This is a genomic window from Lacimicrobium alkaliphilum, from assembly GCF_002591895.1.
Taxonomy (GTDB): Bacteria; Pseudomonadota; Gammaproteobacteria; order Enterobacterales; family Alteromonadaceae; genus Lacimicrobium; species Lacimicrobium alkaliphilum.
On sequence record NZ_NISX01000020.1, the window covers coordinates 1 to 56,278 of the forward strand.

Genomic DNA, 56,278 nt, shown 5'->3' on the forward strand with positions numbered 1-56,278 from the left:
AGACATTACACCGTCATCCTGATGGCAATCAGAACCTCTTACCAACGGCTGTGCTGTTGATTAATGAAAATCCCGGGACTTGATTTTTAACTGTTGTAACTGGTGACTGAGATCTTCCAGTTTGCCGGCGATGATATGGATGACGCCGCCATCACCTTTTTCGATAACACCGGTCACTTTGAGGATGGATGATTTAAGATAGGCCTGTTTCTGTGCTCTTGCGGTAGCGCGCCAGACGATCACATTAATATTACCGGTATCATCCTCAAGGGTAATAAAAGTGACACCAGATGCCGTTCCGGGGCTTTGTCTGCCCTGTACAAGCCCGGCAACCCTGACGACTGTATTATGGGGTTTATCTGATAACTCGTTCGCTGAACTGGTATTGTCAAGCAAGCCTTCTTTTCGGAGGAAATCTATGGGGTGAGTGTTAAGTGTCATACCTGTTGAGGAATAGTCTTCCAGCATATTATCGATGCCAGAGGGAGACGCTGACCACTGGCTGTCTGGCTCTTCAATCTGAGAAAACAGGGGCAGTGTCGGGGTGTTGTCCATCAGCATCCACCTGGCCTGGTAGCGGTTACTTTCACAGCCCCCGCTCAGGGCTTTCAGGGCATCGGCGCTGGCAAGAGCCTGTAGATCTTCATCTTTTTTCACCACAGCGCGAAGCTCAGATGTGCCCTCAAAGCCCTGTTTTGGTCTATGTCCGACTATAGCCCGGGCGCTTTTAGTGCTGAGACCTTTAACTTGTCGCAGGCCAATACGGATAGCGAGCTCTTTGTCATCAGCCTGCAGTGTATAATCATAGTCTGAATGGTTAATACACACCGGCAGCACGCTAATATGGCGACGCCGTGCATCCTGTATCAGTTGTGACGGTGAATAAAAGCCCATAGGCCAACTGTTCAGCAAGGCGGTATAGAAGGCGGCAGGGTAATGGTGCTTAAGCCAGGCCGATACGTATGCCAGCACGGCAAAAGAGGCGGAGTGGGATTCAGGAAAACCATATTCACCGAAACCGCAAATTTGCTGATATAAACGCTCGGCGAACTGGCGTTTATAGCCTCTGTCGAGCATGCCCTGAATCAGCTTCTGTTCAAAACTTTTTAGCTCTCCGGTTCTTTTCCAGCTACCCATAGCACGGCGCAACTGATCGGCTTCACCTCCGCTGAAACCCGCAGCCACCATCGCCAGCTGAATCACTTGCTCCTGAAAAATGGGCACGCCAAGGGTGCGATCCAGTACTTTTTTTACAGCGTCTGAAGGGTAATCTGTTTGCTCTTTTCCATCTCTGCGACGAAGGTACGGGTGCACCATGTCACCCTGAATAGGGCCGGGTCTGACGATGGCAATTTCAATCACCAAATCATAGTAACAGTGGGGTTTCAGTCTGGGCAGCATGCTCATTTGTGCTCGTGACTCTATCTGGAATACGCCTACCGTATCGGCTCTTTGGATCATTTTGTAAACACCGGCATCGTCGTTAAGGTTACTGATCTGTGCAATGCTGAGCTTTCGTCCGTAATGCTTTTCGACCAGATCAAAACATTTGCGTATGGCGGTGAGCATCCCTAAGGCCAGAATGTCCACTTTGATCAGCTTCATGCTTTCCAGGTCATCTTTATCCCATTGGATTACCGTACGCTCTTCCATGGATGCATTCTCTACCGGAACAAGCTCATAGAGTGGCCCCGATGAGATGACAAACCCACCCACATGCTGAGAAAGATGACGGGGAAAGCCCAGCACATCCTCTACCAGCTGGATTAGCTTTCGGGCTAGCAAAGCGTCAGGATCTAAGCCCAGTTGGCTAAGCTGGAACTGCCAGTTGAGACCGCTATCCCGACGATTAATATTTTTAATAAAAAAGTCCAGCTGGGTTTCTTCGATGCCCAGGGCTTTACCAATGTCACGTATAGCACTTTTTAGTCTGTAAGTAATTACTGTGGCTGCAAGTGCTGTTCTTTCACGGCCGTACTTTTTGTAGATATACTGGATGACCTCTTCGCGACGTTCATGCTCAAAATCCACGTCGATATCCGGGGGTTCATTACGCTCCTTTGAAATAAATCGTTCAAACAGAACTTCGCTTTTGCTGGGATCGACAGCAGTAATGTGCAGGCAATAACACACGGCTGAGTTAGCAGCTGAACCCCGCCCCTGGTAAAGGATCTGTTGTGTCTTCGCAAAACCGACGATATCCCTGATAGTGAGAAAGAAATACTCATATTGCTTAAGCGCAATCAGCGCCAGTTCCTTTTCTAAAAGAGCGTTCACTTTATCAGGTACTCCATCAGGGTAGCGTTCGGCAGCACCCTGATAAGTCAGCTCTTTAAGGTAGTCGGAAGCAGAATAAGAGTCAGGTACCAGTTCGGCAGGATACTGATAACGCAGTTCATCCAGACTAAAAGTACAACGTCTGGCGATTTGCAGACTCTGCTCTATCCACTCATCCGGATAAAGCCTGTTGAGTTTGTGTAGTGGCCGCAGGCTCGCTTCGCTGTTAGAAAGTGCCCGGTGCCCCAGTCCCGCGACGGTAGTCTTAAGGCGTATGGCTGTAAGGCAGTGTTGTAATGGCAGGCGTTCGCTATGGTGCATCAATACACCACTGCAACAGGTAATAGGGATATCCAGGGTCTGACTAAGCTGCTGACAATAGTCGAAATGGTTCTGCTCATCAGCTTTTAGTAACCGCCTGCAGCCGATCCAAAGCCTTTCGCTGTGTTGTGTCAGCAGCCACTTTGACCACTGTTCATTACGGGATTGCAGCTCATTTGGTAACCAGATGATAAGGCAATGACGCACACTTTTCAGGTCCCACTCATGTAATTGATAATGACCTTTCCTGGCTCGTCGTCTGGCATTAGTGATGATGCGGCAAAGTTCTGAATAGGCGGCCTTATCCGGACATAAAAGGATCACCTGCAGGTCTGGCTCAAGGCGCATCAGGCTGCCCACGATCAGCTTTACCGATAACTGGCGCTCCTTTATCTCAGTATAGGCTCTGACAACGCCGGCCAGAGAACATTCATCGGTGATCGCCAGAGCTTCATAACCGAGAAAGTCAGCCTGCCTGACAAGCTCCTGAGGATGAGATGCGCCGGTCAGGAATGTAAAGTTACTCTGACAAAACAGTTCGGCATAAGCCATCAACTGAAGATCCCCTGTATAAACCATTGAGACTCAGGAGTGCGGTATACCCATAACCACTTCCCTTGTATGGAACGGGCGATGAAATAGTCACGATGCACAGGCTGGTTGTCCCACCATCCGGTTTGAATTCGCTCAGGGCCATGCAATAGGCTGACTTTCTCGTTCAGGCAAAATGGCGGATCGCAAAGTAGTGTGGGCCGCATTGATGGCAATGGCCAGTCAACCGGGCCGGACTCAGTGAAACCGGGAGAACTGTAGTTGCTGGCTCTTTCCGGACGAAAGTCATCCCCAATACATAGGCCTTTAATGGCGTTAGTACCGAGCTTTGCCTGTAAAAGGGAGACCAGTTGCAGTGATGTCTGCCGGCCCTGTTTTCCGGCAAAGATGTCCTGATAGAGCTGCTGTTTTTCCTGGAGTTCAGTAACTTTAAGCATAATACTGTGTATGGGCTCAGACAGTTGAAGGCCTTCCAGTTTAAGGGTCATCAAGGCCTCCCAATGTTCAGCCTGATATTCCGGCTGAGCCGATACTATCCACAGCTCGATGATCGAGTTATCTTGCTGGGTAAAATGCAGTTGTAACCTGGTGGTGAGCTTGTCGTGCAGGCGTAAAAATTGTTCCAACCGTTGTAGTAAGGTTTTTATCGGTGGCAGCAAGCGCTGACTGTTGTCAATACCATATAGCAAGGCTACTGCCTGTCTGAACTTTGGTGCAGGATAGTAAAAGGTCTGGGGGTGACTGAAATGACCGCTAAGCCGGCCTATATAAATAGCAAGATCATGGCTGAAACGACGACTTAACTGGTCGGCGCGGATTGTCATCAGTTCGCTGACGCGTTTAATCCCGACCCGACTGAGTTGATGTTGTTGTTTTGTGCTGAGGTCAGTGGCCGATAAAGGGCAATTGCCTATCGCATCATCCAGTGTGTCGGGAGTCTGGCTGATCAGCTTGTGACCGTGGCGAGCGAGTATTCTGGCTCCTAACGGAGTCTGCGCGCATGCATAGGTGTAATTCAGTTCCAGTGGCTGTAAGCGTTGTTTCACTGCCCGCCAGTAAGGCTCAAGTCCGCCGTATAAAGATAGCATGGGGTGAACGCGCAGTAGCAATCCGTTAGGTGGCCACAGGGCAATGTCTGACGTGCAGCCATACAGCCAGGCTGCGATATCCTTAAGTTTGTCGCTCTCCATAGATTGCTGATACTCTGCGACCTGTAAGTTGTGGTGCAGGGAAGCCGCTGCTCCTAAACCCATACCGTGTTGGATTCCGCATTCTGATGCCGCCAGGTTAAGCTGAATAATGCGGTTTTTTGCTTTATCGAGCACCACGACGGGTTGGTTGAGTTCAGCATACAGGCTGTCCAGTTGTAATGAAGAGAAATGCAGATATAACCACAGCTGTGACATAAAACAGTCCGGTTAACTGGCTCTGGAGCCAGGAAAGGCGAGTAGTTTATTTTCTCCTGAACTGGCGGTGCAGAGACTAAGCCGTGGCCAGGCTGTGCTCATATTCAGATTAAAAGGCGGTGGAGGCCAACTGCCACGGCATTTTCTCACGGTTACCTGTAAACCTTGTGGCAGAGGCTTTAAATCAATACTCAGAGACACCGGTAATGACAGCTTCAGCATTTTTCCTGTACGCAGGAAAAAAAGTTGAGCCTGGCCCTGTCTGGCCGCTTGTTGCAAGCGTTGTAATTGGGCAACACTGAGTTGCGAATGCCACAGCAGTACCGAATGACAGGTGCCACTTTTCAGGCATTGCTCTGCTGCCCAAAGTGCTTTTTTTTGTTCTGCAGGATGGATGACCAGTAAGCGATTAAGGCTAATGCCAGCTTCATGTAACGCCTCGGCATTCGGTTTGTGTGGTGGTGCAATCCAGACGATGAGTTTGTTGTTACCGGCCCCATTAGCATGCAGGTTCGGGAGTAAAAGACGTAATTCACCTATCCCCTCAGGACTGGTTATTTCTACTACAGGATGACCTGTCAGCCCCCCGGGAATATGCTTTACCAGCCAATCTTCCGCTACACTGGAAGCACAGGGAGAGTGGCCTGGCTGTGTACTACCTTGCCAGATAAGCCCTTTGTTTTTTAGTTGGTGAAGTATAGTATTCATAGCAAATAAAATAACTGTACATATGTACAGTATATTCTTTTATTTTAAAGCTGCAAGATAGCAAACCGCAGAATGAAGGAGCAGAGCATGGCCTACTGGTTATTTAAAACTGAGCCACAGACTTTTAGCATTGAGGATTTAGCTTCTCGAGCGAATCAGACAGAGGCATGGGACGGGGTCCGAAATTATCAGGCGAGAAACCTGCTGCGAGATCAGGTGAGATACGGAGATCTCGTATTTATTTATCACTCCAGTTGTCCACAGCCGGGTATCGCCGGCATCGCCCGGGTCGTCAGGGAAGCCTATCCAGATTACACACAGTTTGATCCTGAAAGCCATTACTATGATCCAAAAAGCAGTGAAGAAAACGCTCGCTGGATGATGGTAGATGTACAGTTGGCAGAAGTGTTTGCTGAAATCGTCAGCCTGAAACAGATAAAGGCTAACCCGGCTCTGGAAGAGATGACGCTGGTCAGAAAAGGCAATCGGCTGTCGATTCAGCCGGTTACCCCGGAGCACTGGCAGATTTTACTGGCTATGGCAAAGCGCTGTTAGATAGAGCACCATATAGTTTAAAAAACGAACACCAGAGCTGCCTGAAAAAGTCTCAATCAAGGCGTGGTTGCGCAGGAATAGTGGTTGCTCTTTTAAGCAACCAGAACGCAGAGTGAGGCTTTTTCAGGCGCTCCCGAAGGGCGAGGCCCAAAAAACGCGCATCCGGCGGCAAATTTTCTTGATTTAGGCCCACTAAACCTTCAAAAATTTGCCTTGCCTGCGCGCTTTTTGAACTCTCGCTGGTGTTGTTTATTTAAACTATATGGCGCTCTCGCTCGTCTGAGCGGCTTTTTGCGCCTTAATATAGTCTCTGACATGCTGTTCCAGCACATTCAGTGGCACTGAGCCATTTTCCAGCAGCATGTCATGGAAAGCGCGCAGATCGAAGTGCTCACCTAACTGCTGTTCGGCTTCTTTGCGCAGGCGCTTGATGGTGATTTCACCAAGTTTGTAGGATAGCGCCTGACCCGGCCAGGAGATATAACGATCGATCTCTGTGGTAACGTTATGGGCCGACAATGCGGTATTTTCCAGCATGTAGTCGATGGCCTGCTGACGACTCCAGCCCTGCATGTGCATGCCGGTATCCACCACCAGACGACAGGCACGCCACATCTCATAGCTTAAGCGGCCAAACTCATCATAGGGGGTCTCGTAAAAGCCGATTTCTTTACCCAGATACTCTGAATACAATCCCCAGCCTTCACCGAAAGCGGAAATGTAGGTATAACGGCGTACCGGCGGCAGGTGATCCATTTCGCTGGCCAGAGCATTTTGCAGATGGTGTCCGGGAACCGCCTCATGCAGGGTCAGTGCGGGCAATGAATAGAGTGGCCGTTTGTCCAGCGCATAGGTATTGACCCAGTAATAGCCAGGCTGATCATCGCGGCTGGGGCTGATATAGCGGCCGGTGGTGTATTTAGGGGCAATGCTGTCCGGTACCGGCGCTACGCCATAGGGAGTACGTGGCAGCTTATAGAATAATTTGGGCAACAAGGCATCGATTTTCTTGGATAAGTAGGTGGCCTCTTTGATCAGCTCCATAGCGGATTTGGCGTAAAACTGTGGGTCTGTGCGCAGAAAATGCACAAACTCGGCATGATTGCCTTCAAAACCCACCTCATCAATAACCTGTTGCATGTCTTCGCGAATACGTTTGACTTCCTGCAGGCCCAGCTGATGAATTTCTTCAGAGTTCATGTCCAACGTGGTGTAATATCTGGCGCGATTTTCATAATACTCTGCACCCTTTGGCCAGGACTTAGCGGCGATATCCTGTTTGGCTCCGGGAATGTACTCTTCGACCAGAAAGTCATAAAACTGCTGATAAGCGGGCATCACAGTGTTACTGATTACCTTCTTTGCCTGTTCCTGCAGAGCAGCCTGTTTATTGCTGTTTATCGCAGCAGGTATAGTCTTGAGAGGGCTGTAAAACTGACTTTGTGTGGCATCATCATGAACAAAGGCCAGCGCGGTTTTTTCAAAGTCTTTTAATACCACTTTGGGTTGGGTCAGGCCGGTTTCCAGGCCCTTGCGCATCCAGCTTATCTGATGATTAAAGTAATCCTCAAAGGCTGTCAGCCGGGCCAGGTAGTTTTCATAGTCCTGAACCGTATTGAATTTACTGGTGCGGGTCAGGAAGGCCAGACCACTGTGAAAGCCATACTCTGAAGTAATGGGCATGTAATGAGCGTTGTAGTCATAGGAGTCCACCATCTCCTGCAGGCGACGGCGCTGCATCAGCACGCTGATCCGATCCTGTTTACTCAAATTCTGCCCGGCAAGTTTATCCAGTTTTTTAAGATAAGCTTTGGCCTGCTGATACTGCTCTTTTAAACCTTCAGCAGAGACATCCGAGAGCAGGTGGTCGTATTGATGCACGCCCCGGGAGGTGGCCATGGTCGGATTGATACGAAGTTCAAATTGCCAGATCTCATCGAGCAGGCTACCCAGTTTCTGGTTTGCTGAAACGCTTGCCGTCAGAATCAGGAACAGTCCTGCCAAAAATGCTTTTAACATGGTTTTTTGCCTGTAATGTAGTTACCCCGACCAGCATAAGGCAATCTTGCTGTGAAGTGTATCATCAACAGGTGATTTGTGAGGCAGATGGTATGCTGGCAGCGACGGGCGGTCATCTCTCTGCAGGTGAATGACTTCTTTGGGAGACTAAACCGGTCTGGAGAAAGGGGCACTGTTTTCTGCTCCATTCATAGGTAAGAGATTAACCATCAAAAAACGGGGCTTTAAAAAGCGGTTTTTACTGCCGGAATGGGTTTGTCCTGGTGTCACTAGCTCGAAAGTGGCCCGAGTAAGGCCTGAGTGGCCAGCTTAAGCTCATCAGTCTGTCCGGCCAGAATGCCATTTATAGCGAAACCCTGCACATAACAGGTGAGCTGTAATGCGGTAGACTCAACCTGTATCTCTGAGCGAATCTGCTTGTGTCGGATGGCCCGTTCAAGGCAACCGATAAAACTGATTTGCAGATTATCCAGATAGTGCCGGCCTACCTCGCGGATTTTGGCATCATCAGCGCCCAGCTCGGCAATACAATTAATCAGCAGACATCCACGCCCTCTGACTATACGAATATAATCATCAAAGAAAGCCTGTATGGAATGCAGCCCCTTATTTTCGGTTAAGTGGGAGATGATTGGTGCCAGTTTCTGTTGTTGATAATGTTCCAGTACCTGGTAAAGAAACTGCTGCTTACTACCGAATTCAAGATAGAATGCCCGACGGTTAAAATCGGTACGGGCGATAATCTCGTCCATAATTGCACCATGAAATCCATGCTCAAGCAGCACATCAACGGCCTGATCCAGCACCTGGGCAACATTATAGAGCGCTTTTCTTGGCATAAATACACCTGAGAATATCCGTTCTCAACAAGAGTAGTGAATCATTGCCCGAAGTCAACACAATGTTCAGCTACTAATTGAAGAAGCTATTACGGATAAATTGCCACTGCTGCGCAAACCCCTCGGTAGGCCGGCGCTGAAATTCGCTGCGAATAAACTGGTTAATCCGTCCATCGGCAAAACAGATTAAAATACTGGCAACCTGACCTTCATCGATGGCCATGGTTTTACCCTCCCGCAACTTTCGTTCTCTTAGCACTTGTTTGAGCTGAGTTTCGAGCCGTTCGAATAACTGCGCAATGCGGGTACGTAAGCGGTCTTGTTCACCCATCAGCGCATCACCATTGAGAATACGGGTGATGCCGGGATTACGTTCGGAAAAGCCTAAAAACAGATGCAAGATATGCTGGCAACGTACTGTGGCATCCTTTTCTTCTTCCAGGATTTTATTGATGCGGGAAAATAGTGCCTCCTCGATAAACTCAATCAAGCCTTCAAACATCCTCGCTTTACTGGGAAAGTGCCGATAGAGCGCAGCTTCAGATACACCCACTTCCGCGGCCAGTTTCGCCGTAGTAATGCGCTGCCCGGGACTGGTCTCCAGCATGCTGGCAAGGGATTGCAGAATTTGTGCGCGACGATTTGTTCTTTTTGTAGCAGCCATAATGCTTTCCGTTAGTTACGACCAGAAGAGCCAAAACCACCCTGGCCTCTTTCACTGGAGTCAAAGTCATCGACTATGCTGAAATTAGCCTGGATCACCGGCATAATAACCAGTTGCGCGATGCGGTCTCCGGGCTGGATGGCAAACGCTTCGTTACTGCGATTCCACACCGATACCATCAGTTGCCCCTGATAATCTGAGTCAATCAGCCCCACCAGATTGCCCAGAACAATACCGTGCTTGTGACCCAGGCCAGATCGGGGAAGTATAGTGGCACAAATACCAGGATCGCCGATATGGATGGCAATTCCGGTGCCGATTAAGTCTGTCTGACCCGGCTCCAGAATTAAAGGCGCATCAATGCAGGCTCGTAAGTCCATACCTGCTGAGCCCGGTGTAGCATATTCTGGCAGAGGGAGGCTGTTACCAATGCGGGGATCCAGTATCTTAATATCTATCTTATGCATATTATTTTTCTTTATATTTTGCTGCGACTAACTCTAAAAGCTGCCTGGCGAGGTTGAGTTTATCTGTAATCGGTAATGAGGTCTCGCCCGTTGCCCAGTATACATTCAGCGCGTTCATATCGCTGTTAAAGCCAATATTCTGCTTGGATACATCGTTGGCTGCAATCATATCCAGCTTCTTATTTACAAGCTTATGCTGTGCATACTGCTTTACCTGTTGTGTTTCAGCGGCAAAACCCAGTGTAAACGGAGGATGGGATAAGGCCGCTACATCGCCAAGTATATCGGGGTTTTTAACTAAAGTAAGGGTTAACTTATCTTTATCGGTTTTCTTAATCTTCTGTTCTTCACATAAGGATGGGCGGTAATCTGATACCGCCGCGCAACCAATAAATATATCGGTTTTCGCAATGCGTTCCGTTACCGCGTTGTGCATCTGCTGTGCAGTTTGGATTAATACGCGCTCACAGCCCAAAGGGGCGTCGAGGGATACCGGTCCACTTACAAGAGTCACTTTAGCCCCGGCCTCAACGGCGGCCTGAGCAAGAGCATAACCCATCTTCCCTGAGCTGTGGTTGCTCAGATAGCGCACCGGATCAATCGCCTCCCGGGTGGGACCGGCAGTGATCATTACGCATAATCCTTGCAGAGGGCGCTTCCCTGCTGATTGAATTAAGGCGTCGGCCAGCTCCTGAGGCTCAGGCATCCGACCAGGGCCGATATCACCGCATGCCTGTTCGCCCTCGGCCGGGCCCAATTGTCTGACACCACGGGAGCGTAACAATTGCAGATTATGTTGAGTGGCACTGGCGTTATACATCTGCTGATTCATGGCGGGAGCGATGACCAGATCAGCGCTGCTGGCCAGACATAACGTGGTGAGCAGGTCATCGGCCATACCGGCACTTAGCCGGGCAATGAAATTCGCGCTGGCAGGCGCGATGAGAATGACATTGGCCCATTTGGCCAGCTCAATATGACCCATAGCGGCTTCCGCGGCAGGATCCAACAATTCCATGGATACAGGCAGGCCTGAGACGGCCTGCAGTGCCAGAGGACTGACAAATTCTTTGGCCGAAGACGTTAGTACAACACGCACTTCAGCACCTTTGGCCTTCAGCTTGCGGACCAGATCGGGGGTCTTGTAAGCGGCGATGCCGCCTGTGATACCCAGCAGTACGTTTTTACCTGTCAGGGAAGCCATATGAATAAAGCAGGTTAGCGATTTGTTGTTAGCCTATCATTAAAGAGTCGGATAGTGGATAAGTCATTGGTATAAACCTTCAAGGAGAGTGGGTATGCGCATTCAGGAATGGCCACTGCGGGAGAGGCCAAGAGAGAAACTATTGGAAAAGGGTCCTCAGGCATTATCTGATGCCGAATTGTTGGCCATATTTTTACGTACCGGCGTAGCTGGCATCAATGCAGTGGATCTGGCCCGCCAGTTGCTCAATCGTTTTGGTGGGCTGCGCGCTCTGCTTTGCGCTGAACAACAGGAGTTCTGTCGGGCCAAAGGGCTTGGGCAAGCAAAATATGTGCAATTGCAGGCAGTGATGGAAATGGCCCGTCGTTATCTTGCTGAGGCGCTGCAGCGCGAACAGGCTTTCTCGAGTGCCGAGGACACCCGGGCTTTCCTTATTAGCCGCATGCGTGATGAGCCCAATGAGTTGTTTGCGATGTTACTGCTGGATTCGCAGCATAGATTGATCGCGTTTAAACCCATGTTTCAGGGTACCATCGATGCGGCTTCAGTGTACCCGAGGGTATTGGTGAAAGCCGCTCTGGACCTGCACGCGGCGGCAGTTATTCTGGCTCACAATCACCCTTCCGGAGTGGCGGAACCAAGCCAGGCCGATAAACATATTACCCATCGAATTATCGAAGCGATGGCGCTTGTGGATATAAGGGTGTTAGATCATTTTGTTATTGGTGATGGTATTGCCGTGTCTTTCGCCGAGCGGGGACTGATATAAAAGTCATGGTTTGATTGAATTGAACGGGAAAAGAGTTGATTCAGAGCCCGGTTTGCTGTATAAAATGCGCCCTCTTGTCGTAGTGCCTAAACACAGACTATATGGTTGAGACTGCTATATAGTCTGTGTTTAGGTACTTAGGTGAACTGGTTTGGGTAGCTTGTAGCCAGCCAGGGTTGAATTATAGGTAATTTGGAGACAAACAATGTCCAGAGTATGTCAAGTAACTGGCAAGCGTCCGGCGGTAGGTAATAACCGTTCGCACGCCAAGAACGCCACTCGTCGTCGTTTCCTGCCAAACCTGCAAACGCACCGTTTCTGGGTTGAGAGCGAGAACCGTTTTGTAAAACTACGCCTGACCGCAAAAGGTATGCGTATTATTGATAAGAAAGGCATCGATTCAGTTTTGACTGATATTCGTGCCCGTGGCGAAAAAATCTAAGGAATAACCCATGCGCGATAAAATCAAATTGGTTTCTACTGCTGGTACTGGCTATTTCTATACCACAGACAAAAACAAACGTAATATGCCCGGAAAAATGGAGATCAAAAAATTTGATCCTAAAATTCGCAAGCATGTCATGTTTAAAGAAGCCAAAATCAAGTAAGAGATTCTTGGCGAACCTGATGCGTCAGCGTTCATTTTCGCAACGAGGCTGAGAAGCCAAATGCGAAAAAACTGTCTCCATAAGAGCCCGGCAATGCCGGGCTTTTTTGTATGTCTGAATTAGCTTTGCACCTTTAAGCGTCCTCCGGTTGTTATTTACAGAGCGAGATCACGCCATTCTGATTGAATAAATGTCTTGTTAGTCGCTTTCTTTGTTACCATTTACTTATCCTTGTCCCATTGCTAAAGGCTTATGATTCGTTTATCTAAGAGAGGCTGGAATAACGTGCTTATTTTTGCCACGTTGCTGTTGATTCTTGTATTCCATCAAAGTGGTAATTTTTTCAATCAGTCTGATTTGCCGAGCACTCAGAGCCTGTTGCCAGAAGAGGTGCCGGTAATGAAAATTGATTACGGTACTCATACACTAGAGCGCATTGGTCAGGGCTGGAGAATAAGACCGGGTCTGGAGTTGAGTGAGGCCAGGCTGGCCACTCTGGTCGAGAACTGGCAGCAGACTATTGTTACACCGCTGACAGGTGGGAAGCTGCAAAATACCGCCGTGGTGGTTATCTGGCTGGCGGGGCAGCCACAAAGCGTGGTCATTCAGGTCACACAGCAGGGTGGTGATGTTCTTATGCAGCACCAGGGGCGGTTGTATCGCGCTGAAAACCGGAAGATAACGGAATTTATTCCTGAGGCCATACTCTGATGCCTGAACTTCCAGAGGTTGAAGTCAGCCGGTTGGGTATCAGCCCGCTGATGATTGGACAAATAATTACCCGGATTTCTGTACACCAGCCTCAACTTCGTTGGCCTGTACCGGATGATATTCATCAGGCACAGGGGCACCGGATACTGAACATTCGCCGCCGCGCCAAATATTTACTATTGGATACCGAGCCGGGGAGTTTGATCCTGCATCTGGGTATGTCCGGAAAACTCAGGGTGTTACCCCTGACTGAACCTCTGCAGAAACATGATCATCTGGTTATTGCGCTGGATAGTCAGCGATCCCTGCGCCTGAATGATCCCAGACGCTTTGGCGCTTGTTTATGGCAAGGTCGCGACGCAGAGCCATTGTCTTTACTGGAGCATTTGGGGCCGGAACCGTTGACCCCTGATTTCGACGGCAAGCGTTTATATCAGTTGTCACGGGGCAAAAAGCAGGCGATCAAGAGTTTCATTATGGATAACCGGGTAGTGGTAGGCGTGGGGAACATCTACGCCAATGAAGCGCTGTTTCTGGCTGGTATTGATCCCAGGCGACAAGCCGGGCGTGTGGGAAGGGACAGATGCGAGATGCTAGCCAGTACCATCAAGCAGGTGTTAATCAATGCGATAGAGCAGGGCGGCACCACGTTGAAGGATTTTGCACAGGCTGATGGTAAGCCAGGTTATTTTGCCCAGCAACTCAGAGTATATGGTCGCTCCGGGGAACACTGTCTGGTCTGTGAATCACCAGTAAGAACGGTGGTGATAGGCCAGCGCAACAGTTTCTATTGCAATAAATGCCAGCGCTGAAGGGCGGTCAGCAGGCAGGCTATGCCTTCCTCTGTTTGAATTTGTTCATCAGTGCCTGTTGAACAATAGGATGACAAAATCCACCCACATCCCCCCCGTGCAAAGCGACCTCTTTAACCAGCGTTGAGGAGATAAAGGAGTTCTCCTCCGACGGCGTCAGAAATACACTTTCCAAATCCGGATTCAGCCGACGGTTCATATTTGCCAGTTGAAACTCGTATTCAAAATCCGACACAGCCCTGAGTCCGCGAATCAATATGGTTGCCTTATGTTTACTGGCGAAATCAACCAGTAATCCGGTAAAACCAAACACATCGACATTGTCCAGGTGGGCAGTGATTTGCTGTGCTAATTCGACACGTTCATCCAGATTAAACAAGGGCTTCTTGCTTGGATTTGCAGCAATACCTACCGTGACATGGGTAAACATATTGGCCGCGCGTTCAATCAGATCCGCATGACCGTTTGTAATAGGATCAAAAGTACCGGGGTAGATGGCTTTAGTGTGCATAATTATGGATACATTACCTTTCTGTCTGCGTTCATCCTAACAGGTTTAACGGCCCCAGTAACCCAGCTTTAGGCGCATTTTCAACTGACGAAACAAGTTAACAGGCTTGCTTTTCAGCCCTTCCCTGCCCAGAGCGATAGTATCATCGACAGCGTTCAGTATTCTCGCTGAAGAGTGGCCATCTGTGTAGGGGTGAAGCTGACTGATATTGGCCTCAATAGCCTGTTTCCACTCGATGGATGGCGCTGAGGCTTGCTGTATGGCGCCTGGCAGCATCTCAGGATCACTGATATCAAGGAGTTGTGCTTCAGGTTGAAGATTATTAAAGGTGACAACGGGCTTTTTCAGCAGGCAAAACTCAGTAATCGCAGAAGAGGTATCGGATAGCATGATATCGGCGGCCAGCAATAGCGGGTTGATAGAGCTGTCCTCAGCCACAATCAACCTGTCATGTTGTAGCGCTTTGTATGCCTGTATCCATTGCTTATCCATTTTTGGATGAAACTTGATCAGCCAGCGCAAATCGTTCTCTTCTGATAACTTTTTTATCTGCTCATACAACGCAGGAGCCGAAGTGAGTGATGGAGAGAATGTCGGCGCGTAAAGAATCAGTGGTCCTGTCGCTGGCGTTGGCCATGTGTATGGTGCGACTGAGAACAAAGGATCCGTTTTTGGCCAGCCTGTCTCCAGTACCCTGAAATAGGGATGTTCCAGTTGTAATTGTTCGAACTTACGGGTGAAAAGAGGCCCCTGAGTGCAGTAAAGATCAAAACAATCACGAATGCGGAAGTGGCCCTTCTTTTTCCATTCGAAACCATGGAAAACCTGCACTTTTAAACCGGGAATAAAGCTGGGCACATAATTGCCTGGTACAAATACCGCTCTGGGGCAGACAGATATCACGTCTGCCACACTGTCTAATACCGACTCATCGGACAAAAAAAGCTGTTTGTTTACCTCTTTTCCTTCAGTAAACCAGTGAACCTTATCCCCCCGTCGGTGAATCTCTGCCTGTAATGGCCTCAGTATCTCGAAGGCGTAATTCTGTGAGATATAGAACAGATAGTGATTCAAGGCACTTCCTTAATCACTTCGATAAGCTCTGTGGTGGATATGGAAGGTGTGCGGGACAGATAATGCACTTCGCAATAGCTTCTGAGGTGATCAAAGCGGCCTTGCCAGTCATCGCCCATCACCAGCATATCGGCTTGATAATAGTGGAGGTACTCAGGTTTTTGTTCCAGTGACTCTTCCTTAAATACCTCATCGACAAAACGCAATGACTGAATAATCTTGGCGCGGCTGACGTAGGGATAAATGGGCGAACGGCCTTTTTTACTGATATTAAGCTCGTCGGAAGAGATTCCCACGGTCAAATGATCGCCTAATGCCCTGGCTCTTTCAAGCAGGTTAATATGTCCTACATGAAAAACATCGAAGGTGCCAAAAGTAATAATACGTTTCATAGAGGTTGACCTTACCAGCGGTAAAAAAGCGCCAGGCGACTGAAGTTGTTATCCCGGGTGTCCCGCCCTGCATACAGGCTAACACCCCAGAAACCGGAATCGGTGGCATAACTGTAATCCATCTCCAGTTCGAATCCCTGTACATACTCATTAACCAGGTGTTCTTCATTGTTAATGGTGCGAAGGGTGCCGGAGAGCAGTGATCGGTTGCCGAGCCTATACTCCATTGATGCAGACAGTACTTTGGCCGGGGTATCATGATTAAAAATCCGCTCATCTCCGCCCCAGTGCCCCATTACCTGCCCCAGATTGGTATAGCCTTGCCGATAAAGATGATGCACATACCAGGCTGTATCCCAGCGATTATATTCCAGTCGCAGGCTGAGTGTGTCTGTCAGATCCGGTAAAAAGATACCAAACGAGAGGGTCTCATTACCTAACTTGTAATTTTTCTCCCCCTCGGTATCTTCTCCGCCGATTTCACCATATAACGACCAGTCAATATCCCATAACGTTACATTCATTTTACTGGTAAAAGAGGCCTGCTGATTGCCAAACTCAAAATTAGGATCATCGGTAACGGTGCCCACATTATCCTTACCTGCAGGATCAAAGAAGGCCTGAAAGATGTCTGATATGTTCACTTCACGGGCCCCGCCGCCGAACTGGAATGTACGGTTGACACCGATAGTCCAGAAATCCAGTGGTGTAAAACTGAGGTGGAAGCCCGTCTGGCGAGGGTGACCGGAAAAAAACTCATTACCAAGACGAATGCCATCCACCTTTTCCAGTTTGGAATAAAAAAGCTCGTAGCGAATATTCCAGTCGGTGATGGGAGTGGCATTACTGATGGTGATTGAAGGCGAAGCCTCAGCATGGGTGCTGACCAGCATGGCAGAATCCTGAAAGGGGGAAAACCAATGTTCCCGATATCCCAGCTCTACCTGAGCATATTCGTAGCCAAATCCGATATAACTCCCGGTATGAACCGGGCCGCCGCTGTCCTCAGATAACAGCATCCCTGCCGACGCGATAAAATAAGGGTTTGGATGGTAAAAACCTCCGGCAGATACGATATAGCTGGATTGGCTCTGAATACCCCTTTGGTTTGGCAAATCTTTGGCATTATCCTGACTGGCGGCCAGTTCAATTGAAGCGTAACTCCTGCCCGTCGTTCGTGTATAGCGTTGAAGATACCGGTTTACCTGCTGGTACAATCGCGGATGGCTGTTCTGAAGTAAATTAATCCGGGTTAGCACCTCTGACGCTTTGTAAGGCTTGGTAAGAGGTGCACTGGGTGTCAAAGCCATCACCTTTTCTACCTGTGACTCGATCTCAGGGGAGAGCTGTAAGGGCAAATATGGAGACAGGCCTTTGGCGACGGCTGTGGCCGAGAAGAAAAAGTAACAGGCAATCAGGCGGCAGCAGCGCATAAATGGTTTCTAATCCGAACAAATATAATGCGGCAATTATACATAAGCCTGTGGAGGATGGTATGACAGAGGCACATGAGCATGAGATCAGGGTGCAGTTTGCGCAATGGCGGATTTATAGCGTTGAGCGAGCGTGGTGAAATCACTCTCCTGCCAATACCATTGAGTTTCATTGCTGGCGGATTTTCTTAGTGAGCGGTGTAACCGGTTAAGATTACCCTGTTTCCAGCTGTTACCTGAACGCCGGCGGCATTTATCAAAGTCGATAATCCACACGCTACCCTGTGCGTCCAGCATCAGATTGCGAATATTGAGGTCATGGTGATAGACCTGACAGTTATGTAAGCGAGCAATTACTTCTCCTACGCTTTCCCATTCATCAATAGTAAGAGGTCGTTGACTCAGAACTTCATGCAGATCCTGACTGTCGGGAATCAGCCGGGTGATCAAATCGGCCCGATAACTACAACCGGAGCGAGTGACATGGGCAGCTACAGGCTCTGGCACTGGCAGATGTTGCTGGCGAAGGTAAGCGAGTAAGTGAAATTCCCGCCAGGCTCGGGTTTTTCTGAGGCCCGTGTAAACAAAGCGATCATCCAGCAATTTGCCTATTAATCCGCCACGACGATAATGCCTGAGTGCCCAGTCCTCATCTGCATTGGGCCTGATAAAGACAGTCGTACCACGACCTTTGGCACTGCTCGTTAACGCGCTGCGAGAGCGCCAGTATTCGGGAATGAAAATTTGTGGCTGCATGGAAACAGGTAAGCCTTTGCGATGTAAAAAACAATGTCCGTTCCCGGCAAACTGTTGTTTGTATTCCATTAACCCTGTCACTATTGATAAATCAGATATTGTAAATAATACCATGACAAATGTATCAGCAGTTTGTAATTGCTGTTGGCAATACATCCGGCGGCGACGTTAAGAAAGAACCAGCGCCATGGTAGACTAAGCGGCTATATCACAGGAAACCGAATCAGCTTGTTTGTCCGTTGTGTCTCAGGCTGGTTCACACTAGCAGGTACTTTAAGGTGTTAAAAAATCAGGCTGAAGATGAAATTTCTTTAATACTGGGCAATTCCAATTCCAACTTTTCCGGTGTGACATCTACGATGTTGCAGGTATCTGCTGAACAGCGGAAATGGGTGAATTTACGGATTATGGGTAAGCACCATCTGACCGACCCGGATTTATATATCAGCTTCTGGGATACCGTTAAACTGTGCCAGAAACCATTAAAAAACGGGAAGTTCCGGATTTTTCATGCCCGGCGGGTGGATGAGATGCTGCAGGCTCTGGTGTTACGCTATATCTTCAGATGTAAAATCAAGATGGTCTTCAGCAGTGCTGCACAGAGAAAACGCTCGGCATCCACAGTATGGATCACCCGCAAAATGGACGGAGTGGTTGCGGTAAGCCAGCGGTCGGCGGGTTTTCTGGCGGACCCTCCTGATATTGTTGTTCCCCATGGGATACAGAGTGACCTTTACCAGGCTGCCGAGAATAAAGGGGCTGCATGGGAGGCTCTGGGTTACGGCGGTAAGATCGGAATTGGCATGCTGGGCAGAGTACGCAAACAAAAAGGGGTCCACCATTTTGTCAGGGCTTGTATTGCTAACTTGCCTGAATACCCCGAGATAACGGCTGTTATTGTCGGTGCAATATCATCATCACATCGCGAATTTGTCGAAAAGTTACAAACGGAAATAGAGGAGGCCGGGCTGTCTTCGCGCATTATCTTCACCGGTGAGCTGCCTTTCGAGCATATACCGCGAATTTTTGCGTCGCTATCGGTCGTCGCGGCGCTGAGTGACAACGAAGGGTTTGGCCTTACTGTACCAGAGGCGATGAGTGCTGAAGCTGCGGTACTTGCCACTGATGCCGGTGCCTGGCCGGAAATTATCCGTGAGGGTGTAGACGGTTATGTAGTGCCGGTAAATGATACTGAGGAAATTAACCAAAAGCTGAACAAACTACTAGCGGACCCAAAGGGTACACAAGCGATGGGCAAACAGGGGCGCGAGCGTGTTCTTCAACACTACAGTATAGAAAGAGAAGCCCGACAACTTTTGGATTTTTTTGAAACGCTGAACTGAAAGGTTGGGAAATGGGTAACTAACGGAGGATGAACTTTCACAGAACACCCCCGTTTAGTTTAACAATTATTCACCACCTTCAGGTCCCTTCAGGTGGGCACCATTGGCTGATACGCGGTGCATTGTTTCTTTTGCCCGCTGACGCTCATCGTCACGCTGGCGCTGAGTGGTACATACGCGCTCGCCAAAACGGGTACCCGTTACCTGACGACGCTCACATCTGTAGCCCACTTCTGCAGGGGCATAGCGGGCGAGACAATCCTGACGCTCATCCTTAGGAACATCACTCTTAAAGCACTCTTTCAGTGCTTGATTACGCTCCGTATCGGACAGATGCTCTATGCTGGCATATTTTGATTCGGGATCAGATGCACAGCCCGCCATCATTAGCGCGCCGCCTACCATCAAACTCATAATTAACTTCTGCATTTTCTTCTCCTTTGCTGAGGACAACCCTCAGTCTGCAATATTCTGTTATATAAAAGCCGATGTTCAGTACGTCGTTCTATAACAGCCATAACACGTTCAGTAAATGAATCTTCACGCTACCTCACATGAATACCTTACGAGTTGGCTAACTTCAAGTGACAAATTGTAACAGCATCTTGAAGTAAGCTGTTAAGACGGGCTATGACGTAATCAGAATTTTCAGCGTTGCTTGCAGCGCGCCGGCGTTTTCGGCAATGGTGTGTTGTCCGGACAGACCTTTCCTCTTCGCTGCTTCAGGTTCTTTAAGCCAGTTTCGGCATTGATTTACCAGATCCGTTTCATCCCTGACAGTGCACAGTGCGCCACCAGCTTCCAGCGTGCTGCAAATTTGCGGGTTATTGTATTGTGAGGGCCCCATTATAATGGGAATGCCAAGTTGTGCCGGCTCCAGAGCATTGTGCCCACCCCGGTCACTCAGGCTGCCGCCCACAAACACGATGTCGGCCATGGCATAAAGTTGTCTGAGAATCCCCATCTGATCCGCTAGCAGAATATCAGTATCGGTCTGGCATTGAGCCGATGTACTGGACCTTACAACCTTCATATTCTGATGCTGGCAGAGCTGAAAAACCTGTTCAAATCGTTGGGGATGCCGGGGAACCAGCACCAATAACAGCTGGGGGTACTCGTGTTTGAGTTGTTGGTAAGTTTCCAGCAACAGTTCTTCTTCAGGTGCATGGGTACTGCCCGCAACGATCACTTTGTGCGCATCAGTGGCATAGGTTCTGGTGACTTGATGGCGCAAAGTGGCGACATCGACATCTGGTAAATCAAACTTTATGTTGTTGGTCAGTATTATTTTGTCTTCAGCAACACCGAGTTTCAGATAGTTCTCATAATCCCGCTGTCCCTGCGCACACACTTTTGATAGTTTCTTCAGCATTGGAATCGCCAACCAGCGTAATTTCTGGTAACGGCTAGCGGAACGGTTTGTCATACGTGCATTGATCACCGTGACAGGGATTTCTCTGCTCCAACAGAGATCAATCATATTTGGCCAGAGCTCCACTTCAACAATTACCAATCGCTCAGGTTTAAGGCGTTTCAGTAATTTGTTCATGGTAAAGGGCATATCAAAGGGTAAATAGCAGTGTTGCACGGTATTCCCAAACAATGCCAGCAGCCGTTCAGAGCCTGTACTGGTGGTGGTGGTTACTGTAATGGTGCTATCAGGTCTGAGCGTCTTTAACTGTTTAATCAGGGGAGCCGCCGCGACAACCTCGCCGACCGAGACACAGTGAAACAGGTAACCACCCGTGTGTTGCACTGCGGGACCAAACCCAAAACGCTCGGGTAAGCGTCTGAGTTCCTGAGTGCTGCTGTTGTGTCCTCGCCGGAGCATAACTACTGTTAGTACCGGAGTCAGCAGTATCCAGAGCAGGGTATATAAACTCAGGAACATCTTGTCTCTGAAAGAGCCGGGCTGTGGGTGATTCTGCGTTGTTTGCATTATTGATTACAGCTGAAAACCTGTAAGCAACTTTAACAGACTTTGGTGTCACGCGCTGCAGCATCAGAGCAGCAGTCTGCCTGATTGTACATTCGTCGCATCGTGAATTTATGCTTCAGCTCTATACCTTTGTCCATCATCTCTTTTACAATGACTGCATTAAGCTAACGGTTACGGAGCAGCAAATGAATCAAGGTTTCAACGACTACCTGCAACAGCAACTGGATGACATCAGTGAGCAGGGCTTGTTTAAAAGCGAGCGTATTATCAGTTCACAGCAACAGGCGGATATCCGTCTTACCGGCTCAGAGCACGTACTTAATTTTTGCGCCAATAACTATCTTGGGCTGGCTAATCATCCGGATTTGATTGAAGCAGCTAAGGCAGGCCTCGACACACACGGCTTCGGTATGGCCTCTGTACGCTTCATTTGTGGTACTCAGGACATTCATAAACAACTGGAAACCAGGCTGAGTGACTTCCTGGGAATGGAAGACACTATTTTATATTCATCCTGTTTCGATGCGAATGCAGGCCTTTTTGAGACGTTGCTGGGCCCTGAAGATGCGATCATTTCCGATGCACTCAATCATGCCAGCATCATCGACGGTGTGAGGCTATGTAAGGCAAAACGTTACCGTTATGCTAACAATGACATGGCCGATCTCGAAGAAAAGTTACAGCAGGCGCAGGCGGACGGAGCCCGTTATAAGATGATCGCCACCGATGGGGTATTCTCTATGGATGGTGTTATCGCCAGGTTAAATGAGGTTTGTGATCTGGCCGATAAATACAATGCGCTGGTTATGGTGGATGATTCGCATGCAGTAGGGTTTGTCGGCGAACAGGGCCGGGGCAGCCATGAATATTGTGACGTGATGGGGCGGGTAGATATTCTTACCGGCACACTGGGTAAGGCCCTGGGGGGCGCTTCCGGTGGATATACATCGGCAAGTAAAGAAATGGTGAGCTGGTTACGTCAGCGCTCTCGACCTTACCTGTTTTCTAATTCACTGGCTCCGGCGATTGTTTCTGCTTCGATCACCGTTCTGGATATGCTCTCAAGTGGTGGCGAACTGCGCAAGACTCTCAAAGATAACAGCCAATACTTCCGCCAACGCATGACCGAAGCTGGGTTCGAACTGGCAGGTGCCGATCATGCCATTATTCCGGTAATGTTAGGTGATGCGCGACTGGCCAGCGAGATGGCAGAAAAAATGCTGGCCAAAGGCATTTATGTGGTGGGCTTTTCTTTCCCTGTTGTACCTAAAGGCCAGGCACGCATACGCACGCAGATGTCTGCGGCTCATACTAAAGCGCAACTGGACCAAGCCATCGACGCCTTTATTGAAGTGGGTAAAGAACTGGGAGTCATTTCATGAAAGCCCTGTCTAAATTACATTCAAAGCCAGGTATCTGGCTGACAGAAACCGAAAAGCCCCAAGTGGGGCACAATGATCTGCTAATCAGAATCCGTAAAACCGCAATCTGTGGAACGGATATGCATATTTACCACTGGGATGAATGGTCACAGGCGACTATTCCTGTTCCTATGGTTGTGGGTCACGAATATGTAGGTGAAGTGGTGGAAATGGGCCAGGAAGTGACGGGTTTTGCAGTCGGAGACCGGGTTTCCGGCGAGGGCCATATTACCTGCGGACATTGCCGCAATTGTCGCGCGGGTCGCAGGCACTTGTGCCGCAACACCTTCGGTGTTGGTGTGAACCGGCCGGGCGCATTCGCTGAGTATCTGGTGATACCGGCCTTCAACGCTTTTAAGATTCCGTCGCATATTTCTGATGAGCTGGCTTCTGTTTTTGACCCCTTTGGTAATGCAGTACATACCGCATTGTCATTTGATTTGGTGGGGGAGGATGTATTGATCACCGGCGCCGGTCCTATCGGCATTATGGCTGCAGCCGTCGCCCGCCATGTGGGGGCACGCCATGTAGTAATCACTGATGTGAATGAATACCGTCTCGAGCTGGCTCAGAAAATGGGGGCAACCCGGGTGGTTAATGTCAGCAAGGAAAAGCTGGCAGATGTGATGGATGAACTGGGAATGACCGAGGGGTTCGATGTGGGACTGGAAATGTCCGGTGTTGCTTCGGCCTTTCGTGAGATGCTTGCCAAGATGAACCATGGTGGCAAAGTTGCCATGTTAGGCATCCCCTCCGGAGACACAGCCATTGACTGGAATCAGGTTATATTCAAAGGTTTGGTTATCAAGGGAATCTATGGCCGGGAAATGTTTGAAACCTGGTATAAGATGGTCAGCCTGATAGAGAGTGGCCTGGATCTGAGTCCGGTGATTACGCATAAATTTGACATTGATGAATTTGAGAAAGGGTTTGAGACGATGGCCTCAGGTCAGTCCGGAAAAGTTATTCTGAGTTGGCAGTAATGGAGCAGTTTCGACATATCGATATTCTTTCCGCGAAACAAAAGCTGGAAGCCGGAGACGTGGCGCTGGTGGATATCCGGGATCCTCAATCCTACGGTGCGGCGCATATTGAAGGTGCGACCTACCTCAACAATGACAATTTGCAGCGCTTTATGGACGATACACCGTTAACCACCCCGGTGATCGTCTGTTGTTATCATGGTAACAGCAGTCAGCAGGCTGCGCAGTTTCTGGTTCAGCAAGGATACCACGAGGTTTACTCTCTGGACGGTGGCTTTGAAGCCTGGCGATTGCAGTTTCCATTTGTCAGCTCCGCGCCCTGATGCCGCAATTGATTGCTTTTGCCCGTGAACGGGATGCGAGATTATTAGCCAATTATCTTCAGCTAAATGGAATCACCGTATCCTATCAGCTGGACGAAGGAGAACATCCTCATAGCCTGGTTCTTATGCACGAGAGTCAGCTGGCGCAGGCGCGCACTCTGGTGGAAGAGTTTATCCGCAATCCACAGGATAAGAAATACCAGCAAGCGGCCTGGCAACAAGGCAGCATCGTTTCAATGCAGGCTTCAGGACAAAAATCTTTGCTGCCGCTGCTCAGAAAAGGGCTACTCAGTCCACTTACCAGCATTGTTCTGGCTCTGTGCTTGCTGGTTTACCTGGCCAGTGTATTGGGCTGGTTCGCTCCCTTGCACCAGGTATTGATTTTTCAGCCATTGTCGCAACTGGCAGAGACACACCAGTGGTGGCGGCTTTTAGGGCCGGCGTTTATGCATTTTTCTGTACTGCATATTGTGTTTAATCTGCTGTGGTGGGGTGTGCTGGGAACGCAAATTGAACAGCGCCTGGGTAGCATAAACTTACTGCTGATTTTCCTGTTCACTGCCATTTTCTCAAACTATGCTCAGTACCTCGCTTCAGGTCCGAATTTTGGTGGCTTGTCAGGCGTGGTTTACGGTGTGATGGGGTTTGTCTGGTGGTGCGGTATATTACGCCCTGCCTGGGGTCTTTCTCTCTCTAAGCCGTTGGTGGGCTTTATTCTGATTTGGCTGATACTGGGTTATACAGATATGCTGTGGGTAAAAATGGCCAACACGGCGCACACAGTGGGATTACTCACCGGTTGTGTTTTGGCTCTGGTTTACACACGATTTGGTAAAAATCGCTCCTAACCCTGATACAGGTATTTGGTGAAAATCACATCTTTGACGATTTCAGAGCCGGTTTCACGTTTCATTTGTTCGCGAAGGGTTTGCAGACACAGTTGCCGGATCTCCTCGCGCCCGGTCAGAGATTTTATTTTCTCCTCCGGTTGACGGCCGAAAATATCAATGGTGGTCGAGCGCAAAAGGGGACTATGGTGCGCGACAACTTCAAGCTGAGATTCATCTTCCAGCATCAGTTCGACGGTTACCCTGACATAACCGAGTTTGCGGCTACTGGTGCTGAGATAGTTGGTTACAATGTCGGGTTCAAGACCGAAATAGGCATAGGCCATCGCAGCCCTATGACTACAGGTTAAAGCTATAACGATGCTTATTATCAGCCACTTGTTGCGCAACATAGTAATTTTATCCGTTTAATGCTGTGTGTTCATGGTATCAGCAATTGCCGGTGTCGAACCAGAAACTGTCGCAAAAACATAGGTGATCCCTGGTATTTGCCGCTAAGCAGGCGCAAAGGTATCATGCTGACTCCCTTATCGACCCGATTAGCAATTTGTTGAATTTAACAACGGCATTTCCATTAACTTTGAGCACACAGTGGTTTCAGCCACAGGACTGCCCGGTGCCTGATTTCCATCTGAAGAACTGGTTGCTGGACACTGGTTCGTTGACAGAACGACTACAAGCACATTGCCGCGATTTTCGTGTTCGCGTGTTAGGCCAGCAGCCTGCCCCATTACTGGATAATGAACAGGAACTGATGGGGCATGACACACCCTATGTCGTCAGAGAAGTATTATTGTGCGCTGAGCAAACCCCCTGGGTGTTTGCTCGTTCTTTGCTGCCCAGCGCGTTATGTGAAACCGGTGGTGGCGAGTTATCGGCATTGGGTGATAAGCCTCTTGGACGACTGCTTTTTAATGACCCACGCTTTATACGGCAGCCTTTTCAGCTTACCTGTATTCAACCCAGGAACAAGCTCCAGCAACAACTGAGACTTGCTGGAAGTCAGACTCTGTGGGGCAGGCGGTCAGTGTTTTTGTTTCAGCAGTGGCGACTGATGGTAGCCGAGGTCTTTCTGCCCCAATGTCCGGCTTATAAACTGATGGGAAGGACTATCTGAGATGAGTCGGTTCAGTGGTTATATCCGCCTGATGCGTGTCGACAAACCGATAGGTATTTATTTATTACTGTGGCCTACCTACTGGGCCTTGTGGCTGGCAGAAATGGGCACGCCCCACTGGTCGTTGCTGATCATTTTTACCGCAGGAGTGTTTCTGATGCGTGCTGCGGGGTGCGTCATTAATGATTACGCAGATCGCCACATTGACGGCCAGGTCAGACGCACGGCTCAGCGGCCCATTGTTGCCGGAGAAGTGATGTCACGCCAGGCCCTGATTCTGTTCTTTGTTCTGATTGCGTTGTCCTTTGCGCTGGTATTACTGCTTAACTGGCAGACCATTCTGCTTTCTGTTGGTGCGTTGTTTCTGGCTGCCTGTTATCCCTTTATGAAGCGTTATACCCATTTACCTCAGGTGGTATTGGGAGCAGCTTTCAGCTGGGCGATTCCTATGGCCTTTATGGCAACAAGCGAAGGATTACCCTGGTGGAGCTGGATATTGTACCTGGCCAATCTATTATGGATTGTTGCCTATGACACCCAGTACGCGATGGTGGACAGGGAAGATGATCTGTTGATTGGAGTGAAATCCACAGCAATATTGTTTGGTCGTTATGACAGGCTAATTATCGCATTGATGCAGATGCTTAGTGTGTCTTTGCTGGTATGGCTGGGTATGCTGCTGAGCCTGGGAGCCGCTTATTATCTTGCCTGTGCTGGTTGCGCAATGCTGGTGGGCTATCAACAATATTTGATCGCCGACCGGGATCGGGAAAAATGTTTTCGGGCCTTTTTAAATAACCACTATTTTGGCCTGCTGCTGACACTGGGGCTGATTGGCTCACTGAGTTTTTAATCTAAAGTAATCTGCTCAATCATTCTGGCTTTCATCCGATACTGCAAGGTGGATCATAAATGCGTGAGTTTTTGAGCTACGTCCGGTGATATCCGGTACATAATCAGCGCCTGCAGGTCAGCACTTTGCTCTGAATACTGCAAAGCGCCTTCTGTGCTGGCATCTACCAGCTTGTTATCTTTAAGTGACTGGATGAAAGCAGAGAACAGGTTTTTGTCGTAAAACTCCGGCGCATCGATGCCGGTAATCGTGCATAAATGCTCTGCTAACTGACGACTTTGTTTTTCCAGCTCCGAACGACTTAATGCTTTCTCGCGTTCAAGTACGGTCAACACCATGGCATACCGTTGCAGCGTAGGTTGCACGGTGCGATTAAGTATAGCCAGAGTACCAAAGCCACTTCCGGTATGCTCAGTGGCCATCATTTTCCGACCCTGCTGGCGAATAAGCCCCAGGTTTTTCATGGTTGCGATCAGTACTTCTGTATGTTCTTCAGCCTGCTCCGCAGACATATAGATAAACAACTCTTTGCTCAGCAATGGATAGAGCCTGGCGACGGTGGCAAGCACCTGCTTTTTTTCGGCGCCCTTACCGGCTATACAGGATGCGAGCAAACCCGGCAGAGCAAACAGATGCAAAATATTGTTCCGATAGTAAGTCTGGGTGACCGCCGCGCGTTCATCCAGTGAAATAATGCGTCCGAAGCTGTCTTGTTGCACCTGAAGCTTATTCAGCGCCAGGGTATTGTTCAACATTTCAGCGCCGCTGATCTTTGGAATTACACAGAGTTCACTATAGGGAGCCTCGCGCAAGAGCTGCAACAAATGATCCAGGTTGGTGGTCAGTTCTGACTCAGAGGCTGTATGGTTTTTACTGGCTAAAAGGCTCAACGATACCAGAGACATCCCGCTGACCGATGCTGCCTGGTTAATCCGACACATTACCTGATTCGCGAGATGATTCACTGTTGGCGTCAGCCAGGACGGTTTTTTATCCTGGACTTCCTGCATATCTTCGCGCCACTTTGGCACCTGCCGGTCCAGATACTGATTCAGGGATATAGGCTCGCCAAAACTGAGAAAGCCATGACCATAGTTTTTTAACTTTTTGATTGCAGAGAAGACCTGCAGAAACGATTCTTTTTTCTTTTTCTTGCCCTTGAGTTCATTCAGATAGCTACCCAGTTCCATAACATTTTCGTAGCCCAGATACACTGGCACAATGCTCACAGGACGTTTGACACCTTTGAGCATGGCCTGAAGGGTCATCGCCAGCATGCCGGTTTTCGGAGGCAGCAGCCTCCCAGTGCGACTTCTCCCGCCCTCCGGGTAATACTTTACCGGGTAGCCACGTTCAAAGAGCAGCTCAAGGTATTCTCTGAATACCGAAGTGTAGAGTTTATTGCCAGCAAAACTGCGCCGCAGAAAGAAGGCTCCGCCTCGTCTGAAGATACCACCGACGGGCCAGAAATTAAGGTTTATGCCGGCAGCAATATGCGGCGTGGCTAATCCTTCATGATAAATAACATAGGTTAGCAGCAGGTAATCCATATGGCTTCGATGACAAGGCACGTAAATGATCTCATGGCCCTTTTGTGCCAGTTCACGAACCCTGGCCGCATGACTGACTTCGATTCCGTTGTAGATTTTGTTCCAGACTCTTGTCAGCAGTCGGTCACCAAAGCGAATAATGCCTTCACGATAATCGGCTGCGATTTCTTTTAAGTAGCTTGCTGCACGGTCTCTGGCTTGTTGTGGAGACAGTTTTTTACTGTGTTGCTCTTCAATAATGGCCTGTTTGACAGCCTTGCTACCCAGAACCGCATTTCGCAACTGATGTTTGTCAATGCTTGTGGGACCAGTCATTGACTGAATTTTGCGGTGAAAGTGAGTCCTGGCAACACGGATAAGCTTATGAGCCACGGAAGAGGGCCCGCCGGTCTCTTGCACTACTCTTTGTGAGGAGACTGCCCGGCTGAAACTGACAAAATTATCCCGGCCGAGAAACAAAACAATAAACAGCTTCCTTAACCAGCTTGGCGAGGCTCTGTCAGCAAGTAAATCTGACCATCCTGGGTTGGATTTCTCCGGGGCCCGGCCCCAGAACACGGATACGGGAAGAATCTGTACGTCCAGTTCCGGATGCGTCTGTTGTAACTCCAGTATCCGCACAAACTGCTGATGCACATCTGTACTGCGCACCTGGCGACTGACGAGTCCCTGAGGCTGCTCCAGATAGAGGCATGCCGGGATCACTGCGCCGGCAAGCTTAACTTCCTGCAGTGGATCCGAAAGCCCGGATTGTCTGGTCGCTTTTTGCAATGCGACCAAATCGGTCGCCGAATGAGTATGCAACAGATAAATGATGGGCTTGGCTTTATCTATACCCAGCTCTTCAAAGAGGTTCGCGGGGATCACTTTCGTCGTTACCAGCAATCTGGTGGGCAGGCTGATTATGGCCAACAGTAACCTTTGCAACCAGTGCATCAGGGCAATTCCTCTGGGAAAATTAATCGGCATAAATTTGGCGAAAGCATAGCACGAGGAGGAAAACTTGTCTCAGGGTACCCGAGGAGGTGTTTTGTTGAGGTTCAGACTTGCACCATTAAAATAACTGGATATACTGACAGTTAAACTGTATGGAAAAACAGGCTTATGCGCGCTTTAACACCCAGACAAGAAGAAGTTCTCCAACTTATTAAAGATACCATGGTGCAAACCGGGATGCCGCCCACACGGGCAGAAATCGCCAGAACACTGGGGTTTCGTTCTGCCAATGCAGCGGAGGAGCACCTGAAGGCCCTGGCCCGAAAAGGCGTGATAGAAATATTGCCGGGTACATCCAGAGGGATTCGTCTGAATATGCCTCTTGAAGAGCCGGTAGTGGAGGAAGGATTACCCCTGATCGGCAGGGTTGCCGCTGGTGAGCCGATTCTTGCACAGGAAAATATAGAGTCACACTATCAGGTCGCGCCGGACTTGTTTAAGCCCAGGGCAGACTACTTGTTGCGGGTACAAGGCATGAGTATGAAAGATATCGGCATTCTCGATGGTGATTTGTTGGCAGTGCACAGGACTCTGGACGTGCACAACGGGCAGGTAGTGGTTGCCAGAGTGGATGATGAGGTGACCGTTAAACGCCTGGAGCGGCGTGGAAGAAGTGAAATTCTGTTGCATGCAGAAAATCAGGATTTTGCACCGATCAAAGTGGACCTCGCTTCGCAGCCTTTTAGTATTGAAGGTATTGGGGTGGGAATTATTCGCAACGCGGACTGGCTCTAAGCAAAATTTCTGCTTATCAGCCAACTGAGGTTCGGTTTTCCTGCAAAAACCGCTTTCCTTTTTCTTCCACTCTCAAATACTAATCAAATTAATAAGTTAGCCCTTTCGGGCTAACACATCTTTATCGCCTAAATGTTGAGCGGTTGATTGACCCAAGTGCAGAAAATGCTGGACTCGACCCCCCTGGTTGAGTAATTCTTATACGTTGCAACAATCTTATAACAATGGCATGACATCATTTTTATATTTGATGTGTGTCACTGCCCGATGCAGCCGTACGACGTTGCGTTGGGCTGAGTTCATTTCTGACAGAGGAGACGTCACGTGGGCAAAGGTGTCTTGACCGCGATCTGTGCGACTTTAGCAAGCAGTGTCGCTGTCGCTGAACGTTCCGATATAAACCTTCGTAAAGGGGTGACGGACATTAGCGAGCAGGTTTATGGCCTGCATATGACGATTTTTTACATCTGTGTGGTTATCGGTGTACTGGTGTTTGGCGCCATGCTATATGCGATGATTTTTCACCGTAAGTCGAAAGGGGCCAAGCCCGCGAACTTTCATGAGAGTGTGAAAGTTGAGGTGGCATGGACCATTGTGCCATTCCTGATTCTTGTCGGCATGGCGGTACCTGCGGCTAAAACACTGATTGCCATGGAAGACACTACTGAAGCAGATGTGACGATCCTGGTCACTGGCTCCCAATGGAAGTGGCATTACAAATACATGGATCATGAAGTGGATTACTTTTCCTTGCTGGCTACCCAACAGGAGCAAATCACCAATAAATTCGATAAGGGTGAAAATTATCTGCTTGAGGTAGACAGACCACTGGTTATTCCCACTGGCCAGAAAGTCCGTTTCCTGATCACCTCTGATGACGTTATTCACTCCTGGTGGGTACCTGACTTTGCGATTAAGAAAGATGCCAACCCGGGCTTTATTAATGAAGCCTGGACCAAGGTTAATGAACCCGGACTCTATCGTGGCCAGTGTGCCGAGTTGTGTGGTAAAGACCACGGCTTTATGCCCGTTGTTGTGATTGCCAAAGAGCCGGCTGAATATGAACGCTGGATTGCCGAGCAGGAGCAGAAGCAACTTAAAGCTAAAGAGAAAGAGCAGAAAATGTTGGCCATGAATATGGAAATGGAAGAGCTGATGGATGTAGGTAAACAGGTTTATCAGTCTGCCTGTGCAGCTTGCCATATGCCTAATGGCGAAGGGCTTCCTGGGGTATTCCCAGCTCTTAAAGGCAGCGATGTGGCACTGAACGATATGCCCAAGCATATCGATGTAGTTGTCAACGGCGTGCCCGGCACGGCAATGCAGGCTTTTGCAAAGCAGCTGAGTCTGAAAGAGCTGGCGGCTGTTATCACTTATGAACGTAATGCCTGGGGTAATGACACCGGAGAAACGGTGCAGGCAAAAGACGTTAACGCATTAATCACTGGCAACTAGGAGGATTATGATGAGTAGTGTTGCAGACGATCTTCATCATGATGAGCATCATGACCACAAGCCAGCGGGAATTATGCGTTGGCTGCTAACGACAAACCACAAAGACATCGGTACCTTATATCTGTGGTTCGCTTTTATCATGTTCCTGGTGGGCGGTGCCATGGCAATGGTGATCCGTGCAGAGCTGTTTCAGCCGGGTTTGCAGATTGTTGAGCCCAATTTTTTCAATCAGATGACCACAGTCCATGGTCTGATCATGGTATTCGGTGCGGTTATGCCAGCCTTCACGGGTCTGGCAAACTGGATGGTGCCGCTGATGATCGGTGCGCCAGATATGGCATTGCCGCGAATGAACAACTGGAGCTTCTGGATTCTGCCCGGCGCATTCCTGATTTTGCTTTCTTCGCTATTCCTTGAAGGTGGTGGTCCGAATTTTGGTTGGACCTTCTACGCGCCGCTTTCAACTACATTCAGCAATGACAGTACCGCACTGTTTGTGTTTTCAGTCCATATCATGGGCATATCGTCGATCATGGGTGCGATCAACGTTATCGTAACGATCTTCAATATGCGTGCACCAGGTATGACCTGGATGAAAATGCCCATGTTTGTGTGGACCTGGCTGATTACCGCCTTCTTGCTGATAGCGGTCATGCCGGTTCTTGCTGGCGCAGTTACGATGGTACTGACCGACAAGTATTTTGGTACCAGTTTCTTTGACGCTGCTGGTGGTGGTGATCCGGTAATGTTCCAGCATATTTTCTGGTTCTTCGGTCACCCTGAGGTATATATAATGATTTTGCCGGCTTTCGGCATTATCTCTCATATTGTGCCGACCTTTTCACGTAAAAGACTGTTTGGTTATTCATCCATGGTCTATGCCACGGCATCGATAGCACTGTTGTCCTTTATCGTGTGGGCTCACCATATGTTTACCACCGGTATGCCGCTGTTTGCTGAAATGTTCTTTATGTTTGCTACCATGCTTATCTCGGTGCCTACCGGGGTCAAAGTATTTAACTGGGTGGCGACAATGTGGCGAGGCTCGATCAGCTACGAAATGCCGATGATGTTTGCCCTGGCTTTCATCGTACTCTTTACGATCGGTGGCTTTTCAGGACTGATGCTGGCGATTACGCCGGTGGATTTCCAGTATCACGATACCTATTTTGTTGTGGCGCACTTCCACTATGTACTGGTAACCGGTGCGGTCTTCTCTATTATGGCGGCGGTGTATTACTGGCTGCCTAAATGGTGTGGCAAGATGTATGACGTGACCCTGGCAAAATGGCATTTCTGGTGCTCTATGATATCCGTTAACCTGCTGTTCTTCCCGATGCACTTTGTCGGGCTGGCCGGTATGCCTCGTCGTATTCCGGATTACGCCTTGCAGTTTGCGGATTTCAACAAATGGATCAGTATCGGTGGTTTTGCCTTCGGTCTGTCTCAGTTGATTTTCCTGGCTCTGGTGATCAAAGCCAGCCGCAAGATCGGGGAGCCCGCTACTGCTCAGGTTTGGGACGGTGCCGAAGGGCTGGAATGGGAAGTGCCGTCACCGGCGCCTTACCATACCTTCGAAACGCCTCCTGAGGTGAAGTAGACCAATGACACAGCCGTCGCAGAGCAATAATAATCGAATGGTGATCAAGCTGGTGGCAATTGTCATCGGCATGTTCGGCTTCGGCTTTGCGCTGGTGCCTTTGTATGATGTGTTTTGTGATATCACAGGCATCAACGGGAAGACCAACCCTTATGCGGCCACATACGATGTCAATACGGATGTGGATACCAGCCGTGAGATTACGGTGGAATTTATTACCCGCAATCAATCCGGTATGGTGTGGGATTTTGAAGCCCGCACCAAGCGTATTACGGTTCATCCCGGTGAACTCAACACCGTGGAGTTTTATGTCAAAAACCCTACGGCAAAAGACATTGTGGGCCAGGCGATTCCGTCGGTGTCGCCTGGTACCGCAGCGTTATACCTGAACAAAACGGAGTGCTTCTGTTTTGAACAACAGCCACTGCAGGCCGGGGAAGAAGCCCTGATGCCAATGCAGTTTTATGTGGATCCTCAGTTACCTGAGGATATTAAGGTTTTTACTCTGTCCTATACGTTGTATGACGTGACAGGGACATCTTCTGTGGCAATGAACCGCGGCTAAATGGAGAGCGACATGTCAGAGCAACAATACGAAAAATATTATGTACCGGAGCAGAGCGTCTGGCCTATTGTAGGCGCAGTTGCGCTGTTTCTGATTGCCGTCGGTGCCGGTAACTTTGTGGTTGAATCCACAAAGGGTAAAGAGGGTTATGGTGGCTGGATACTCACCGCGGGTTTGGTAGTTTTGCTGGTGATGCTGATAGGCTGGTTCCGGGATCAGATTGAAGAGTCCATGGCCGGTAAATATAGCGCACAGTTGGGCCGCTCATATCGTCAGGGAATGAGTTGGTTTATTTTCTCTGAGATAATGTTCTTTGCTGCTTTCTTCGGGGCACTGTTTTATACGCGCATGATTGCTGTGCCGTGGTTGGCGGGAGAGTCGAATAATGCGATGACCAATGAAGTACTTTGGCCCGGTTTCGAGGCCATGTGGCCGCTCACGCAAACGCCAGGCGGAACCACCACCCAGGCTATGGGATGGATGGGATTACCTTTGGTCAATACTGCAATACTGCTGATTTCTTCGGTAACCGCACATTTTGCACATGTTGCGCTTGAAGAAGGAAAGCGCGCTCGTCTGAAGCTGTTTCTGGGGATTACCATTGTTCTTGGTCTGATCTTCCTGTTTCTTCAGGTAGAAGAGTACGTTCATGCATACCGTGATTTGGGGCTGATGCTGACTTCCGGTGTATATGGCAATACGTTCTTTATGCTCACCGGCTTTCATGGCTTACATGTCACACTGGGTACACTGATGCTAATCATCATGTTTTTCAGGGTACTCAAGGGGCATTTTGACAAAGAAAACCAGTTTGCCTTCCAGGCTACCAGTTGGTACTGGCACTTTGTTGATGTGGTGTGGGTAATTCTGTTTGTATTTGTATATATTATCTAAGCTGATAAGGCTCCTGTAAGCGGGAGCCTTGCTTTTAATAAGGGCGGGGATTCGGAGTAATCCAGCCCATTGCCAGAGCGAGCAATAGCAATAACATAATCAGTGCCGAAGTTAATACGCGACGACCAATAAATTTGGTCATAGATTGTTGTTGGTCAGGGTCACTACTAAGCATGATTTTCATAGCCCGGAAAAGGTTAAAGACCATAAAAGCCAACATACAGACAACAATAATTTTTACTAACAAGTCTCTTCTCCTATTGTGCTAAATCGACTCAGTCAACTCCCTGTAATTGCCACCATATTGACACTAATTGCTGTGGGTGTCATGACCTGGTTGGGGTTTTGGCAATTGGATAGAGCTGAGCAAAAGCAACAGCGAGCAAAACAAATAGAACATCGTCAGCAGCAGAGATACAGTTCCTTGAGTGAACTTCTTCGTCTGGACAGCGATATTCGGGATTTTCCGTTGCAGGTAACTGGTCGTCTTGACCAGGAAAGACCCTTGTTGTGGGATAATCGTATCTATGAGGGACAAGTGGGCTACGAAGTGTTGGCAGTATTAATGACATCCGAAGGTAATTTGTTGGTTAATTTGGGCTGGACCCCTGCCCCTAAGTATCGAAGCGCCTTGCCAGATGTTGAGTTACCTGACGGCCTGCTGACGCTACAGGGGGTTGTAACCCAGCCACAGTCGAATCCGATGATTCGGGAGAATGAAACGTTAAACCGGCAATGGCCCCGGCGCATTCAGCAGCCTGATCTTGAAAAACTGGAAAGCATGCTCTCTGTGTCACTGCTGCCCTTTGCTTTGCAGGTAAGTGATACCAGCGCGTTCGGGTATAGTAATAACTGGAAACCTGTGGTGATGCCTGCGCAAAAACATTATGGCTATGCTGTACAATGGTTTGGGCTGGCTTTGGCCTGTATGGTTATATTTGTGGTAGCTCTTTATAAAAAGAAGAAGGGAAAAGTGGATGAAGCTTAAGTCCAGTAAGAAGACGTTAATGTTGGTGCTGCTGGCGTTTATTGTGCCGGTGATTTTAGCCAAGCTGGCTTTGGAATTCGACTGGTTTAATAAGGGCGCCACTAATCATGGTGAATTGCTGAATCCGGTACGAGACCTCTCCGGCATAGACAGTCAGGCAAAGTGGCGCATCCTTTATCGTCTGCCGGAGCATTGTGATGCTACGTGCGATAACGCCCTGTATAGTATCAGTCAGGTGTGGAAGGCGTTGGGACGCAAACAGGACAGGGCAGAAGCAGTAGTCGTTGCAACCGTTCAGGGTGCAGAAAGCCAGCGTAACGAGCTGGCCGGGTATCCCACTATCAGACTGGTGACCACCTCTGCAGAAAAGATCGAACAGGTTTTTGAAGGCCACGCCGGTGACGGTATTTTTCTGGTGGATACCCTGAACAATGTCATTTTGCATTACCCTGTGGCATCCGAAAGAGAACAGGCGGTGTTGGACAGCCGCGATATACTGTCTGACTTACTCAAACTACTGAAATTGTCGCGCATAGGCTAGGGGAAGATAGATGAAAAAACTGGTGCTGGCTTCGCTTATCCTTGCTGTTTTAGTTGTTGCTCTGGGTGCTTATACGCGCCTTACCGACGCAGGTCTGGGCTGCCCTGACTGGCCCGGTTGTTACGGCTTTTTGTCGGTACCCAAACAGGAAGCGCATATAGAGCAGGCGGTTCAGGCGTTTCCCGAGCGCCCCTTCGAGGCACACAAAGCCTGGAATGAAATGATTCACCGCTATTTTGCCGGAGCGCTGGGACTGTTTATTCTGGTTATTGCCCTGCTCAGTTTGTTTAACCGGCAACCTAACAGACCGCTGAAATTGCCGTTGGTGCTGTTGTGCCTGGTGGTTTTTCAGGGGGTGTTAGGGATGTGGACTGTGACCATGAAACTTCAGCCTATAGTGGTTATGGGTCACTTGCTGGGCGGCTTTACGGTCTTATCCTGCCTGTTTCTGCTGTATTTACGCCTGACTAATTATCGAATACCTGGAGGTGACGCCGGATTACGCCCTCTTGCCCGTTATGGCGTCCTGGGTATGTTGATAGTATTTGCTCAGATAGCATTTGGCGGGTGGGTGTCGGCGAATTATGCTGCTCTTGCCTGTACACAATTGCCGGTTTGTGAGGCTGGCTGGATGGAAAAACTGGATTTTGCCGGTGCCTTCTCGATTGGTGAAGCCCATGACTATGAGTTCGGTACACACAGTTATGCGGAGCGTATGACAATGCATGTGGTACACCGTTTCGGGGCACTTATCACCTTTATTTATCTGTGCTGGTTGGCAATAAAGCTTTATGCTCGTGCTTCATCCTCTTTGTTTAAACAGTTGTCAATCACTCTGGTGCTGGTATTAGGTCTGCAGGTGGCGTTAGGAATCAGTAATGTTGTCTTTAGTCTGCCCTTGTGGGTGGCAGTGGCACACAATATAGTAGGGGCCAGTTTGTTACTGGTGTTGGTCATGCTCAATTACAGTCTGTACAGAAAAACTTAGGAGGCACAATGGCTAAATCAGTCACCGCGACACAGCCTCATCAATCTCATTCCCGCGCATCATGGCGGGACTATTATGAAATGACTAAACCCAATGTGGTGCTGTTGTTGTTGCTCACCGCTTTGGTTGGAATGTGTCTGTCCACATCAGGTTGGTTGCCCCTGCAACCACTGGTAGCAGGGTTGTTCGGTATAGGTGCCTTATCTGCCGCCGCTGCTGTGATTAACCATGTAATGGACAGACGCATTGATGCTCAGATGGCAAGAACCTTCAATCGGCCAGTACCTAAAGGCAAAGTCAGCCCCAGAAGGGCGTTAATATTTGCTACGTTAATGGCATTTGCAGGGTATCTGGTACTGGATTTATGGGTCAATCGTTTAACCGCGTTGTTGACCCTGGCGAGCCTGGTGGGTTACGCCATGATATATACCATGTATCTTAAACGCGCCACGCCGCAGAATATAGTGATTGGTGGCCTTGCAGGTGCAGCTCCTCCTTTACTTGGCTGGACAGCGATTACCGGTGAAGTCCACCCGTATGCATTATTACTGGTGTTGATTGTTTTTATATGGACCCCGCCGCATTTCTGGGCTCTGGCAATACACAGAGAAAAGGATTATGCGCGCGCAAAAATTCCTATGTTACCGGTGACCCATGGCGTTGAGTTCACTAAAACCTCAGTCTTGCTGTATACCATACTGCTGGCAATTGTCTGTTTAATGCCCTACCTGGTAGGGATGACAGGAATTATCTATTTTGCCGGTTCCAGTTTACTGAATGTGGGTTTTCTCTATTACGCACTAAAGCTTAAATTTAATGCCGATGAAGACACTGCCATGCAGACTTTCAGGTTTTCCATCGTGCACCTGATGGTACTGTTTCTTGTATTGCTCGTGGATCATTACTTTAAGATTAATTTATGAAACAGAAACTGCTTATTGCTGTAGCTCTGATTGTTGCTTTGGCAGGGGGAATTTATCTGTCAGTCAATCTCGCTCCGCCACAGTCTGCTGAGCACGCCAAACTTTATCCACAGCCCCGGGCTCTGCCAGACTTCACCTTAGTGAACCACAATGGTGAGCCTTTTGGTCGGGAGACTTTTGAAGGCCACTGGACACTGGTATTCACCGGGTACACCTATTGCCCGGATATTTGTCCTACTACCCTTGCTGAACTGAAAAGCATTTATCCTCAACTACAACAATTAGACAGCGATTACCCCATTCAGGTAATGTTGCTTTCGGTCGACCCTAAACGGGATACTCCGGAGCGGCTAAAAGAGTATATTAGCTTTTTCAACCCGGAGTTTCTGGCCGCGACCGCAGAGCACACCGAGCTTTTTCCATTTGTGCGTGCTCTGGGCATGATGTACGCCATGTCTGATAGTACCGATAACCCTGACTATCTGGTGGATCACAGTGCGTCTGTTGTGATCATTAATCCACAAGCACAGGTGATAGGACGCTTTACCCCGACTCTGATGCCGGGTGAGATGGCGGTGGTGAATCCACAGCATATCCTTAAAGATATGCCATTTATCATCAATTAAAGGCTCACACTATATTTAGTCGAGCCACTTACCTTCTTTTGTCGCGACAAAAAATGGCTGTGAATGCCAGTAATAGCGTTTTGGATTTTGCTTGCTGGGGGCTGTGCAGTTAACTCTGCTGCGGCCGGGGTCTAGCGGCTCACTGATTGCCAACTGAAACCTGTCTGGCTCTACCCATTCCGGATCCATCGGCTGGCCTTTAAAGTAACACGCAACCTGTGCCGGGCGGATATCGTCTAAATCTATACGAATAGTCCATTGTGGGGTTCTATCGCTGTACTCAAGTTCAGGGTCTGTTGGCTGGGAAAGTACGGGCATGGCCAGACTGTTGAGTTTGACCTTAAGGGTTTTCAGGTTCGCGTATAAACCTGCAGCAGGGTAGCGGGGCAAGGCTGTGAAGTCACTGTATGGGGCTACCGCACCGGATTGTTGTGCAAATCCCACATAGCCCATGTCTTCCAGCAGCGTCTGAACAGCGCTGTTGTACTCGCCAAAGGGGTAAGCGAGATATTTAAGGCTGTATCCCAGCTTCTGTTCGAGCTTCTCCTCTGCCTTTTGAATATCCTGTTTCAGATCCGCCAGCCATTGCTTACTATTTTTTCCTTTGCGATCGAGCAGGTGAGCATGATCGTCCGTATGATTGGCAAACCAAACACCCTCATTTTTCATCTGCCGCACTTCTTCCCAGGTTAACTGATGGGCTTCTTTCCCGATCAACGCCGGATTGATAAAAATGGTGTAGTTAAAGCCATACCGCTTCAGAATAGGGTGCGCGTTCTCCAATATGTTCTGATAGCCATCATCGAAAGTGATGGCCACCGCGTTTTCAGGCAGAGCCTCATTTCCCCTGAGGCTGGCTATCAGATCAGGCAAAGGCACAACAGTATGGTTATTAGCGACATATTGCATATGCGTAGCGAATTGTTCAGGTGTCACTGAGGTAATAGCAGGCGTCTGCTCACTGACATGGTGATATTGCAGTATGCTGGCGTGCTTGTTATGAGGCGTGGTCATACCGGGGGCTGAAAACAGTATAACCAGCAACATTGCCAGAAGGGCTGGCATTTTACGTGTCGACATTAGATCATCACCTGTATATCAATGCGTTTACCCCAAGAGCTTACTTTGTCTGTGAACCGGCGCAACCCTTTTGTATTTCTGCTCAGTAGCAAAGCTGAACATCACCGTTTGCTGTATATCGCCCTGCCGATGATTCTGAGTAATATTACCAACCCATTGCTGGGCATGGTGGATACCGCCATCATCGGCCACCTTGATGGAACATTCTTTCTTGCCGGTACCGCCGTGGCCACGATGGTCATTACTCAGATCTACTGGGTTTGCGGTTTTTTGAGGATGTCAGCAACCGGCCTCAGCGCTCAGGCGAGAGGAGAGCGTGATACAACAGCAGGTTCCAGGGTTTTCTATCAATTACTTATGCCAGCCGTTCTGATTGGTGTATTGATGATCCTGTTTCAGGGCGTGTTGATCCAGATTGCGGGTTACTTCGCTGAGGCCAGCATCAGGGTCAATGAAGTTATCGGCGCCTATATCGGTATTCGCGTATGGGGAGCGCCGGCAGCTCTGGCAAATTTAATGCTGGTGGGCTGGCTGGTAGGTCAACAACATACCAGATTAGTTATGCTGATCCAGATACTGGGTAATTTGCTCAATGCAATACTGAGCCTTTTCCTGGCAATAGGCCTTGGCTGGGGGGTTGAGGGGGTCGCCGCGGCTACTGTTGTGGCTGAGTATGCAATCTTCATTGCGTCATTCTATGTTGTAATGCGCAATACTGGTTGGCGCGGCCCAAGATTCGAATGGTTCAGGCTACAAATCTATCGGCAGGTGCTGGATTTGAACAGGGATATTTTCCTGCGAAATCTGGCGTTGCAAGTCACCATCGCCTTTCTGACCTTTCAGGGCGCCAGACTGGGTGAGGATATCGTTGCAGTAAACGCGTTGCTAATGCAGTTTTTTGTTATTACCGCGCTGGGACTGGACGGCATTGCTTACGGGGTAGAGGCATTGGTGGGCGAGAGCAAAGGGGCCGGGGCGAGACAGCAACTGCACGACCGGGTGCGGGTGGGCCTGTTCTGGTCAGCGTTGCTGGCAGTAGTGTACAGTCTGTTTTTTATTCTGTTCGACTCGGTAATTATTGCTCTGCTTACAGACCTGGCGCCATTAAGGCAACTGGCAACAGCGTTTTTGCCTTACATCTGGGTAATGCCTTTGCTGGCACATTGGTGCTTCCTGATGGATGGCGTATTTATCGGTCTGACCCGGGGGAAAGCGATGCGAAATAGCATGCTGTTTTGTACGCTGGCTGTGTTTTTCCCTCTTTGGTGGCTGACTTCTGCTCTTGGAAATCACGCCTTGTGGTTGGCATTTCTTGGCTTTCTGCTTGCACGAGGGGTGAGTCTGGGATGGCTCTACTTACGCTTATTCAGACAGCAGGCGCTGTTATAGCCTGCTGCCAGGACGTTTTAGTAGTAAGAATGTTCGCCTGCCTCATGCTCCGTGGCATCCACCACACCCGTCAGTTCGGGAAACTGTGCCAGCATCTGTTTCTCGACACCTTCTTTGAGTGTCACATCTACCATTGAACAGCCGTTACAGCCGCCGCCGAACTGCAATACGGCTTTTCCTGCCGGCGTGATTTCCATCAGCATAATCTTACCGCCATGGCTGGCGAGCTGGGGATTAATTTCCGCGTCTATCATATAGTTGAGGCGTTCCATCAGTGGCGCGTCATCGTCCACTTTGCGCACTTTGGCATTCGGGGCTTTAAGGGTAAGTTGTGAGCCCATCTGATCAGTTACAAAGTCAATTTCTGCTTCTTCCAGAAAAGGCGCGCTGTCCTGATCTACTACCGCATCAAAACCATCAAAAGACAGGCGGGTATCGCTTTCTTCCACCGCATCGCCGGGACAATAAGACACACCACATTCGGCGCTGGGTGTTCCGGGGTTGACCACAAACACGCGGATATTGGTGCCAGGATCCTGCTTGCTTAGTAATTTACAAAAATGGGCCTGTGCCGGTTCAGATATCTGAATCATAATGCTACCTCCAGAATGAGATGTAATGGCATTATGATATCAAAGATTACTTGAGTAAAACACTCAAGTATCGGATAAGTTGTACCGTTAGTGCTTCAGGTTACAGAATAATGAGACCAAGTCGCCGGCTTTTGCTGTGGTCTCACTGGAACTGAACAAAACTAGCTGATAGCTTGGTAGTATAGATTGAACGAAACCTAGAGGCTTAAATGGGACGTTGGTTACAAATTGCGTTGATGGCAGTAGTGCTGAGCGGTATCAGCAATGTGCACGCTCAGGTTGAGAGCGATCTGGATTATTTGCCGGACACGGTAAGTTATGATCAGGCCGTGCCGAAACCAGAGTCTGTGTTGGGGTATCCTGTTGGTACCTGGCATGTTCGTCATGATCAGTTAGTCAGCTATATGCGGGCTCTGGCGCAAAGCTCCCCCCGTGTGAGTATTGAGGAAATGGGACGTTCTCATGAGCAGCGGCCGTTATTACTGCTGACATTCAGCTCAAAGAAAAACCAACAGCAAATCGATGATATCCGTCAGCAACATTTGCAAAGTCTCGAAGGTCAGAACAATAGCGATCTGCCGCTGGTACTGTGGATGGGTTACAGCGTGCATGGTGATGAACCTTCCGGTGCCAACGCTGCCCTATTAATTGCTTACTACCTGGCTGCAGCTCAGGGCCCGGAAGTGGATAAACTTCTTGATGAGGCGGTAATTCTAATGGAACCGGCGCTTAATCCTGACGGCTTGTCCCGCTTTGCCCAGTGGGCGAACATGCACAAGGGTGAAAACATGGTTGCTGATGCCAATCACAGGGAACATTGGCAGCACTGGCCCAGTGGTCGCACTAATCATTACTGGTTCGATCTGAACCGCGATTGGTTGTTGCTGACTCATCCTGAATCCCGGGCCAGACTGAAGCAATATCACAACTGGCGGCCTCATGTGGTGACAGATTTCCATGAAATGGGTACCAACAGCACCTACTTTTTTCAGCCTGGGGTGCCATCGCGGAAGAATCCCTGGACCCCCGACAACAATGTCAGTCTGACTGAAGCCATGGGTGAATATCATGCTAAGGCACTGGATGATACCCAACAGCTCTATTTCACTCAGGAGGGGTTCGATGACTTTTACTACGGCAAAGGGTCAACCTATCCCGATGCCCATGGCAGTGTCGGTATTTTATTTGAGCAGGCCAGCAGTCGGGGGCATCTGCAGGAATCTGTGCATGGTGAACTGAGTTTCCCGCAAACCATTCAGAATCAGATCACCACATCATTGTCGACTTTCGCCGGGGCTCTGGCCAATAAGGCCTCTTTGTCGGAGCATTTGCAGAGTTTTACCGATGAAGCACTGCAACTGGCAAAAAACGATGATCTGTCTGGTTATTTGCTGACCGAAGCTCGTGACAAGAGCCGATTTAAGGCGCTGCTGGAAATACTCCGCCAACACCAGATACAGGTAAAGGGGTTGAGCAAATCGATAGAACGTAATGGTCAGCGTTTTGCCCCTGAAGATTCGGTGTTTGTACCCCTTAATCAGCCTCAATACCGGCTGATCAAATCCATTTTCTCCACCCGAACCAGTTTTGACGACAATACTTTTTATGATGTTTCAAACTGGAATCTGCCGCTGGCGTTCAATATCGAATACGAAGAAGTTGAGCGCGGTTTCTGGCGTAAGTTACCGTTAACCGACAGCTTGCCAGACTTTGATCCGGTACTCGCTGAGCCTGCGGAGAATGCCTATGCTTATGCGTTTTCCTGGCAGGACTCTAAGGCACCTGCTCTGTTGCAGGCGTTGTTAGAGCATGATACACAGGTCAAGATAGCTTCCACGGCATTTACAGCAATTACGCCGCGGGGAAAAGTCAGTTTTGAACCCGGAGCCGTGCTGATCCCTGCTGCACTTAAGCAGCCCGAAGGGTGGCGGGATATTGTCCGGCAGCATTCTAATCAGCACCATATCAAATTATGGTCTGTCACCAGTGGCCTGACGCCACAGGGCAATGATCTGGGTAGCCGGACCATGGCATTAGTTAAGCAGCCTAAAGTAATGATGATTGCTGGCGCAGGGAGTTCTCAGTACGAGGCGGGTGAAATCTGGCACTATTTTGACCAGCGTGTTGGTTTACCACTGACCATTCTGGATATGGACAGACTGCGCAGTGTATCGCTCTCTGGTTACAGTCATATCATTATGGCGGATGGGAATTTCAGCGGTATCGCCGATAAACAAGTCAAGGCCATCCAGGATTGGGTAGAACAGGGTGGTGTGCTAATAACACAGAAGCGTGCAGCGAAATGGGCCAGTGAGAATGACTTGCTCAAAGCCACCTTTATGTCGCAAAAAGAGCTGAGTAGTGGTTTTGATACCACTAAGCTGAGCTATGCAGACAAAGACGCTCTGGAGGCGAAAAAGCGCATTGCCGGCGCAGTATTCAGCGCAGAGATAGACCCCTCCCATCCTCTGGGTTTTGGGTACTCACAACGCGCGTTACACTTCCTGCGCAACAGTACTTTGGCCATGCATGTTCCCGCTGCGCCTTTCGTGACCGTGTCCCGTTATACAACGAAGCCTCTTAAGGCAGGTTACGCCAGCGAAGAGATGATAGAGCATATGGCCGGTAAGGCGAATATAGTCGCCCATAAACTGGGCCGGGGTAAGGTCATTGGAGTGACGGACAATCTTAGCTTCCGGGGATACTGGTATGGCACCAGCAGGATCCTCAGCAATGCCATTTATCTGTCTGACTTCATTGATGCAGAGGGCTGATGGCGATGGTCCATACCTCTATTTCCAAATCGGGGTAGTGCTGTAACAACGTGTCACAGAGGCTGTTGATGGTTGTGCCGGTGGTGATGATATCATCCACAACCGCGACCCGTCTGACCTCAAGCTTTCCGGTCAGAGTGAAAGCCTGTTTGAGGTTACGACGGCGCTGGGCGCCAGAAAGCTCTGTCTGTGGCTGTGTATCTTTACTTCGTTTACATACCTCGGCCAGTGGCAAGCCACTGCGCTGATTGAGTCGTTTAGCAATTTCCATCGCCTGGTTGTAGTGTCTGGTTCTGTAGCGTGAAGAAGACAGGGGGACGGGAATAATTGCCTCCGGCCAGGGGCTGTATTGTGTGAGTACATGATCATAGAATATATCCGCCAGTGCTCTGGCATTGCGGGGCTTGCGGGAAAATTTCAGACTTCTGATCAGCGTATCCAGCGGCCACTGGTATTCTCCGCACGCCAGCAACCGCTGGTATTTTGCTGCCCCCAGGCCCTGACGTATTTTTGGCCAAAGTAACAGGTTATATGCACAGGCCTGCAAATTGAACAACTTCAGATCACTCTGACACCAGGGGCACAACAAATCCTGACTGTGCTGATAACAAAGCAGGCAGGATTGCGAGTTGAGTGCAGCCCGGAGCAAGGTTGTTATGGATATAGGCATTTCCTTTGCCTGGTAAGGTTTTAATCATAGAGGATAGTTTATTTTGCCATTGATTGCAGAGCAGCTGGGAAGCGGCCCGGAACTGGTCTTTTTGCATGGCTGGGGGCTAAACAGCGCCGTATGGAAGAATTTCGTTGCGGGATTGAGCCATGAGTACCGGATCACACTGATAGATTTGCCCGGCTTTGGTGTGAACAACCAGATTCTTCCCGATAACTATAATCTGGATGCGATTACCACCATGATTGGCGAAGTACTTCCGTCAGCATCGGTATTGATTGGTTGGTCGTTGGGTGGGCTGGTGGCACAAAAGCTGGCTATTGAATACCCGGACAGAGTTCAAAGATTGATTTGTGTGGCTACAACGCCAAAATTTAAGGCAGAGATAAACTGGCCAGGTATTAAACCTGAGGTGCTGAAAGCCTTTGCCAGCCAGTTACATTCTGACGTGAATGCCACGGTGAATCGCTTCTTAGCTATTCAGGCAATGGGTAGCCCTCGCGCAAAAGCTGATATTCTGGCTCTTAAGTCTTTGTTGGATGAGCGGCCGGCAGCTGCCGCTGCAGCCTTGTCAGGGGGGCTGGAAATACTCCGGCAAGCCGACATTCGCTCACAGTTACCGGCAATTCAGTGCCCCACTCTGCGAATATACGGTAAGAAGGACAGTCTGGTGCCAGTTGCGGTGACGGAAGAGGTTGAGCGACTGCAACCCGCCAGTGTATCCATGCTCTTTCCCGGAGCCTCTCATGCTCCTTTTATTTCCCATGCAAATGAATTTGAGACTGCAATCAGAGACTATCTGACAAACTGATATCTGCTAGCCAGTGCATGAAACAGCCGATCTAAGCTTCCAATTTTCCTCCGTTTGGTTAATAATTAACCATGAGGTGAGGTAGAACTATGTCTGTACAATTTGACGGTAATATCAATTCGGCACTAATGTCGGGCATGCTTGGTGTGCAAAAAGCATCGGATGGAATAACACAACATTCGATCAGTCTTGCACAGCAGCAGGCTCAGCTGCGTACACCTGAAGACGTGTTAACTGATGCTGCCAGGCAACAGCTTGGTATGGCCGGTAAAATGCTGCCTTCGGGCGGAGACAATATGACGTCGGATCTTGTTGGCCTCAGTCTTAATTTGCGCAACGCTCAGGCCAGCACTAAAGTACTTGAAGTGGTGAAGGACACCATAGGTACGCTAATTGATGAGAAGGCCTGATCAGTCATGTTGAACATTACTGCTCCGGCAATGACAGCATATCCCCTGAATACCTCGAATATGAACACCGAGGCAGCCCGGCGGGATAATGTACTGCGCGAAACTGTGCCACAGGTCAGCAATACTGAAGATTCTGCGGCTCAGTCCGGCTTAGGTTCAGAATCCGATCGAATTAAGAAGCCTGGTCAGGCTCCGCAACCCATTACTTATGACAAATACGGCATGGCCGAACAGGGTCAGAATGCCCTGAATAAAGATAATGGTGAGGATCCCAGTGCCGGTAAGCAGGACGCAAGAAGTCGCCAGGAACAACAGCAAGAGGCTGCAGAACAAAGAGACGTCAAGGAGCTCAAGGAACGGGATCGTGAGGTTCGCACCCATGAGCAGGCTCATGCCTCTGTAGGTGGGCAGTATGCGGGTTCGCCAAGTTATGAGTTTGAAACGGGCCCCGATGGTCAGCGTTATGCTGTCGGTGGTGAAGTTTCCATTGATGTTTCAAAAGAAGCAGAACCCGAAGAAACGTTGCGTAAGATGCAGCAGGTCAGGTCCGCTGCACTGGCACCGGCAGAGCCTTCACCTCAGGATTTACGTGTTGCTGCTGAAGCCCAGCAAAAGTCTTCGGAAGCCCGGCAGGATATTGCCGAAGAGCGGGCTCAGGCATTAGGCGCGCGAGTAGATAGCCTGGCCGGCGAGAAAGAGAGTTCTCAGGCTCAGGCCCCGGAACTTGATGATATCGTCTCAGGAAGTGATATATCCCCCCCTACGCGTAAACTGAAAGAGGGCGATCCGGTAGCAGAAGCGGCGGGGCTGGAGTCAGACAGCAGTGAATTTCGCTCTGCCAGAAGAGATTTAGAGATAGATGCCAGAGCTCTGCGTATCGCCAGCTTCTACCAGCAGATCGACCAGCCCAGGCAATCAGGCCTGCAACAAAGCGCCTGATACCCCGGCCTCTACCTATATACCAACAATTTTCAGGATTTCTTTGCCTTGGCAAAGGCCTCGGCCATCGCGCTGTTAGCTGCCGGAGGCGCATTACGTGGCGTTGATTGCCGGTTTTTGTTGGGTTTTCCACGACTTGCTTGCTTATGCTGTTCCTGCGGTTTAGCTGCTTTTCCAGGCTCGTCTTTCAGACGCATACTAAAGGAAATGCGCTTACGGTCCGCATCCACCTCCATGACTTTCACCTTGACAATATCGCCGGCTTTTACCACTTCACGGGGATCTGAGATAAACTTATCAGTCATCGCGGAAATATGTACCAGTCCATCCTGATGAACTCCCACATCCACAAAAGCACCAAAGTTGGCTACATTACTGACCACACCCTCAAGAATCATCCCGACCTTCAGATCCTTGATCGTCTCTACGCCGTCTTTAAATGTAGCGGTCTTAAATTCAGGGCGTGGATCCCGGCCTGGTTTATCCAGCTCACTCAGAATATCAGTCACCGTAGGAATACCAAACTGATCATCAGCGTAATCCGCGGCTTTGAGTGTGCGTATTACCTCGCTGTTACCGATAAGCGCCTCCATCTCTGTGTTGAGATGCTGGCAGATATTCTCAACCAGTTTGTAGGCCTCGGGATGCACAGCCGAGGTATCCAGTGGGTTATCACCATTGCGGATACGCAAGAATCCGGCAGCCTGCTCAAAGGCTTTCGGGCCAAGGCGGTCGACCTTGAGTAACTGTTTTCTGTTTACAAATGCCCCCTGTGTATCGCGCTGCTGGACAATATTCTGCGCCAGTGTGCGATTCAATCCTGAGACATAACTGAGCAATGCCGAAGACGCAGTGTTGACATCTACGCCTACCGCATTAACACAATCTTCCACCACGGCATCGAGGGATTTGCCCAACAGGCTCTGACTGACATCATGCTGGTATTGGCCAACACCTATGGCTTTTGGCTCGATCTTTACCAATTCTGCCAGCGGATCCTGTAACCGGCGGGCAATTGAAACTGCACCACGCAGAGACACATCCATACCTGGTAATTCTGCCGAAGCGGTTTCTGATGCCGAATACACAGAAGCCCCAGCTTCACTGACCATAATCTTGCTAATTTTCATTTCGGGTAGCGCTTTGACTACTTCCGCGGCCAGTTTGTCCGTTTCCCGCGAGCCAGTGCCATTGCCAATGCTGATTAGATTGACCTTATATTGCTGGCACAGATTGATCAGCGTTCTCAACCCCTTGTCCCACTGGTTTTGGGGGGCATGGGGGAAGATAGTGCTGGTGTTGAGTACCTTTCCGGTGGCATCAACTATGGCAATTTTTACCCCTGTGCGCAGCGCCGGGTCGAGTCCCATAGTGATTTTGTCCCCGGCTGGTGCGGCCATCAGCAAATCATGCAGGTTTTTGGCAAAAACGCTGATGGCTTCTTTTTCTGCCCGCTCGCGCAATGCACCAAAGAGTTCCGTTTCCATATGCAACTGAATTTTCACCCGCCAGGTCCACTGTACAACAGATTTAAGCCAGTCATCTGCGGGCCGTTTTTGATCTGTGATATTCAGATGATTCGCAATAATGACTTCACAATAAGAGCTTCTGTCATTTTCTTCATTGGCAGGATCGGCAACCATATTGACTCTCAGCACACCCTCATTACGGCCCCTGAACATTGCCAGAGCGCGATGAGAAGGTACTTTGTGCAGCGCCTCGCTATGAGCGAAATAGTCTTTGTACTTAGCACCGTCCTTTTCTTTCCCATCCACCAGCGTACTTTGTATATGGGCCTGCTTTGTAAGGTGCTGTCGAATCTTTTGCAGCAATGCTGCATCTTCCGCGAAGCGTTCAATAAGAATATAACGAGCCCCCTCCAGTGCAGCTTTACTATCGCTTATACCCTTTTCTGGGTTAATAAAGTCAGCAGCCAGAGTTTGTGGATCCTGCTCAGGATCCCGGAAAAGGCTCTCAGCGAGAGGCTCCAGGCCTGCCTCGATGGCAATTTGTCCTTTGGTGCGGCGCTTGGGCTTAAAGGGAAGATAAAGATCTTCCAGTTCAGTTTTATTATCCGCCGCGCGAATTTTCTGCTCCAGTTCAGGACTGAGCTTGTCCTGGTCCTGAATGGACTTGAGGATAACCAGACGTCTGTCTTCCAGTTCTCGCAAGTAACCAAGCCTTTGTTCCAGCGTGCGAAGCTGACTGTCGTCAAGACCTTCTGTCGCCTCTTTACGGTAGCGGGCAATGAAGGGCACGGTAGCGCCGTCATCCAGAAGAGTGACAGCGGCCTGGATCTGTCGGGGAGTAGCGGAGAGTTCGCTGGCAATTTTTTCAATGATCATGGTATGCCCTGATGGCGTAAATGAATAAGAGAGTGCAAGCAGCCTTTATAAGGGCTATGCCGTTAAATTTCTACCTTCGCCTGGTAAAAAGGCTTCTGAACACAGTGCAACCGACCAATTAGTACTCAGCTTTATTCCTGTTCGTAATCAACCCGATTGATAAACCACTGTTTTCTGCCGGTGGGGGTGTTCACCCACACTTCCTCGTCGGGCTGTTTTTTTAATAAGGCCCGGGCCATGGGTGCATCAATGGATATGTAGTCTTTGCGATCATATATTTCGTCTGGTCCGACAATGCGAAATGTGAGTGTCTCGCCCTGATCATTTTCTATCTCGACCCAGGCACCAAAGAACACCCTGCCTTTTTGCTGTTCTGAATAATCGACAATCTGAACAGACTCCAGCCGCTTTCGCAGGTAGCGAACACGGCGATCAATCTCCCGCAGCATCTTTTTATTGTACTGGTAGTCGGCGTTTTCACTGCGATCACCCAGGCTGGCTGCCCAACTCACTTTTTTGGTGATATCGGGCCGTTTCTCCCGCCACAGGTAGTCAAGTTCCTGTTTCAGTTGATTAAAGCCTTGCCGTGTAATCAGGTTCGTTTTTTTCATCATAACCAGTGGTAAAAATAACAGCCTTATATATGACAAAAATGTTTCAAAAATGAAACGCAAATAGTTGGGGAGCTTCTACACTTAGTAGTGTGGACGCAAGAGTTCGGGAAATGGCCCGAAGTGCGTTTTCAACGGAGCTGCAGGCCTTGTCTATCGGGCCCGTAAGCAATCAACTATCATAGTACGTATGAAAAGATAGTCATCAAATCTACAGTGTTCAGAACCGGTTAAATCCGGAAATATTCACCCGTATAACGGGTATTGTAATGAGCGGACCCAAGGTTCAGCAAGGAAACAGCTGGTATAAGAGAATGACCGGGCACAAACAGTGCCCGGTTTTTTATTGTCTACTTGGTGTTGTCTTCAATATCCAGCAATTCCACTTCAAATATCAGTGTGGAATTGGGTGTAATTTTACCTGTCGAGCGCTCACCATAAGCCAGGTCCGACGGAACAAAAAACTTGTATTTTGAGCCTACGCTCATCAATTGCACGCCTTCAGTCCAGCCCGAAATCACTCTGTTCAGAGGGAACACGGCTGCTTCATCACGCTTATAAGACGAGTCGAACTCAGTGCCATCGAGTAATGTACCCCGGTAATGAACTTTTACCGTGTCTTCCGCACTGGGCTTTTCGCCCTCACCCTGTTCCAGCACTTCATACTGTAAACCGGATTCAGTAACGGTTACTTCTTCACGGGCGGCATTTTTCTCTAAAAACGCCTGACCTTCTGCCAGATTCTTTTCGCTCTGCTGCTCAGCTAATGCTGCTTGCTTTTCATTTACCAGGCTGTCCAGGGCGGTCAATACCTTTCTGATTTCCTCCTCATCCATTTTTGACTCTGCAGTCAGGGCATCGACAAAGCCCTTGATGACGAGATCGCGCTTGAGTTCCACTTCTACCTGTTCCTGGGAATCCAGCTTCTGATCAATAAACTGACCGACAGACACACCCAGACCATAAGCCTGTTGCTGCTCGGTACTTTCCAGTTTTACTTCTTCAGGCTTGGATTGCTCTGGCTGACATGCACTAAGACCGAGACCAGCAAGGACCATTGTTGCGATGGCGGTTTTTCTCATTTACTTCTCCAATTTGTTGTAAGCTGGCAGGTAGACTGCGCAGTAATTGATTTGTTCCGGAAGCCTTTATCAGGGCTTATACTAAACCGACAAGCACAAAAGCGAAACCTAAAAGGATCTCATGCGAAATTTGTGGCCCGTTATTCTGGCAGTACTGATTTTGTCAGCCTGCTCTGTTCCCGGCAGTTCTCCTTTGCAGAGTTATGCTTTTGCCCCAGGCGGCGCGTTAGCTGCGGCTCTGTCAATTAATGGTGAGGTGGCCGTGGTCTCAACAGTAGAAAATGGTGTAGAGGTCTGGGATGTAAAGGAAAACACTCTGCGTTATCAATGGCGACATCAGGGAGAGGGCAATAACCTGGTAGCCACTATCGCCATCTCAGCGGATTCGGAGTTTGTTGCCACCGCCGATCATGATGCATTCGCACTCTGGAGTATGGCCAGCGGCGACCCCGTAGGGTTCTGGCGCATTGATGAATCACGTATCCGTGACATCGCGGTTTCTGAGGGGGGCAGCAGCATACTGGTGGGGCGAAGCAATGGCCAGGTGATGTATTTCGAGCCTGCAACGGGGCGGCGTCTGGAATTTCTTGGTCATCAGGAAAAGATAAACTCGGTGGCGTTGTCACCAAATGGTCGCTATGCACTGACCGGTAGCAGTGACTACATCGCCTATTTGTGGGACACGCGCAGTGGGCAGGTGGTGTACAGCTTTTCACATCCGAGTCGGGTAACGAAGGTGGCACTGGACAGAAAGGGCAGACTGGCCTTCACCGCTGACAGTAAAAACAATGCCAGAATCTGGGATTTGACCACCGGAGAACAACTCAGTCAGCTCAGCTATCTGCAGCGCCAGAAGATCTTTTCTGCCGCCCGGTTTTCAGATGATGGTAAGTACTTGCTTACCGGTTCACCAGGAAGAGCACTGAACTTATGGAATGCGAGTACCGGCGATGAAGTTGAAGATTGGCGTGTGGCGCCCCGTGCGGGTCGCCAACCACAAAGTGCTGTGGTGTATGATGTTGCGTTTCTACCCAATAACAGAGTATTGTCCGCCAGCAGCAGTGGCCTGGCTGAAATCTGGGGCTACTGAAGACCACTATATTCAACAATAATTAATCAGGGTGAGCAGAATGCAAAATCAGTTCGAGCAGGATATTGAAGCCTTGCAAACCAAAGTGGCTCATCAGGAAGATACAATAGAGACCTTGAGTAATGCGTTAGCTGAGCAACAACAACAACTGGATAAGTTAACCTTTAAGATGAACCATGTCGTCAACAAGCTTAAAGACCTGCAGCCATCCAACCTTGCCAGTGAGGAAGACGAAACCCCGCCGCCCCATTATTGATCTGAACTGGTGTTCGCTCAAAAAGAAATTCACCACAGAGCCACAGAGGGCACAGAGAAGCGCAATATCATGTAGGGTCCAATTTATTGGACTGCTCCAGAATATTTGTCGAATGAATTCCATCCTTAGGTTCGCGAGACAATACANCGCAATATCATGTAGGGTCCAATTTATTGGACTGCTCCAGAATATTTGTCGAATGAATTCCATCCTTAGGTTCGCGAGACAATACATCCATGTATCCGCTTTCGACACTACAACCCCTGCGTCTTTGCGCCTCTGCGAGAGATAGTTAGTTGTTGGTGATGTTAGTGGTTGCCACTATCAGGGTTTAAATACCCCAATCACGTTTCCGCTTGAGCGTTTTGCTGCCTCTACCTTGTCATCGGCTCTGGACTTGCTGAAACCGCAACTGACACACTCCACATGCTCAATATTGTTTTGCAGGTACACCATCAGGGTGTCCATCGTCTGGCATTCAGGGCACACGGCCCCGGCGATAAAGCGTTTGCGGGTTTTTTCTGACATGGTAATTAGCTGTTTGAATAGAGATGTTATGATACCCGCCCTTGAAGTAAGAGCCAAATCGATATGATCCAGATATCCGAACTTAGTCTGATGCGTGGTGCCAAGGCGTTACTGGAAGACGCCAGCGCCAGCATTTATCCCGGCCATAAAGTTGGCCTGGTGGGCCCCAATGGCTGCGGAAAGTCCAGCTTATTTGCCTTGCTCAGGGGGCGGTTGCAGGCGGATACCGGTATCTGTGAGGTGCCCAGACAATGGCAGATTGCGACGGTAGCACAGGAGACAACGGCTTCTTCGCGTCCGGCTCTGGATTATGTGATTGACGGTGATCAGCGCCTCAGAGAAATTCAGGCACAGCTGCAACAGGCTGAGCAGAATCATCAGGGGGAGCGGATGGCCACCCTGCATCAGCAACTGGAGCAGGCTGGGGGCTATCAGGTGGAGGCCAGAGCCGCCACTATTCTGGCCGGGCTGGGGTTTTCTCAGCAGCAGATCAGTGAGCCTGTCAGTCATTTTTCCGGGGGCTGGCGAATGCGTCTTAATCTGGCGCAGGCTTTATTATGTCAGTCCGATCTGATGTTACTCGATGAACCCACCAATCACCTGGATCTCGATGCGGTTATCTGGCTGGAGCGTTTTCTTGTCCGATATCCGGGCACATTGATATTGATTTCCCATGACAAAGCTTTCCTCGACGCGACCGTGGGTGAAATTATCGCCATCGAACAGCAACAGCTAATCAGTTACAAAGGTAATTACTCGGCTTTCGAACAGCAGCGGGCCGAGCGTCTGCGCCTGCAGGATCTGCAATATCGTAAACAGCAACAGCAGGCGGCGCATCTGCAGTCTTTTATTGACCGCTTCCGGGCCAAGGCCTCTAAAGCTAAACAGGCACAGAGCCGTATCAAACAACTGGAAAAGATGGAAAAACTGGCTCCCGCCCATTATCAGAGCGGTTTTTCTTTTGAATTTTTTCATCCTCCCAAATTGCCCAATCCCCTGGTGTCGATGGAACAGGTGAAAGTCGGTTATGCCGACACCGTGATTTTGCAGCAGTTGCAGCTGAATCTGGTGCCGGGCAGTCGTATTGGTCTTTTGGGGCGAAATGGTGCCGGGAAATCCACGTTGATTAAATTGCTGGCCGAAGAGCTTCGGCCGCTGGCGGGTGAATATCAGACATCGGCAGGTCTGCGCATAGGTTACTTCGCACAGCATCAACTGGAATACCTGCACATGGATGATTCACCCTTGCAGCACCTGCAGCGGCTGGATAGCAAAGCCACCGAACAGTCACTGCGGGATTTTCTGGGCGGTTTCGGTTTTCATGGTGATGCTGCGCTGGGCAAGGTGGCGCCTATGTCAGGCGGTGAGAAGGCCAGGTTAGTGCTGGCCCTGCTGGTTTACCAGAAGCCGAATCTGTTGTTGTTGGATGAGCCTACTAACCATCTTGATCTGGATATGCGCCATGCTCTGAATATCGCCCTGCAAGGGTTTGAAGGTGCGATGGTACTGGTATCCCACGATCGTTTTCTACTCGAGGCGGTGTGTGATGAATTCTATCTGGTGGATAGTGCGCAGGTGCAACCCTTTGCCGGTGACTTGCAGGATTACCGCCAGTGGTTGATGAGTGAAGCAGCGGAAGGCGATGAGAACAGGCCAGAACAGAAACCAAAGAATGACCGTAAGGCGATAAAGCGGCTTGAGGCCGAGTTCCGGCAAAAAACGCAGCCGCTGCGCAAGGCCCTGACCCGACAGGAAGGGGAAATGGATAAATTACATATCAGGCTGAAGGATATTGAACAGCAAATGCTGGATACCCGTCTGTACGAGGAGCAGCACAAGCAGGAACTGAAAACGTTGCTGGATGAGCAGGCCCGTCTTAAACAGACCCTCGAAGACACTGAAGCACAATGGCTGGAGACTCAGGAACAACTGGAACAGATGCAGCAGGAGTTTGAGTTTGATGCTCAGTGCCAGTGAGTTCTGGACTTTCAGTCTGAAGGTGTATCCTGACTGGCAGCAGACACTACTGCTGTTGCAGGATGAGTATGGCCTGAATATTAATCTGTTATTGTTCTGCATATACCTCGAAAAGAGCGGTCAGGGGCTGAGTGATCAGCAGATGGCCAGCCTTATACAGATCTGTGACCAGACAGCCACTCTGTTCACGTCAATGCGTGAGGTTCGCCGTGCCGCGAAAGGAGTAAATCAGCAGGTTTATTCACAACTTAAACAGGCTGAACTTGAACTGGAAAAACATCAGCAACAGGCCCTTATACTGGCGGCTAATTCTATGTCGTTTACTGAGCAGGACGAACAGAATACCCAGCGTTATGTCCGGCAACTACAATTGGCGCCCACAGACACAGTGCGGGCACTGCTAAATAAGCTGGTTTATTGACCGGCATCAAATCTTTTCTTCTGACGCGGGGGTATTCTGATCCTGAGCGAATTAATCAGGAGTGAATCATGTTAGCGCTTATTCTGAACGATCCTGTGGTGTGGGGGGCTCTGCTGGGCCTGGGAGTTACGGTTGCTATTTGCCTGTATTACTTGTATCTGTTTTTGCACAATACCAGCGAGGGCTGAACGGTTTCAAATAGGCTTGTGATCTGACCGTTGCTGTAGTCCAATCTGCAACATCATTAAATCAACAGTGAGTGTCGCAGTGAGCAAGGCCCCGTTTGGCCAGATTACCGAAAGTGAGTTTTCCCCTCCGTGGTGGGCACTGAACCGCCATATTCAGACGCTGTGGCCGAGGTTTATCCAGCGCAGAGCGCAGATCGATCTGCGCTGGGAACAGCTTGACCTGCCGGACGGAGACTTTGTAGAACTGGCCTGGACCCCACAACAACCTGATACCAAAGGGCTGGTGGTTTGCTTTCATGGCCTAGAGGGCTCGGTACGTTCACACTATGCTAATGATATGGCAGCCTT

The 56,278-nt window shown here is 49.4% G+C and carries 58 protein-coding genes (1 of these 58 cut by a window edge); 33 read left to right on the forward strand and 25 right to left on the reverse strand.

Translation table 11 applies throughout. The features are described from left to right. Positions 1–60: 60 nt before the first annotated feature. Genes CDA54_RS16305 through imuA form a run of 3 tightly spaced genes read right to left on the reverse strand, consistent with a single transcriptional unit; the run spans position 61 to position 5,264 of the window. Positions 61–3,150: an error-prone DNA polymerase gene (locus CDA54_RS16305; RefSeq protein WP_099036108.1), complete on the reverse strand. Its 3,090-nt coding sequence runs from the start codon at positions 3,148–3,150 to the stop codon at positions 61–63. Then, positions 3,150–4,556 (reverse strand): Y-family DNA polymerase, encoded by a 1,407-nt coding sequence (locus CDA54_RS16310; protein ID WP_099036109.1) that lies wholly within the window; start codon positions 4,554–4,556, stop codon positions 3,150–3,152. Before CDA54_RS16310 ends, CDA54_RS16305 begins: the two co-directional genes overlap by 1 nt. 12 nt (positions 4,557–4,568) lie before the next feature. Continuing rightward, positions 4,569–5,264 carry a translesion DNA synthesis-associated protein ImuA gene (gene imuA / locus CDA54_RS16315; RefSeq protein ID WP_099036110.1) on the reverse strand — a complete coding sequence of 232 codons (696 nt, stop codon included), beginning with the start codon at positions 5,262–5,264 and terminating at the stop codon, positions 4,569–4,571. A gap of 87 nt (positions 5,265–5,351) precedes the next feature. Here imuA and CDA54_RS16320 point away from each other — a divergent pair, with 87 nt between their 5' ends. Next, positions 5,352–5,819, forward strand: a complete 468-nt coding sequence (locus CDA54_RS16320; protein ID WP_099036111.1) for an EVE domain-containing protein — start codon at positions 5,352–5,354, stop codon at positions 5,817–5,819. Positions 5,820–6,077: 258 nt separating this feature from the next. Here the strand turns inward: CDA54_RS16320 and CDA54_RS16325 are convergent, their stop codons facing one another. From CDA54_RS16325 to coaBC, 5 genes are all read right to left on the reverse strand, one after another. Further along, positions 6,078–7,838, reverse strand: a complete 1,761-nt coding sequence (locus CDA54_RS16325; RefSeq protein WP_099036112.1) for a DUF885 domain-containing protein — start codon at positions 7,836–7,838, stop codon at positions 6,078–6,080. Positions 7,839–8,107: 269 nt separating this feature from the next. Next, positions 8,108–8,677: a TetR/AcrR family transcriptional regulator gene (locus CDA54_RS16330; protein ID WP_099036113.1), complete on the reverse strand. Its 570-nt coding sequence runs from the start codon at positions 8,675–8,677 to the stop codon at positions 8,108–8,110. 73 nt (positions 8,678–8,750) lie between these two features. Further along, the gene (gene slmA / locus CDA54_RS16335) at positions 8,751–9,341 is read right to left on the reverse strand and encodes a nucleoid occlusion factor SlmA (protein ID WP_099036114.1); all 591 of its coding nucleotides are present in this window, start codon (positions 9,339–9,341) and stop codon (positions 8,751–8,753) included. An 11-nt stretch (positions 9,342–9,352) separates the two neighbouring features. Then, positions 9,353–9,808, reverse strand: a complete 456-nt coding sequence (dut, locus tag CDA54_RS16340; RefSeq protein WP_099036115.1) for a dUTP diphosphatase — start codon at positions 9,806–9,808, stop codon at positions 9,353–9,355. A gap of 1 nt (position 9,809) precedes the next feature. Beyond that, a complete protein-coding gene (gene coaBC / locus CDA54_RS16345) occupies positions 9,810–11,012 on the reverse strand; it encodes a bifunctional phosphopantothenoylcysteine decarboxylase/phosphopantothenate--cysteine ligase CoaBC (RefSeq protein WP_099036116.1) in 1,203 nt (400 codons plus the stop codon). A gap of 94 nt (positions 11,013–11,106) precedes the next feature. Between coaBC and radC the strand changes: the two genes are divergently transcribed. The 5 genes from radC to mutM all read left to right on the forward strand — a co-directional run bounded on the left by radC (position 11,107) and on the right by mutM (position 13,912). Beyond that, positions 11,107–11,781, forward strand: a complete 675-nt coding sequence (gene radC / locus CDA54_RS16350; protein ID WP_099036117.1) for a RadC family protein — start codon at positions 11,107–11,109, stop codon at positions 11,779–11,781. Positions 11,782–11,986: 205 nt separating this feature from the next. Next, on the forward strand, positions 11,987–12,223 hold the full coding sequence (gene rpmB / locus CDA54_RS16355; protein WP_099036118.1) for a 50S ribosomal protein L28: 237 nt from the start codon (positions 11,987–11,989) through the stop codon (positions 12,221–12,223). 10 nt (positions 12,224–12,233) lie between these two features. Beyond that, positions 12,234–12,389, forward strand: a complete 156-nt coding sequence (gene rpmG / locus CDA54_RS16360) for a 50S ribosomal protein L33 (protein WP_062483547.1) — start codon at positions 12,234–12,236, stop codon at positions 12,387–12,389. 285 nt (positions 12,390–12,674) lie between these two features. Then, a complete protein-coding gene (locus CDA54_RS16365; RefSeq protein WP_099036119.1) occupies positions 12,675–13,100 on the forward strand; it encodes a hypothetical protein in 426 nt (141 codons plus the stop codon). Beyond that, entirely contained in the window at positions 13,100–13,912 is an 813-nt protein-coding gene (mutM, locus tag CDA54_RS16370; RefSeq protein WP_099036120.1) for a bifunctional DNA-formamidopyrimidine glycosylase/DNA-(apurinic or apyrimidinic site) lyase, read from the forward strand. The genes CDA54_RS16365 and mutM overlap by 1 nt, the downstream gene beginning before the upstream one ends. Before the next feature lie 19 nt (positions 13,913–13,931). On the opposite strand, the gene coaD is transcribed toward mutM, so the two are convergent. From coaD to CDA54_RS16395, 5 genes are all read right to left on the reverse strand, one after another. Further along, the gene (gene coaD / locus CDA54_RS16375) at positions 13,932–14,423 is read right to left on the reverse strand and encodes a pantetheine-phosphate adenylyltransferase (protein ID WP_099036121.1); all 492 of its coding nucleotides are present in this window, start codon (positions 14,421–14,423) and stop codon (positions 13,932–13,934) included. A 45-nt stretch (positions 14,424–14,468) separates the two neighbouring features. Further along, positions 14,469–15,497, reverse strand: coding sequence for a CDP-glycerol glycerophosphotransferase family protein (locus CDA54_RS16380; protein ID WP_099036122.1), 1,029 nt, complete (start codon positions 15,495–15,497; stop codon positions 14,469–14,471). Continuing rightward, a complete protein-coding gene (locus tag CDA54_RS16385; RefSeq protein WP_099036123.1) occupies positions 15,494–15,889 on the reverse strand; it encodes an FAD synthase family protein in 396 nt (131 codons plus the stop codon). Before CDA54_RS16385 ends, CDA54_RS16380 begins: the two co-directional genes overlap by 4 nt. 11 nt (positions 15,890–15,900) lie before the next feature. After that, complete coding sequence (locus tag CDA54_RS16390) at positions 15,901–17,322, reverse strand: capsule assembly Wzi family protein (protein ID WP_099036124.1); 1,422 nt, start codon at positions 17,320–17,322, stop codon at positions 15,901–15,903. A gap of 87 nt (positions 17,323–17,409) precedes the next feature. Beyond that, a complete protein-coding gene (locus CDA54_RS16395; protein WP_180237256.1) occupies positions 17,410–18,147 on the reverse strand; it encodes a 3-deoxy-D-manno-octulosonic acid kinase in 738 nt (245 codons plus the stop codon). Between the two features lie 209 nt (positions 18,148–18,356). Between CDA54_RS16395 and CDA54_RS16400 the strand changes: the two genes are divergently transcribed. Then, a complete protein-coding gene (locus tag CDA54_RS16400; RefSeq protein WP_373286111.1) occupies positions 18,357–19,421 on the forward strand; it encodes a glycosyltransferase family 4 protein in 1,065 nt (354 codons plus the stop codon). A gap of 66 nt (positions 19,422–19,487) precedes the next feature. Here the strand turns inward: CDA54_RS16400 and CDA54_RS16405 are convergent, their stop codons facing one another. Both CDA54_RS16405 and waaA read right to left on the reverse strand, forming a co-directional pair. Then, a complete protein-coding gene (locus CDA54_RS16405) occupies positions 19,488–19,850 on the reverse strand; it encodes an EexN family lipoprotein (RefSeq protein WP_099036126.1) in 363 nt (120 codons plus the stop codon). Positions 19,851–20,049: 199 nt separating this feature from the next. Next, on the reverse strand, positions 20,050–21,360 hold the full coding sequence (gene waaA, locus CDA54_RS16410) for a lipid IV(A) 3-deoxy-D-manno-octulosonic acid transferase (RefSeq protein ID WP_099036127.1): 1,311 nt from the start codon (positions 21,358–21,360) through the stop codon (positions 20,050–20,052). 185 nt (positions 21,361–21,545) lie between these two features. On the opposite strand from waaA, the gene kbl reads away from it, so the two are divergent. Genes kbl through glpG form a run of 4 tightly spaced genes read left to right on the forward strand, consistent with a single transcriptional unit; the run spans position 21,546 to position 24,935 of the window. Next, positions 21,546–22,742, forward strand: a complete 1,197-nt coding sequence (gene kbl, locus CDA54_RS16415; RefSeq protein ID WP_099036128.1) for a glycine C-acetyltransferase — start codon at positions 21,546–21,548, stop codon at positions 22,740–22,742. Beyond that, positions 22,739–23,764 carry an L-threonine 3-dehydrogenase gene (gene tdh, locus CDA54_RS16420; protein ID WP_099036129.1) on the forward strand — a complete coding sequence of 342 codons (1,026 nt, stop codon included), beginning with the start codon at positions 22,739–22,741 and terminating at the stop codon, positions 23,762–23,764. The genes kbl and tdh overlap by 4 nt, the downstream gene beginning before the upstream one ends. Further along, complete coding sequence (gene glpE, locus CDA54_RS16425) at positions 23,764–24,087, forward strand: thiosulfate sulfurtransferase GlpE (protein WP_099036130.1); 324 nt, start codon at positions 23,764–23,766, stop codon at positions 24,085–24,087. The genes tdh and glpE overlap by 1 nt, the downstream gene beginning before the upstream one ends. Then, positions 24,087–24,935, forward strand: coding sequence for a rhomboid family intramembrane serine protease GlpG (gene glpG / locus CDA54_RS16430; protein ID WP_099036131.1), 849 nt, complete (start codon positions 24,087–24,089; stop codon positions 24,933–24,935). Before glpE ends, glpG begins: the two co-directional genes overlap by 1 nt. On the opposite strand, the gene CDA54_RS16435 is transcribed toward glpG, so the two are convergent. Then, positions 24,932–25,261, reverse strand: a complete 330-nt coding sequence (locus CDA54_RS16435) for a flagellar basal body-associated protein FliL (protein WP_229748202.1) — start codon at positions 25,259–25,261, stop codon at positions 24,932–24,934. The two genes, glpG and CDA54_RS16435, sit on opposite strands and share 4 nt — an antisense overlap. A 254-nt stretch (positions 25,262–25,515) precedes the next feature. Here CDA54_RS16435 and CDA54_RS16440 point away from each other — a divergent pair, with 254 nt between their 5' ends. Together CDA54_RS16440 and ubiA are read left to right on the forward strand one after the other, a co-directional pair. Then, the gene (locus tag CDA54_RS16440; RefSeq protein WP_280523531.1) at positions 25,516–26,052 is read left to right on the forward strand and encodes a chorismate--pyruvate lyase family protein; all 537 of its coding nucleotides are present in this window, start codon (positions 25,516–25,518) and stop codon (positions 26,050–26,052) included. 1 nt (position 26,053) lies between these two features. Next, positions 26,054–26,905: a 4-hydroxybenzoate octaprenyltransferase gene (gene ubiA / locus CDA54_RS16445; protein WP_099036134.1), complete on the forward strand. Its 852-nt coding sequence runs from the start codon at positions 26,054–26,056 to the stop codon at positions 26,903–26,905. A gap of 53 nt (positions 26,906–26,958) precedes the next feature. Here ubiA and plsB read toward each other — a convergent pair whose 3' ends face one another. Then, positions 26,959–29,391, reverse strand: coding sequence for a glycerol-3-phosphate 1-O-acyltransferase PlsB (plsB, locus tag CDA54_RS16450; protein WP_099036135.1), 2,433 nt, complete (start codon positions 29,389–29,391; stop codon positions 26,959–26,961). A 168-nt stretch (positions 29,392–29,559) separates the two neighbouring features. Here plsB and lexA point away from each other — a divergent pair, with 168 nt between their 5' ends. From lexA to CDA54_RS16475, 5 genes are all read left to right on the forward strand, one after another. Then, positions 29,560–30,186 carry a transcriptional repressor LexA gene (gene lexA, locus CDA54_RS16455; RefSeq protein ID WP_099036136.1) on the forward strand — a complete coding sequence of 209 codons (627 nt, stop codon included), beginning with the start codon at positions 29,560–29,562 and terminating at the stop codon, positions 30,184–30,186. Between the two features lie 348 nt (positions 30,187–30,534). Continuing rightward, positions 30,535–31,641, forward strand: a complete 1,107-nt coding sequence (gene coxB / locus CDA54_RS16460) for a cytochrome c oxidase subunit II (protein ID WP_373286112.1) — start codon at positions 30,535–30,537, stop codon at positions 31,639–31,641. Positions 31,642–31,651: 10 nt separating this feature from the next. After that, the gene (gene ctaD, locus CDA54_RS16465) at positions 31,652–33,241 is read left to right on the forward strand and encodes a cytochrome c oxidase subunit I (protein ID WP_099036138.1); all 1,590 of its coding nucleotides are present in this window, start codon (positions 31,652–31,654) and stop codon (positions 33,239–33,241) included. A 4-nt stretch (positions 33,242–33,245) separates the two neighbouring features. Next, on the forward strand, positions 33,246–33,806 hold the full coding sequence (locus CDA54_RS16470) for a cytochrome c oxidase assembly protein (protein ID WP_099036139.1): 561 nt from the start codon (positions 33,246–33,248) through the stop codon (positions 33,804–33,806). Positions 33,807–33,818: 12 nt separating this feature from the next. Next, on the forward strand, positions 33,819–34,700 hold the full coding sequence (locus CDA54_RS16475; protein ID WP_099036180.1) for a cytochrome c oxidase subunit 3: 882 nt from the start codon (positions 33,819–33,821) through the stop codon (positions 34,698–34,700). Between the two features lie 34 nt (positions 34,701–34,734). Here the strand turns inward: CDA54_RS16475 and CDA54_RS16480 are convergent, their stop codons facing one another. Beyond that, on the reverse strand, positions 34,735–34,947 hold the full coding sequence (locus tag CDA54_RS16480; RefSeq protein ID WP_099036140.1) for a DUF2909 domain-containing protein: 213 nt from the start codon (positions 34,945–34,947) through the stop codon (positions 34,735–34,737). Positions 34,948–35,019: 72 nt separating this feature from the next. Between CDA54_RS16480 and CDA54_RS16485 the strand changes: the two genes are divergently transcribed. From CDA54_RS16485 to CDA54_RS16505, 5 genes are read left to right on the forward strand one after another with little or no spacing between them, the layout of a single operon-like run. Then, positions 35,020–35,688 (forward strand): SURF1 family protein, encoded by a 669-nt coding sequence (locus tag CDA54_RS16485; protein WP_268235343.1) that lies wholly within the window; start codon positions 35,020–35,022, stop codon positions 35,686–35,688. After that, positions 35,678–36,229: a hypothetical protein gene (locus tag CDA54_RS16490; protein ID WP_099036142.1), complete on the forward strand. Its 552-nt coding sequence runs from the start codon at positions 35,678–35,680 to the stop codon at positions 36,227–36,229. Before CDA54_RS16485 ends, CDA54_RS16490 begins: the two co-directional genes overlap by 11 nt. 10 nt (positions 36,230–36,239) lie before the next feature. Continuing rightward, positions 36,240–37,217 (forward strand): COX15/CtaA family protein, encoded by a 978-nt coding sequence (locus tag CDA54_RS16495; RefSeq protein WP_099036143.1) that lies wholly within the window; start codon positions 36,240–36,242, stop codon positions 37,215–37,217. 8 nt (positions 37,218–37,225) lie between these two features. After that, a complete protein-coding gene (gene cyoE, locus CDA54_RS16500) occupies positions 37,226–38,140 on the forward strand; it encodes a heme o synthase (protein WP_099036144.1) in 915 nt (304 codons plus the stop codon). Continuing rightward, positions 38,137–38,766: an SCO family protein gene (locus CDA54_RS16505; RefSeq protein WP_099036145.1), complete on the forward strand. Its 630-nt coding sequence runs from the start codon at positions 38,137–38,139 to the stop codon at positions 38,764–38,766. The genes cyoE and CDA54_RS16505 overlap by 4 nt, the downstream gene beginning before the upstream one ends. Before the next feature lie 15 nt (positions 38,767–38,781). Here CDA54_RS16505 and CDA54_RS16510 read toward each other — a convergent pair whose 3' ends face one another. Continuing rightward, positions 38,782–39,846 (reverse strand): polysaccharide deacetylase family protein, encoded by a 1,065-nt coding sequence (locus CDA54_RS16510; protein WP_099036146.1) that lies wholly within the window; start codon positions 39,844–39,846, stop codon positions 38,782–38,784. A 21-nt stretch (positions 39,847–39,867) separates the two neighbouring features. On the opposite strand from CDA54_RS16510, the gene CDA54_RS16515 reads away from it, so the two are divergent. Next, on the forward strand, positions 39,868–41,235 hold the full coding sequence (locus CDA54_RS16515) for an MATE family efflux transporter (protein WP_308427858.1): 1,368 nt from the start codon (positions 39,868–39,870) through the stop codon (positions 41,233–41,235). Between the two features lie 17 nt (positions 41,236–41,252). Here the strand turns inward: CDA54_RS16515 and nfuA are convergent, their stop codons facing one another. Continuing rightward, the gene (gene nfuA / locus CDA54_RS16520) at positions 41,253–41,828 is read right to left on the reverse strand and encodes a Fe-S biogenesis protein NfuA (RefSeq protein WP_099036147.1); all 576 of its coding nucleotides are present in this window, start codon (positions 41,826–41,828) and stop codon (positions 41,253–41,255) included. A gap of 209 nt (positions 41,829–42,037) precedes the next feature. Between nfuA and CDA54_RS16525 the strand changes: the two genes are divergently transcribed. Next, on the forward strand, positions 42,038–44,602 hold the full coding sequence (locus CDA54_RS16525; RefSeq protein ID WP_229748199.1) for a M14 family metallopeptidase: 2,565 nt from the start codon (positions 42,038–42,040) through the stop codon (positions 44,600–44,602). Here the strand turns inward: CDA54_RS16525 and CDA54_RS16530 are convergent. Then, positions 44,583–45,272, reverse strand: coding sequence for a ComF family protein (locus CDA54_RS16530; RefSeq protein ID WP_099036149.1), 690 nt, complete (start codon positions 45,270–45,272; stop codon positions 44,583–44,585). The genes CDA54_RS16525 and CDA54_RS16530 overlap by 20 nt on opposite strands. Before the next feature lie 43 nt (positions 45,273–45,315). On the opposite strand from CDA54_RS16530, the gene bioH reads away from it, so the two are divergent. The 3 genes from bioH to CDA54_RS16545 all read left to right on the forward strand — a co-directional run bounded on the left by bioH (position 45,316) and on the right by CDA54_RS16545 (position 47,432). After that, the gene (bioH, locus tag CDA54_RS16535; RefSeq protein WP_099036150.1) at positions 45,316–46,083 is read left to right on the forward strand and encodes a pimeloyl-ACP methyl ester esterase BioH; all 768 of its coding nucleotides are present in this window, start codon (positions 45,316–45,318) and stop codon (positions 46,081–46,083) included. Positions 46,084–46,172: 89 nt separating this feature from the next. After that, positions 46,173–46,493 carry a hypothetical protein gene (locus tag CDA54_RS16540; RefSeq protein WP_099036151.1) on the forward strand — a complete coding sequence of 107 codons (321 nt, stop codon included), beginning with the start codon at positions 46,173–46,175 and terminating at the stop codon, positions 46,491–46,493. A gap of 6 nt (positions 46,494–46,499) precedes the next feature. Then, positions 46,500–47,432 carry a putative metalloprotease CJM1_0395 family protein gene (locus CDA54_RS16545; protein ID WP_229748198.1) on the forward strand — a complete coding sequence of 311 codons (933 nt, stop codon included), beginning with the start codon at positions 46,500–46,502 and terminating at the stop codon, positions 47,430–47,432. A 32-nt stretch (positions 47,433–47,464) separates the two neighbouring features. Here the strand turns inward: CDA54_RS16545 and CDA54_RS16550 are convergent, their stop codons facing one another. The 3 genes from CDA54_RS16550 to fkpA form a co-directional block, all read right to left on the reverse strand. Then, positions 47,465–49,777, reverse strand: a complete 2,313-nt coding sequence (locus tag CDA54_RS16550; protein WP_099036152.1) for a Tex family protein — start codon at positions 49,775–49,777, stop codon at positions 47,465–47,467. Between the two features lie 131 nt (positions 49,778–49,908). Then, positions 49,909–50,391, reverse strand: a complete 483-nt coding sequence (gene greB, locus CDA54_RS16555; RefSeq protein WP_218962423.1) for a transcription elongation factor GreB — start codon at positions 50,389–50,391, stop codon at positions 49,909–49,911. 347 nt (positions 50,392–50,738) lie between these two features. Next, entirely contained in the window at positions 50,739–51,470 is a 732-nt protein-coding gene (gene fkpA / locus CDA54_RS16560) for an FKBP-type peptidyl-prolyl cis-trans isomerase (RefSeq protein WP_099036153.1), read from the reverse strand. A 121-nt stretch (positions 51,471–51,591) separates the two neighbouring features. Here fkpA and CDA54_RS16565 point away from each other — a divergent pair, with 121 nt between their 5' ends. Beyond that, positions 51,592–52,560 (forward strand): WD40 repeat domain-containing protein, encoded by a 969-nt coding sequence (locus tag CDA54_RS16565; protein ID WP_099036154.1) that lies wholly within the window; start codon positions 51,592–51,594, stop codon positions 52,558–52,560. Positions 52,561–52,600: 40 nt separating this feature from the next. Next, on the forward strand, positions 52,601–52,816 hold the full coding sequence (locus tag CDA54_RS16570; RefSeq protein WP_099036155.1) for a SlyX family protein: 216 nt from the start codon (positions 52,601–52,603) through the stop codon (positions 52,814–52,816). A gap of 324 nt (positions 52,817–53,140) precedes the next feature. On the opposite strand, the gene CDA54_RS16575 is transcribed toward CDA54_RS16570, so the two are convergent. Beyond that, on the reverse strand, positions 53,141–53,344 hold the full coding sequence (locus CDA54_RS16575) for a YheV family putative zinc ribbon protein (protein ID WP_099036156.1): 204 nt from the start codon (positions 53,342–53,344) through the stop codon (positions 53,141–53,143). 63 nt (positions 53,345–53,407) lie between these two features. On the opposite strand from CDA54_RS16575, the gene CDA54_RS16580 reads away from it, so the two are divergent. From CDA54_RS16580 to CDA54_RS16590, 3 genes are all read left to right on the forward strand, one after another. Next, positions 53,408–55,321 carry an ATP-binding cassette domain-containing protein gene (locus tag CDA54_RS16580; protein ID WP_099036157.1) on the forward strand — a complete coding sequence of 638 codons (1,914 nt, stop codon included), beginning with the start codon at positions 53,408–53,410 and terminating at the stop codon, positions 55,319–55,321. Next, positions 55,305–55,742, forward strand: coding sequence for a TIGR02444 family protein (locus CDA54_RS16585; RefSeq protein WP_180237258.1), 438 nt, complete (start codon positions 55,305–55,307; stop codon positions 55,740–55,742). Before CDA54_RS16580 ends, CDA54_RS16585 begins: the two co-directional genes overlap by 17 nt. Before the next feature lie 267 nt (positions 55,743–56,009). Beyond that, positions 56,010–56,278, forward strand: partial view of a hydrolase gene (locus CDA54_RS16590; protein ID WP_229748197.1) — the 5' portion only. The gene runs 739 nt beyond the window's last position; the window shows 269 of its 1,008 coding nt (coding positions 1–269); the start codon lies at positions 56,010–56,012; its stop codon lies off the right edge, out of view.

What these genes read in the sequence shown, in the direction of transcription:
- CDA54_RS16305 (WP_099036108.1), bottom strand. Translation starts at nt 3,150, where the DNA reads ATGGCTTATGCCGAACTGTTTTGTCAGAGTAACTTTACATTCCTGACC.
- CDA54_RS16310 (WP_099036109.1), bottom strand. Translation starts at nt 4,556, where the DNA reads ATGTCACAGCTGTGGTTATATCTGCATTTCTCTTCATTACAACTGGAC.
- imuA (WP_099036110.1), bottom strand. Translation starts at nt 5,264, where the DNA reads ATGAATACTATACTTCACCAACTAAAAAACAAAGGGCTTATCTGGCAA.
- CDA54_RS16320 (WP_099036111.1), top strand. Translation starts at nt 5,352, where the DNA reads ATGGCCTACTGGTTATTTAAAACTGAGCCACAGACTTTTAGCATTGAG.
- CDA54_RS16325 (WP_099036112.1), bottom strand. Translation starts at nt 7,838, where the DNA reads ATGTTAAAAGCATTTTTGGCAGGACTGTTCCTGATTCTGACGGCAAGC.
- CDA54_RS16330 (WP_099036113.1), bottom strand. Translation starts at nt 8,677, where the DNA reads ATGCCAAGAAAAGCGCTCTATAATGTTGCCCAGGTGCTGGATCAGGCC.
- slmA (WP_099036114.1), bottom strand. Translation starts at nt 9,341, where the DNA reads ATGGCTGCTACAAAAAGAACAAATCGTCGCGCACAAATTCTGCAATCC.
- dut (WP_099036115.1), bottom strand. Translation starts at nt 9,808, where the DNA reads ATGCATAAGATAGATATTAAGATACTGGATCCCCGCATTGGTAACAGC.
- coaBC (WP_099036116.1), bottom strand. Translation starts at nt 11,012, where the DNA reads ATGGCTTCCCTGACAGGTAAAAACGTACTGCTGGGTATCACAGGCGGC.
- radC (WP_099036117.1), top strand. Translation starts at nt 11,107, where the DNA reads ATGCGCATTCAGGAATGGCCACTGCGGGAGAGGCCAAGAGAGAAACTA.
- rpmB (WP_099036118.1), top strand. Translation starts at nt 11,987, where the DNA reads ATGTCCAGAGTATGTCAAGTAACTGGCAAGCGTCCGGCGGTAGGTAAT.
- rpmG (WP_062483547.1), top strand. Translation starts at nt 12,234, where the DNA reads ATGCGCGATAAAATCAAATTGGTTTCTACTGCTGGTACTGGCTATTTC.
- mutM (WP_099036120.1), top strand. Translation starts at nt 13,100, where the DNA reads ATGCCTGAACTTCCAGAGGTTGAAGTCAGCCGGTTGGGTATCAGCCCG.
- coaD (WP_099036121.1), bottom strand. Translation starts at nt 14,423, where the DNA reads ATGCACACTAAAGCCATCTACCCCGGTACTTTTGATCCTATTACAAAC.
- CDA54_RS16385 (WP_099036123.1), bottom strand. Translation starts at nt 15,889, where the DNA reads ATGAAACGTATTATTACTTTTGGCACCTTCGATGTTTTTCATGTAGGA.
- CDA54_RS16390 (WP_099036124.1), bottom strand. Translation starts at nt 17,322, where the DNA reads ATGCGCTGCTGCCGCCTGATTGCCTGTTACTTTTTCTTCTCGGCCACA.
- CDA54_RS16395 (WP_180237256.1), bottom strand. Translation starts at nt 18,147, where the DNA reads ATGGAATACAAACAACAGTTTGCCGGGAACGGACATTGTTTTTTACAT.
- CDA54_RS16405 (WP_099036126.1), bottom strand. Translation starts at nt 19,850, where the DNA reads ATGCAGAAGTTAATTATGAGTTTGATGGTAGGCGGCGCGCTAATGATG.
- waaA (WP_099036127.1), bottom strand. Translation starts at nt 21,360, where the DNA reads ATGCAAACAACGCAGAATCACCCACAGCCCGGCTCTTTCAGAGACAAG.
- kbl (WP_099036128.1), top strand. Translation starts at nt 21,546, where the DNA reads ATGAATCAAGGTTTCAACGACTACCTGCAACAGCAACTGGATGACATC.
- tdh (WP_099036129.1), top strand. Translation starts at nt 22,739, where the DNA reads ATGAAAGCCCTGTCTAAATTACATTCAAAGCCAGGTATCTGGCTGACA.
- glpE (WP_099036130.1), top strand. Translation starts at nt 23,764, where the DNA reads ATGGAGCAGTTTCGACATATCGATATTCTTTCCGCGAAACAAAAGCTG.
- glpG (WP_099036131.1), top strand. Translation starts at nt 24,087, where the DNA reads ATGCCGCAATTGATTGCTTTTGCCCGTGAACGGGATGCGAGATTATTA.
- CDA54_RS16435 (WP_229748202.1), bottom strand. Translation starts at nt 25,261, where the DNA reads ATGGCCTATGCCTATTTCGGTCTTGAACCCGACATTGTAACCAACTAT.
- ubiA (WP_099036134.1), top strand. Translation starts at nt 26,054, where the DNA reads ATGAGTCGGTTCAGTGGTTATATCCGCCTGATGCGTGTCGACAAACCG.
- plsB (WP_099036135.1), bottom strand. Translation starts at nt 29,391, where the DNA reads ATGCACTGGTTGCAAAGGTTACTGTTGGCCATAATCAGCCTGCCCACC.
- lexA (WP_099036136.1), top strand. Translation starts at nt 29,560, where the DNA reads ATGCGCGCTTTAACACCCAGACAAGAAGAAGTTCTCCAACTTATTAAA.
- ctaD (WP_099036138.1), top strand. Translation starts at nt 31,652, where the DNA reads ATGAGTAGTGTTGCAGACGATCTTCATCATGATGAGCATCATGACCAC.
- CDA54_RS16470 (WP_099036139.1), top strand. Translation starts at nt 33,246, where the DNA reads ATGACACAGCCGTCGCAGAGCAATAATAATCGAATGGTGATCAAGCTG.
- CDA54_RS16475 (WP_099036180.1), top strand. Translation starts at nt 33,819, where the DNA reads ATGTCAGAGCAACAATACGAAAAATATTATGTACCGGAGCAGAGCGTC.
- CDA54_RS16490 (WP_099036142.1), top strand. Translation starts at nt 35,678, where the DNA reads ATGAAGCTTAAGTCCAGTAAGAAGACGTTAATGTTGGTGCTGCTGGCG.
- CDA54_RS16495 (WP_099036143.1), top strand. Translation starts at nt 36,240, where the DNA reads ATGAAAAAACTGGTGCTGGCTTCGCTTATCCTTGCTGTTTTAGTTGTT.
- cyoE (WP_099036144.1), top strand. Translation starts at nt 37,226, where the DNA reads ATGGCTAAATCAGTCACCGCGACACAGCCTCATCAATCTCATTCCCGC.
- CDA54_RS16505 (WP_099036145.1), top strand. Translation starts at nt 38,137, where the DNA reads ATGAAACAGAAACTGCTTATTGCTGTAGCTCTGATTGTTGCTTTGGCA.
- CDA54_RS16510 (WP_099036146.1), bottom strand. Translation starts at nt 39,846, where the DNA reads ATGTCGACACGTAAAATGCCAGCCCTTCTGGCAATGTTGCTGGTTATA.
- CDA54_RS16515 (WP_308427858.1), top strand. Translation starts at nt 39,868, where the DNA reads ATGCGTTTACCCCAAGAGCTTACTTTGTCTGTGAACCGGCGCAACCCT.
- nfuA (WP_099036147.1), bottom strand. Translation starts at nt 41,828, where the DNA reads ATGATTCAGATATCTGAACCGGCACAGGCCCATTTTTGTAAATTACTA.
- CDA54_RS16525 (WP_229748199.1), top strand. Translation starts at nt 42,038, where the DNA reads ATGGGACGTTGGTTACAAATTGCGTTGATGGCAGTAGTGCTGAGCGGT.
- CDA54_RS16530 (WP_099036149.1), bottom strand. Translation starts at nt 45,272, where the DNA reads ATGCCTATATCCATAACAACCTTGCTCCGGGCTGCACTCAACTCGCAA.
- CDA54_RS16540 (WP_099036151.1), top strand. Translation starts at nt 46,173, where the DNA reads ATGTCTGTACAATTTGACGGTAATATCAATTCGGCACTAATGTCGGGC.
- CDA54_RS16545 (WP_229748198.1), top strand. Translation starts at nt 46,500, where the DNA reads ATGTTGAACATTACTGCTCCGGCAATGACAGCATATCCCCTGAATACC.
- CDA54_RS16550 (WP_099036152.1), bottom strand. Translation starts at nt 49,777, where the DNA reads ATGATCATTGAAAAAATTGCCAGCGAACTCTCCGCTACTCCCCGACAG.
- greB (WP_218962423.1), bottom strand. Translation starts at nt 50,391, where the DNA reads ATGATGAAAAAAACGAACCTGATTACACGGCAAGGCTTTAATCAACTG.
- fkpA (WP_099036153.1), bottom strand. Translation starts at nt 51,470, where the DNA reads ATGAGAAAAACCGCCATCGCAACAATGGTCCTTGCTGGTCTCGGTCTT.
- CDA54_RS16565 (WP_099036154.1), top strand. Translation starts at nt 51,592, where the DNA reads ATGCGAAATTTGTGGCCCGTTATTCTGGCAGTACTGATTTTGTCAGCC.
- CDA54_RS16570 (WP_099036155.1), top strand. Translation starts at nt 52,601, where the DNA reads ATGCAAAATCAGTTCGAGCAGGATATTGAAGCCTTGCAAACCAAAGTG.
- CDA54_RS16575 (WP_099036156.1), bottom strand. Translation starts at nt 53,344, where the DNA reads ATGTCAGAAAAAACCCGCAAACGCTTTATCGCCGGGGCCGTGTGCCCT.
- CDA54_RS16580 (WP_099036157.1), top strand. Translation starts at nt 53,408, where the DNA reads ATGATCCAGATATCCGAACTTAGTCTGATGCGTGGTGCCAAGGCGTTA.
- CDA54_RS16585 (WP_180237258.1), top strand. Translation starts at nt 55,305, where the DNA reads ATGCTCAGTGCCAGTGAGTTCTGGACTTTCAGTCTGAAGGTGTATCCT.